Source organism: [Pseudopropionibacterium] massiliense (assembly GCF_900607225.1).
Taxonomy (GTDB): Bacteria; Actinomycetota; Actinomycetes; order Propionibacteriales; family Propionibacteriaceae; genus Arachnia; species Arachnia massiliensis.
In genome coordinates this window covers 222,812-280,482 of record NZ_LR027842.1, presented here as the reverse complement: position 1 = coordinate 280,482, position 57,671 = coordinate 222,812, and the positions used below count along the sequence as shown (strand labels likewise).

27 protein-coding genes, 1 tRNA gene and 1 CRISPR repeat array (1 of these 29 cut by a window edge) are annotated in these 57,671 nt (G+C 63.4%); of the genes, 15 read left to right on the top strand and 13 right to left on the bottom strand.

What is annotated here, in order from left to right; all coding sequences use genetic code 11:
- Positions 1–860: a CRISPR direct-repeat array (repeat unit 28 nt; unit sequence GGATCATCCCCGCTCTCGCGGGGAATAC) (it extends 5,886 nt beyond the left edge of the window).
- 21 nt (positions 861–881) lie between these two features.
- From cas2e to cas3, 8 genes are read right to left on the bottom strand one after another with little or no spacing between them, the layout of a single operon-like run.
- Entirely contained in the window at positions 882–1,277 is a 396-nt protein-coding gene (gene cas2e / locus E0E39_RS01135) for a type I-E CRISPR-associated endoribonuclease Cas2e (protein WP_130873102.1), read from the bottom strand.
- Between the two features lie 6 nt (positions 1,278–1,283).
- On the bottom strand, positions 1,284–2,237 hold the full coding sequence (gene cas1e / locus E0E39_RS01130; RefSeq protein ID WP_130873101.1) for a type I-E CRISPR-associated endonuclease Cas1e: 954 nt from the start codon (positions 2,235–2,237) through the stop codon (positions 1,284–1,286).
- Entirely contained in the window at positions 2,234–2,995 is a 762-nt protein-coding gene (locus E0E39_RS01125) for a type I-E CRISPR-associated protein Cas6/Cse3/CasE (protein WP_130873100.1), read from the bottom strand. Before E0E39_RS01125 ends, cas1e begins: the two co-directional genes overlap by 4 nt.
- Entirely contained in the window at positions 2,995–3,720 is a 726-nt protein-coding gene (gene cas5e / locus E0E39_RS01120) for a type I-E CRISPR-associated protein Cas5/CasD (protein ID WP_130873099.1), read from the bottom strand. Before cas5e ends, E0E39_RS01125 begins: the two co-directional genes overlap by 1 nt.
- Positions 3,717–4,853 carry a type I-E CRISPR-associated protein Cas7/Cse4/CasC gene (gene cas7e / locus E0E39_RS01115; protein ID WP_130873098.1) on the bottom strand — a complete coding sequence of 379 codons (1,137 nt, stop codon included), beginning with the start codon at positions 4,851–4,853 and terminating at the stop codon, positions 3,717–3,719. The genes cas5e and cas7e overlap by 4 nt, the downstream gene beginning before the upstream one ends.
- Positions 4,854–4,872: 19 nt before the next feature.
- Positions 4,873–5,559: a type I-E CRISPR-associated protein Cse2/CasB gene (gene casB / locus E0E39_RS01110; protein ID WP_130873097.1), complete on the bottom strand. Its 687-nt coding sequence runs from the start codon at positions 5,557–5,559 to the stop codon at positions 4,873–4,875.
- On the bottom strand, positions 5,556–7,220 hold the full coding sequence (gene casA / locus E0E39_RS01105; RefSeq protein ID WP_130873096.1) for a type I-E CRISPR-associated protein Cse1/CasA: 1,665 nt from the start codon (positions 7,218–7,220) through the stop codon (positions 5,556–5,558). Before casA ends, casB begins: the two co-directional genes overlap by 4 nt.
- A complete protein-coding gene (cas3, locus tag E0E39_RS01100) occupies positions 7,207–10,218 on the bottom strand; it encodes a CRISPR-associated helicase Cas3' (RefSeq protein ID WP_130873095.1) in 3,012 nt (1,003 codons plus the stop codon). Before cas3 ends, casA begins: the two co-directional genes overlap by 14 nt.
- Positions 10,219–10,938: 720 nt before the next feature.
- Between cas3 and E0E39_RS01095 the strand changes: the two genes are divergently transcribed.
- From E0E39_RS01095 to E0E39_RS01080, 4 genes are all read left to right on the top strand, one after another.
- On the top strand, positions 10,939–11,526 hold the full coding sequence (locus E0E39_RS01095) for a TetR/AcrR family transcriptional regulator (RefSeq protein ID WP_130873094.1): 588 nt from the start codon (positions 10,939–10,941) through the stop codon (positions 11,524–11,526).
- A complete protein-coding gene (locus E0E39_RS01090) occupies positions 11,523–13,268 on the top strand; it encodes an ABC transporter ATP-binding protein (protein ID WP_130873093.1) in 1,746 nt (581 codons plus the stop codon). The genes E0E39_RS01095 and E0E39_RS01090 overlap by 4 nt, the downstream gene beginning before the upstream one ends.
- Positions 13,265–15,259, top strand: coding sequence for an ABC transporter ATP-binding protein (locus E0E39_RS01085; RefSeq protein ID WP_130873092.1), 1,995 nt, complete (start codon positions 13,265–13,267; stop codon positions 15,257–15,259). The genes E0E39_RS01090 and E0E39_RS01085 overlap by 4 nt, the downstream gene beginning before the upstream one ends.
- Positions 15,260–15,502: 243 nt before the next feature.
- Positions 15,503–16,486 (top strand): cation:proton antiporter domain-containing protein, encoded by a 984-nt coding sequence (locus E0E39_RS01080; protein WP_130873091.1) that lies wholly within the window; start codon positions 15,503–15,505, stop codon positions 16,484–16,486.
- Between the two features lie 149 nt (positions 16,487–16,635).
- Here E0E39_RS01080 and E0E39_RS01075 read toward each other — a convergent pair whose 3' ends face one another.
- A complete protein-coding gene (locus E0E39_RS01075; RefSeq protein WP_245988158.1) occupies positions 16,636–17,508 on the bottom strand; it encodes an SDR family oxidoreductase in 873 nt (290 codons plus the stop codon).
- 77 nt (positions 17,509–17,585) lie between these two features.
- Positions 17,586–17,668, bottom strand: a tRNA-Leu gene (locus E0E39_RS01070).
- Positions 17,669–17,816: 148 nt separating this feature from the next.
- Between E0E39_RS01070 and E0E39_RS01065 the strand changes: the two genes are divergently transcribed.
- The 11 genes from E0E39_RS01065 to E0E39_RS01015 all read left to right on the top strand — a co-directional run bounded on the left by E0E39_RS01065 (position 17,817) and on the right by E0E39_RS01015 (position 52,450).
- Complete coding sequence (locus E0E39_RS01065) at positions 17,817–18,662, top strand: flagellar basal body-associated protein FliL (protein ID WP_130873090.1); 846 nt, start codon at positions 17,817–17,819, stop codon at positions 18,660–18,662.
- A gap of 456 nt (positions 18,663–19,118) precedes the next feature.
- Positions 19,119–19,967, top strand: a complete 849-nt coding sequence (locus tag E0E39_RS16220) for a flagellar basal body-associated FliL family protein (protein ID WP_245988494.1) — start codon at positions 19,119–19,121, stop codon at positions 19,965–19,967.
- A 112-nt stretch (positions 19,968–20,079) separates the two neighbouring features.
- Positions 20,080–21,291 carry a glycosyltransferase gene (locus tag E0E39_RS01055; protein ID WP_130873089.1) on the top strand — a complete coding sequence of 404 codons (1,212 nt, stop codon included), beginning with the start codon at positions 20,080–20,082 and terminating at the stop codon, positions 21,289–21,291.
- On the top strand, positions 21,288–22,043 hold the full coding sequence (locus E0E39_RS01050; RefSeq protein WP_165444588.1) for a PIG-L family deacetylase: 756 nt from the start codon (positions 21,288–21,290) through the stop codon (positions 22,041–22,043). The genes E0E39_RS01055 and E0E39_RS01050 overlap by 4 nt, the downstream gene beginning before the upstream one ends.
- A 177-nt stretch (positions 22,044–22,220) precedes the next feature.
- Complete coding sequence (locus E0E39_RS01045) at positions 22,221–23,942, top strand: fatty acyl-AMP ligase (protein ID WP_130873087.1); 1,722 nt, start codon at positions 22,221–22,223, stop codon at positions 23,940–23,942.
- Positions 23,943–23,966: 24 nt separating this feature from the next.
- Positions 23,967–28,655, top strand: a complete 4,689-nt coding sequence (locus E0E39_RS01040; RefSeq protein ID WP_130873086.1) for an SDR family NAD(P)-dependent oxidoreductase — start codon at positions 23,967–23,969, stop codon at positions 28,653–28,655.
- Positions 28,652–37,582 (top strand): type I polyketide synthase, encoded by an 8,931-nt coding sequence (locus tag E0E39_RS01035; RefSeq protein ID WP_130873085.1) that lies wholly within the window; start codon positions 28,652–28,654, stop codon positions 37,580–37,582. The genes E0E39_RS01040 and E0E39_RS01035 overlap by 4 nt, the downstream gene beginning before the upstream one ends.
- Positions 37,579–42,357: a type I polyketide synthase gene (locus E0E39_RS01030; RefSeq protein ID WP_130873084.1), complete on the top strand. Its 4,779-nt coding sequence runs from the start codon at positions 37,579–37,581 to the stop codon at positions 42,355–42,357. Before E0E39_RS01035 ends, E0E39_RS01030 begins: the two co-directional genes overlap by 4 nt.
- The gene (locus tag E0E39_RS01025) at positions 42,347–43,129 is read left to right on the top strand and encodes a thioesterase II family protein (RefSeq protein WP_130873083.1); all 783 of its coding nucleotides are present in this window, start codon (positions 42,347–42,349) and stop codon (positions 43,127–43,129) included. Before E0E39_RS01030 ends, E0E39_RS01025 begins: the two co-directional genes overlap by 11 nt.
- A 3-nt stretch (positions 43,130–43,132) precedes the next feature.
- A complete protein-coding gene (locus tag E0E39_RS01020) occupies positions 43,133–47,326 on the top strand; it encodes a type I polyketide synthase (protein ID WP_130873082.1) in 4,194 nt (1,397 codons plus the stop codon).
- Between the two features lie 48 nt (positions 47,327–47,374).
- Positions 47,375–52,450 carry a non-ribosomal peptide synthetase gene (locus E0E39_RS01015; RefSeq protein WP_130873081.1) on the top strand — a complete coding sequence of 1,692 codons (5,076 nt, stop codon included), beginning with the start codon at positions 47,375–47,377 and terminating at the stop codon, positions 52,448–52,450.
- A gap of 101 nt (positions 52,451–52,551) precedes the next feature.
- Here E0E39_RS01015 and E0E39_RS01010 read toward each other — a convergent pair whose 3' ends face one another.
- From E0E39_RS01010 to E0E39_RS01000, 3 genes are all read right to left on the bottom strand, one after another.
- Entirely contained in the window at positions 52,552–55,002 is a 2,451-nt protein-coding gene (locus tag E0E39_RS01010) for an ABC transporter permease (protein ID WP_130873080.1), read from the bottom strand.
- Entirely contained in the window at positions 54,996–55,700 is a 705-nt protein-coding gene (locus tag E0E39_RS01005) for an ABC transporter ATP-binding protein (RefSeq protein WP_207302375.1), read from the bottom strand. The genes E0E39_RS01010 and E0E39_RS01005 overlap by 7 nt, the downstream gene beginning before the upstream one ends.
- Before the next feature lie 358 nt (positions 55,701–56,058).
- Positions 56,059–57,555 carry an IS1634 family transposase gene (locus E0E39_RS01000; RefSeq protein WP_425470697.1) on the bottom strand — a complete coding sequence of 499 codons (1,497 nt, stop codon included), beginning with the start codon at positions 57,553–57,555 and terminating at the stop codon, positions 56,059–56,061.
- Between the last annotated feature and the right edge of the window lie 116 nt (positions 57,556–57,671).

The following is a 57,671-nucleotide window of genomic DNA, read 5'->3' as shown; positions in this document are numbered from 1 at the left end:
AATACCACTTTCGATCTCCCGCCACGACTCGCGGCAGCGGATCATCCCCGCTCTCGCGGGGAATACTCCAGCTGGGCTTTGAACCACAGGCCGCGGTCCGGATCATCCCCGCTCTCGCGGGGAATACGGAGCTGGGGGATCCGCCACTGGAAGCGGATGCGGATCATCCCCGCTCTCGCGGGGAATACGTTGGCACCCCGAAGGTTGGTGGCGCGATCTTCGGATCATCCCCGCTCTCGCGGGGAATACCCCCCGCGCGGTTCCGTGCCACATGGGACAAGCGGATCATCCCCGCTCTCGCGGGGAATACCGCTGCCCCCATGGGAACTGATGGGGGGGGTCCGGATCATCCCCGCTCTCGCGGGGAATACGCGTCCGGGACTTGGTACCGCTACCCGCCCCTGGGATCATCCCCGCTCTCGCGGGGAATACGTCCTCGCGAACAATCTCGGCCTGGACCCTCTAGGATCATCCCCGCTCTCGCGGGGAATACCGTAAAGCAAACCCAACGATGACATTGTATGATGGATCATCCCCGCTCTCGCGGGGAATACCCACCGGGGTGACGTCTCGTACATACGCCCCACGGATCATCCCCGCTCTCGCGGGGAATACCATAATCGGGAGGAGCCACGCATTCAGGGCGCTGGGATCATCCCCGCTCTCGCGGGGAATACCTTTAATGCAATTGATCCTTTTATATGATCGACGGATCATCCCCGCTCTCGCGGGGAATACCCACAAACCGACTACCCGACAATCGTGGAGACTGGATCATCCCCGCTCTCGCGGGGAATACGTGACCACACCACAGCCCTGAGTCACCACGATAGGATCATCCCCGCTCTCGCGGGGAATACACTTGCTGACAAGGGATTTTATCAGCTCGATCTGTCAGATCTTGGGAACCCCCTCCTCGCACGTCTCCGCTTCTCGAAGTCGCTCGTCCCACGTCGACGACGGCCGCCATCCTGACGCGGCGAGTCGTCTGGCTCATCGGTTGCTGGGCCTGGGCGGACCATCAGAGTGAGCCCCTCGTAGTCAGCCGGTACCCATGGATCGCCCCATGTCAGGAAGGACATGCCTTGCTCGTTCCTGGCGCGGAACACCATGATTGCCCGCCCAGTTCCCATTGTCTCGGTGACGATCTGCCACAGCCTCTCCCGAACCCGCGCGCTGAGGTTACCCACGAACACACCCGGCGAGATCTGCAGCAACCACCTGGTCACGTGACCGCGCAGCCCCTCCGGCACAGCCGATAGAACCAGAACCACCATCAGCGCTCACCACTCGGCATAGGAGACACCGGCCGCGACCGTTCCCAGAAGATCGTCCCAGAGATGCAGGTCATCGACGATCAGGTCTTCATCATCCTCCTCAAGAGAAGCGCCTCCCTTGCTCAACAGCGCCTTGATGTCGCGAACCGCCTGTTCCAGGATTCTGCTTTCCCTGATGGCGTCCCGCATCCGCCGCCGAGCCTCGGTTCCAACTCCCACTTCAGGGTTCTCCAAGGCGACATCAAACGCGACAGGTATGGAGAGATCAGCCTTGTACAGATCAGCGATGTCATACACGAACGAACGGTAATTGCCGGTATGGACGAACCCCAAACCCGGGGCACATCCCAGCGCGACTATCACAGCGTGAATCAGCCCGTAGAGCGCAGTGTTCGACGCAGACAACGCCTGATTCACCAAAGAGGAGTTGTCGAAGTTGTTCGGATCGTATTCACGACCGTCCCACGGCACTCCTGTGCGTTTGGAGCTTCGCCGATACAGTCTCCTGACCCGCGCCCCTTCACGACCACGAAGTTGCTGAATACTCAGGTTTTCGACGTTCTCACCCTGGAATCGCATGAGATACATCTGTCTGGCCACCGAGGCCCGCAGCACTGGGTCACTTACGGCCTTGGCCTGTGCCTCCAACAAACGGGAGGACCTCGACGGAGGAACACCGTGGGCGTAGTAACGCACGCCGTTCTCCCCCACCCACACCGTGGTGGCGCCGCTCTCCGACAGAACGGACATGGCGCTGTGTGTGACACGTACCCCCGGCCCGATCATCAGAACGGACAACGCTGCCGCTGGGACATGGGCCACGCCTCTGGCATCGGTCACGGTGATCGCGTTGGAGTCCCGATGCACCGTGCACCTCTCCACGTACAAGAAAGTGAGGCGGTCCCGGATCCGAACCAGATCCTTCGGAGCCGGAGGCCGCGCTCCCGGTATGTCCTTCATGGCCGTGCCAACGTCAACAAGCCAGCACCGTAGCCCTTGGCCCGCCCGATGCCATTGGCGAGAGCCGACCGCAAAGCCTGCGGGTCAGTCACCTTGAGAGTTCCCTGGAAGGTCGCCAACTTGAGGGTGACAGGATTTTTGTCCCCGCTCCTCACCCGAACGAAGTTCTCGACACGTCGATCCACCAGGGCAACCAGCAGGTTTCTTCCATCCACTCGTTCACCCGCTTCGTTCTCGAGAACCGGCAGATCCCCTCCGACCTCAGCAGACATCGGGATCTGGAATCCGTTTGCCTCCGCACGGTCCAACAGCCACTGCGTCTGCCGAGCCACGGTGACGTGTCCCATGAGCCGTTTCCTGCCATCACCGTCCGTGTGACGATAGGTCGGGTTCACCGTGATGCGGAATCCCCACAGCTGGTCCTTCTCCAGCTTGGCCAGGAAATCGTCGAGTTTCTTTACCACGACTCCCCCCGCCGTCTCGTATCCCGCCTGTTCGACGAGAGCCGCGGGATCGGGAGCCACCGGCGAGGAAATGTAGAGGCACAGTCCACGGCCCACATCCGTGTCAGTGCTTCTGCTGACCCGACGGTTGTCGCTCGGCCTGTCCAACCGCCACAGCACCCTGCCCTCGCCCTCCGTTCGGAGAGCTCCCGGGGGGAAGCCGGTGAGAACGGCTGCGTGCAGTCTCTGGAGGGACGACACCAGGTGTCGACAGCCGCGACGGTGTGGGTTCAGGTACACACGTGTGAGATACATCAGATCACCGCCATGGGATCGTGATCACCGGGCTTCGGGGCCGGCGATTCCTTGGGTTTTTCATATTGTGGGTTGTGAATCGTCACCCGTGTCTCATCGACCGAACGCAGCCCGTAGAGGCGCCGTGTGGAGTCAAAGCTCACGGGCACGTCCTGCAGGCTGTGGGACGACGATTCAGCATCCGGGAGAATTCCCTTGTCGGCCACCACCCGCAGGGAGACGTGTTCTTCCCACTTGTTCTGCTGCTGCCGGAAGCGAGCGGCCTGCCATGGCAACTGTGTGATGATCTCCCACGCCTTGCCCTCGTGCACCTGCAGGAACAAGGGCAAGGTTGGGGGGCAGGACCGTCTTCCCAGATAGAGCGGGAAAACCGGTCGTCGAATGGCCTCGGCCAGTCCCTCGATGAGTTCGTCCGATCCCTCGACGAATGCCACGAAAACCGCATCCGCCCGGTAGAAACGATCCGAGAGGGGCATGGAGGTTCCCTCACGGTGTGCCGTGTGAAAATCACGCAGCAGCTCGCCGGGTTGATCCACACGCGCCGCCATCCTCAGCTTCGCGAGATCCTCGATGGGGTCGGTGCGACGTCTCCCCTGGGCGGCTGCGAGCAGTCCCACAAGGCCGCTCTTCGTCGGGAAGGCCTCCGTTGAGCGTCGAGTGAAACGGCTGGAGGAGCCCCATGACTGCATGGGACCTGCCAGCCTGAGTACGAGGACCTTGCTCATCGAGCGTCCCGAAGTACCGTGACCGTTGCCTCACCCAGGTTCGCCAGCGGGACACGCTCCCCGAGGGCCTCGATCCCTTGGGCGCGTGCGACCGTCCATGCGACGAGGGACTTCTCTGGCAGCAGGCCGCTGCCCTCGCGCAGTTCCTTCTCGAAGCTGACGAACTCTTTCACGGCCGGCTCGACGAAGCCCTTCTGGTCGGCCACGATGGGACTCTCGAAGGCACCGACCAGGTTGATCGGCTGATCGTCACGCACCTGCACCAGGACCGCGTCGGGCAGCGTCCGGTTCGCGAAGGTAGTGATTTTCCCGGTGGGCATGGAGCGCACGAAACTGTCGATGAAGACCTTCACGGCCTCATCAGCCACCTGCTCGGAACCCAGGTTTTCCTTGAGCAGTTCGAGGTTGATGGTCGCGTAGCGGTAGAGCGTCGCCGATGCGAACTCGATGGAACCGATCATGCCCGCACCCTCGTCCGCCTCGTCGTCGGCGTTCTTCGCGTCATCCACGGCGGTGTAGTAGTCGAACTCCGACTCGACGGCCCCCACCCCCAGCGCATGCGCCACCTGGCATGCTGCGTCGACGTTGAGGCTGTTGGGTTCCGCCACCATTCGCCCGAAGAGAGCAATGTCGACGGAATGGTCGACATCGGCCAAGTTCCTCGGTTTGAGTTCCTTGAACGCCTTCTTCGCATCGTCGGCGTGGGCAACGGAGACGATGGCGTCCGCCACGTGGTCGACCTGCTTGGCGGAGAGGAACACCAGGAATCCGGCTTCCTTGAGCTGCTCGTCGGTCATCTCTTCGGATTTGTTGCGACGAGGTTCCTTCAGTTTGAAACCCATCTCGGTGAGCGCCATCTCCGCCAGACCGGAGGCGGTCTCGGCCAGTGCGGGATCGCGCTGGACGACAGCGTCCCTCAGCACCTCGACGACCCGTTTGGTGCGGATTCCCCGGTTTCCGTCCGGAAGGGAATCGATGAAGTCCTGGCGGGTGGCCCGCTTCACGGCTTGGGAGGAGATCCGCATGCGGCGAACACCGCCGAAGGTGGCCGACTTGGGGGCTCCGGTGTCGTCCCTGTTCGGGTTGGACGGGGGGAGGGTCTGCAGGACGTGAATGTCGACGAAACGTGCCATGGAAGTGATTCCTTTCAATTCAGTTGGGTTCGGGGATAGAGGTTGTGGTGGAGGAGCCGGTTTGTTCCTCATCGGCAGGGGTACGAGCGAAATCACGGCCCCACTGGCGCAACACGCCCGCGCGGCGCTCCGGTTTCTGCCAGTTGTAGAGGTCCGCCGCGAAACGTCCGTAGTCCATCGAGATTTCCGCGCTGCCGAGCATGCTGACCAAGCCCCGCGCGTGCACGGTCAAGGACTCGAAGGTGGGGGCCGCGATCATGGCGCACAACCGCTTGTAGACGGGATGTTCCTCAGCTCGCTCACGACCTCCCATGTCGGAGTACGCCAATCTGCGAACGGAAGCGCCGATGGTGCGTTCGTGTTTCCAGGTGCTGTTCATGGGAGCGTCGTTCGATCCTTGGTGCAGGGCCCACAGGGTGAGCGCGGTGTGCACGGCGCGCTCTCCTCTGGTTGGTTTCTGTCCCAGTTCTTTCTCCGACCCGCTGTCGAGGGTGTAGGACCAGATGGCGGGCACATCCCCGACCTCCCGTCCGGCGGCGGAACGCATGTGGGCGCGGGCGGCCACTGCGGCCGAGTCCTTTTCCTGTCGCAGCTTGATCACGCTGCGCACTCGTTTCTTGACATCGTCTGCTGAACGCAGAGGGCCGTTCCAGCCCGCGTTCTCGGATTCATCGGTCGGGGTGACATCCAGGGTTTCCGCGGTCACTTGTTCTCTCCTTTCGTGGAGTTGGTGGGTGGCAGTATTTTGTTCAGTGCCTTGGTGAAGAAGTTCTCGGCGATTCCGCTGCTCATGTAGGTCATGCCCGTGTCTCGTCCCGTGATCGCGGAGCGGGGGGAAGAAGCGACCAGCTCGCTGGCAACCTGCTTCGCTACTCTCCGGGCGGTCTCAATCCACTCCCGCTCCTTGTCCTCGACATCGCTGTTCCCGTCGAGCGACGCCAGCCAGGAGCGGAACGGATCATCGATGAGAGCGAAGAAACTCTCCTTGGCCCGTTTCTGGGCGCCCTCCCCAGCGCCATCCCCGCTTTCCCCGGCCGCCCTGGAGAGGTTGGCCCCCAGGATTCCGACGGCCTTGGCAACCTCTTCGATGGCAAGAACCTGCTGCTCCACCGAATAGGCGAATTCCTTGCGTTCCTCCTCCAGCAGCACCTTCGCCAAGGTCATCTGGTCGTGGTAGAGGTCCTCGATGACCGCTTCCTGAGGGCCATAGGTCATTCCGACGGCCTCAAGGCGGATGCGCACCGGATAACGTTCCAGACCCGAGGTTTCCAAACCCGCGTGGAAGAACAGGGTGGCGGACTGCTGGAACTTCTGCTGCTCCTGCTTGTCGAAGCCGGGGATTCTCTCGTCCACCGGCAGGGTGGATGGCAGGTTCCGCCAGAAGGCCCGTCCCGGCTCGTGCTTGGCGGGCATGTAGACGTGTTCCTTGAATTTCTTGGACTGCGGCTGGGAGTATCGCCACAGGCTCATGGGTTCGAAGTGCTGCATGTTCTGCGGCCCCAGCTTGTCCCCTTGGGCCAGGACCACCCCGGTCACGCCATCGCGGTCGCCGTGCAGGCGCATCCGCCGGGAATGCCAGGTGAGCAGCCGAGGAATGCCGATCCCGTTCGGGTCCGGTTTTCCATCCCTGCTGTAGTCGCGTCGCACCGCGGTTTCCACCGCCTGCGATTCCCATGTGCATGCCGCCTCGTCGCTCTGCGGGGATGGTCCCTGAAGGCATACCGTATCCGCGGGAACCAGGTTCAGCATCAGGGTTTCCTCGAGGTTACCGCCCCGGAGCCAGACGGCACCGGTCTGCCCACACCACGCCGGACCTATGGGATACCCCTTGCCATTTTTCACGTCATCGTCACCGACGGCGCCCGAACGTATGCCGGAGGGATCGTATGCCTGCGTGTGGATCACCCAGACGGCCGCTTCCGCAGGAGTGATTCGGCTCAGGGCCCGTCCGTGGCGGGTGGTGAAGAGCTGTTCGCCGTTCGGGACGTCGGCGACGATCTTCTCCAGCCCGGACACCGCATCCTTCGGTGTGCGCAGATCCGGGGCCTGCATGAACGGATGCCTTCCACCGAACAGGTGGAAACGATCACGCCACTTCTCCAGATAGGCGCGAATCCGGTCCGTCGGCAATCCCGCGAGCCACAGATTCTTCCAGTCCTTCGCGTCCTCCAATGGCACCACCCGGTAGCAGATGGCCAGGAGCACCCGCTGGATGGCGATCTTCTGCGTCGGCAGGTCGCAGGCGAGATCCTCGATGTCGTAGGCGCGCTCGAACGCCCCGAGAATCCCCACATTTTCCACACTGCCGTCCATGAGCAGGACGGGGATCCATTCCTCGTCCAGCAGGTTGTAGTCACATTCGGTCAAGTTCCTGCACCTCCAGCCCTTTCTCCTGGGTGTATACGAGTTTGCGGTTGTGTAGTTCCGTCTCCAGGCGAGTCGAGTACGCTTCCACGCGGCTCATCGGGAGGATCAGCTCGCCCCTGAGCAGGGGGTGTTCGAGCCACTCCCAGTTCTGGGTGATTTCACAATCCCAGATGGCACTGACAATTTTTTCGATGGTCTCGTCGAGGACATCACCTTTGTCCCTGAAGGACCACGGTGGCAGTGAGACGCTCCAGGACCGCACCTGCCTCACCTGCTCGGCGCTGGGCCAGGTCCCGACGTCCAACGCCACCGGGAGGCCGTCCTCGTCCTCCAGCCACGGCGGAATGATCGGGACGTTGCCCATCGAAGGGTCCATGGGAACGATGAGCACGGGAATCTGGTCCTCCGTGTCCCGCACCGCCGCCTGGGCACAAATACCGTCCTTGTTCAGGCCCTCCTCCCCCGTCGCCGCGTTCCCGGCGAACGAGGACACCAAGGCGTCCGCCTTCCACGTCGGCAGCCTGAGCCCATCCAAGAAGTAGCCACGAGCCTTGGAGATCGACTTTTTGTTCTCATCGTCCTGTTTTTCCCAGGCTTTCCCAATGGTTTCCGCCCACGACCGCGGACCGACCTCTTCCGCCGAGTAGGCGAGCTGCGTGTAGGCCGCGTAGTCGCCGGGTCCCTCAACCACCAGTCCGTCGGGATGATCGGCCAGGACACCGAGGAATCTGAGAAGCGGATACGCCCCGTAGACGACCTCACTGCCGCGCCCGTACCCCCACGGCGAGGCGCTGCGGTCGGTGACGATGACGTGGCAGACGGCCTCTTCCAGCCCCGGTGGCCGTTCCCGTCCCGGGTGCCTGTGCAGGCGCCCTATCCGTTGCAACACGAGGTCCATGGGAGCCGGGTCGGTGATCATCATGTCGAAATCGACGTCCAGGCTCTGCTCGATGACCTGGGTGGCTACCACGATGTGCCGCCCGGGACGGTTGGAGCCGTCCTTGCCGAAGAGCCACAGCATCCGTTTGTCGCGTTCCACCCGATCGCAGGCCAGGAAACGCGAGTGCAGCAGCGTGACCTCATCGGCGCCGAATCTCTGGGCCAGGACGTCGTAGGTTTCCTGGGCTGCCCTGACCGTGTTGCGTATGACGACTGCGCAGCCGCCTTTTCTCGTTCTCCCCCACAACAGGTCCGCAAGGGAGTTCTCGTCGGCCACATCGAGCGGGACGATTCGTTTGGGCGTGTGAACACCGCCCCCCGAGACCACCTCACGGTGAACGGTGCGGCCGTCCTCGCCCACGGTGGTGATCACCGGGTACCCGATGTCACCGTCCAGGCCGGGATCGTCGCCCAGTTCGCCGCGGGTGCGTCCGCGGCGGTAGGCGGCGACGAGGCCGCGCCGACGATCCGACGGGAGCGTTGCCGAGAGCAGCACGACAGGCACCTGGTACAGCCCGAGCCAGGTGAGCGCCGTCTCCAGGTACACCTCCATGTAGGTGTCGGCGGCGTGCACCTCGTCGATGATCACCACCTTGCCCATCAACCCCAGGTGACGCATCAGGACGTGCCGCGATTTCAGGGCGGCCAGCAACACCTGATCGATCGTCCCGACGACCACCGGGGACAGGGTGGCCCGCCACCGAAGCGCCATCCATCTGCTGGCCAGCAGGCCGTTCCCCTCGCCGCCACCCGGCTCGTCGTCGTACACCTGCACGGGGGTTTGTTTCCTGCCGAAAAGCGAGATGAAACCCTCGTTGAGATCGTTCTTGCCGTGCGCCAGGTGGATGCCGATCTCCTGGGGACTGTCCTCCAGAATGGATTCCAGCCAGGCCACGGAACGGGTGTACATGGCGTCGGTGGTGGCCTGCGTGGGAAGGGCGATCATCACCCCTTGCAACCCCCGTTTGCGCATCAATCCCTCGGCGGCGGCGAAGGCCAGTTCGGTCTTTCCCGATCCCGGAGGTGCCTCGACGATCATGAGATCCGGATCTTCGTCGTTGACGATCTCGACCGCCCGCTGCTGGGCCCTGGTCGGCTGCATCTCGGGGCCCCACCCGAACCTGTGGCGATAGTGGTCGCGAGGGTTCGTCTCCTCACGCCTCGGGGCTCTCACGGGGGACAGCACCTTCGCCCGCGACCATCCCCGCTCGACTCTCTGCCGCTGTTCCGCCGGGCTCAGTGGCTCCCGGCGTTCCTCCTGGGGCAGGAGGGGGAAGTAGTCCTCGTTGGAGGCGAGCCAGTCCGCCATGACCACCACCGAGGAATAGGCGGCGGCCACGCTGATCGGCAGTTCGGGCAGCGCCGTCTCGGCACAGTTCTCAAGGGGGAAACCCGACCGACGGGCCATCCACCGGATGATCTCCTGCCTGGATTCGTGCCAGCGGGATTCGCGTCCCTGGCAACCGGGCCCTCCTTCATATGCGCCACGAGCCACCCTGAGAACCGCCGGGTCCGGGTAACGGCCATGGTGGACGCCGACGACGACACCCCACTGGGCGGCGCTCTCTCTTTGGCCGCCGCCGGCCGCCACGGCCTCCACCAGCGCGAACTGACTGGCGAATCCGTGCGGGAGATGCTCGCGATGCTGCACATCCCTCTTCTCCGGGACGGGCAGGCCGAGTTCACGGACGAACTCCGCGAGCCCGGTGTGCTGGCAGCAGAAATGGAGCGAGATCTTCCCGACGTCGTGAACACCCGCCAGGAAAACCAGCGCGGCTCGCGCCTTGGATGCGTCACCGTCCCAGACCGATGCCAGGAGCCGTCGGTGATGCTCCGACAGGTAGCGGTCGAAGAGCAGCCCCGCGACATCGGCGGCGTCCATCAGGTGCTGGCTCACGGACAGCCAGGTCGTCGGATCCGATTTGCCGCTCTTGGCCCAGAAGGAGAGCGTCAACTCCGAGAGGGCGGCCCCGGTCAGGTCCGGCTGCGGATCAGGAAAAGACGGAGGTTTCAGGTCCTTGGGGTCGGGGGCGGGAGTCCCCGGGCACGGACGTGCCATTTTGTTTCTTCCCTCCCTTGGGAAAACCAATAAAAACTGCAACCACAAGAGGAAAGCGGCATGATGCGGCCAGTCACCAGGAGCCGATCAGGTTTGCCAACGGACACGAACAGCCCATCGACATGTCCCCCGACGCAGCACCTGTGAAGCGTCTTCAAACCGCCTTTCCACTCGCGGCTTTCATCATCGTAGCGATGATTCACCCCGTGATGATACCCGGGGCTCATCCAGCGTGAGGGGGAGTGTCACCCGAGACGCATATGATGCAGGCATCATATTTTTCCGACTCGGCCTGCCAAAGAATGTCGGGGCTGAAACCAACAGCCTCAATCCACTCCAAGGAGGATTATTCACAGGATGCTGGTTGAGCCAGCTCGTGAGCGCCAGCGAACGGCTGTGTCGAAACCACCCGGCGGCCGAGAAGCACACTCGGACCCCGGAGTCCTCAGATACCCACGGGGTGGTTTCGACTCGGACTGCTCCTTCGTCGCGGTCCGGCTCAACCAGCTTCGGAGCGGCCATGAATAAGCCTCAAGGACTCATCCACCCCACATGCACTCAACTGCTTACGGATTCCCCATGCATACGGAGTCCCCAACCGGGAACGGGAGGACAGCGACCAACCCAGACTCACAAGGGCCCGAAGGACCGCGCCCTACCGCGCACAACCCACTCCACCTTGAAATGAGTGAGCGCTCACTCATACACTGATGCCTCGTGATGACCCGTGCCCGACCTCTTCCGCCCGCTGAGCGACGTGCGTCGCTGATCGCCGCGACCCGGCAGTTGATCCTGGACCACGGCCCGGAGGTGACCACCCGGCAGGTGGCGGAGGCCGCCGGGGTGGCCGAGGGGACCCTGTTCAGAGTTTTCCCGACCCGGCGCGACCTGATCGCCGCCACCATCGCCGACCATCTCTCCCCCGAGCGGCTCGCCGACATCTTCGACGCGGTGCCGCCCACCGCGACCGTCGACGAGACCACCGAGGTGTGTCTATCCACCGCCGCCGACTACGTCACCACCTTCGGACGTTTCATCCCTCGACCACACCAGGGCGGCGACCAGGACGAGACACGGTTCCGGATCATGGAGCTGTGGGAGGCCCGGGTCTGTGACATCGCGAACTGGATGCGTGGCCGCCTGGCCCCGCACGAGGCCGAGTTGACCATCCCGGTCAACGACTTCACCCATCTCGTCATCACCCTGGCCATGGGATATGCGCACGGCAGATCTCCCGATACCAGCTTGACCCCCGCCACCCTGGCGCGCCTCGCCCTCGATGGGGCCCGCAGGAAGGATTCCCTGTGATCGCACGACTCAACCGGCTGATATTCACGCACCTGAAACCGTACTGGCGGGAGCTGTTGGCCGTCCTGGTCCTCCAGGTGCTGGCGACCGCCATGTCGCTGTACCTGCCGAACCTGAACGCGCAGATCATCGACGACGGCGTCGTCAAGGGCGACACCGACCTGATCTGGCGCAGCGGCGCCCTGATGCTGCTGTTCTCGCTGGTGCAGGCGACGGCACAGATCGGCGCCACCTGGTTCGGCGCCAACGTCGCCATGTCGCTGGGCCGCGACCTCAGGGCCGCCGTATTCGACCGCGCCCTGTCGTTCTCCACCCGCGAGGTGCGCGACTTCGGGGCCTCGTCGCTGCTGACCCGCACCACCAACGATGTCCTACAGGTGCAGACGATCGCCCAGACCACCCTGACCATCATCGTCGGCGCCCCCATCATGATGGTCGGCGGTTTCGTCATGGCGGTGCGCGAGGACTTCGGGTTGTCGTGGATCATCGCGGTCAGCGTCGCGGTGCTGGGTGTGGCGGTCTCGCTGCTGGTGATCGTCGCCTCCCCTCTGTTCCAGCGGATGCAGACCAACCTCGACAACCTCAACCGGGTGCTGCGCGAACAGATCAGCGGCATCCGGGTGATCCGCGCCTTCATCCGCGAGGATCACGAGTCGCGGCGCTTCGAGGGCGCCAACCAGGACGTCTACTCCGTCACGCTGCGAGCCTCCCGTCTCATGGTGCTGCTGTTCCCGATCGCCATGTTCATGGTGAACGTCTCCTCGGTTGCGGTGATCTGGTTCGGCGCTTTCCGCATCGACTCCGGCGACATCCAGATCGGGCAGATGACCGCCTTCCTCAACTACCTGATCCAGATCCTCATCTCGGTGATGATGTCGACGATGCTGCTGTTCCTGGCGCCGCGGTCCGCGGTGTCCGCGGATCGCATCCTGGAGGTGCTGGACACCGAACCCACCGTGGCTCCCCCCAGCGACCCGATCACCCCGGAAAAGCTGACGGGCGTCGTCGAGTTCCGTGACGTCACCTTCACCTACCCGGGCGCGGAGGAACCGGTGCTGAAGGACGTGTCGTTCACCCTGGCGCCGGGCCGCACCACCGCGATCATCGGGTCCACGGGATCGGGCAAGTCCACCCTGGTGAACCTGATCCCCCGGCTGTACGACGCCAGCAGCGGCGAGGTGCTGGTGGACGGCGTCGACGTGCGCCGCCTCGACCCCGACGCCCTGTGGTCGCGGATCGGGCTGGTGCCGCAGAGGCCCTACCTGTTCTCCGGGACCGTGGCCTCCAACCTGCGTTACGGCAGACCCGACGCCACCGTCGAGCAGATGTGGGAGGCGCTGCGGATCGCCCAGGCGGCCGACTTCGTCGAGAAACTCGACGGCGGTCTCGAAGCCCGGATCGCGCAGGGCGGCACGAACGTCTCGGGCGGGCAGCGGCAGCGCCTGTCCATAGCGCGGGCGTTGGTGAAGGAACCCGCCGTCTACGTCTTCGACGACTCCTTCTCCGCCCTCGACGTCGCCACCGACGCCCGGCTGCGCGCCGCCCTGACACCGGCGACGGCGGACCGCGCCACCCTGATCGTCGCCCAGCGCGTCGCCACCATCCGGGATGCCGACGAGATCCTCGTCCTGGAAAACGGCCGCATCGTCGGGCGCGGCACCCACGACGAGCTGCTGGCGAGCAGCTCCACCTACCAGGAGATCGTAGACAGCCAGCTGAGCGCCGAGGAGGCCCGGGCATGAGCACCACCACCGAGAACACCGGGGCCGCCACCAAACCCGCGGCCAACAAACGTCCCGAGCACGGCCCGGGAAGGATCAGCTTCGGGCCCGGCGGTCCCAGCGGCTCCGGGGAGACCGCGGTCGCCTTCCTGCCGTCGCTGAGGCGTCTGCTCGGGATCATGAAACCGCATCGGATCGCTGTGGCGGTCGCGTTGGTGCTGTCCGTCGGCGCAGTCGTGATGTCCACTCTCGGCCCGAAGATCCTGGGTGCGGCCACCGACCTGCTGCTGGCCGGGATCGTCGGTAAGAACATGCCCGCAGGCATCACGAAGGAACAGGCCATCGAAGCGGCCCGCAGCGGCGGGAACGACACCCTCGTCGAGATGCTGCAGCGCGTCGACTTCACCCCCGGCCAGGGCATCGACTTCGGCGCCATCGGGTCGATCCTGCTGGTGGTGCTGAGCCTCTACGTCGTCTCCGCCGTCGCCACCTACGTCTCGAACTGGCTGCTGATCGGGACGGCGCAGAAGTCGGTGCGACGGATGCGCAGCGACGTGGAGGCCAAGCTGGAGCGTCTCCCGCTGTCGTACTTCGACGGGCAGCCGCGCGGCGAGCTGCTCTCCCGCGTCACCAACGACATCGACAACATCTCCCAGACCCTGATGCAGACCCTCCCGCAGCTCATCAACTCGCTACTGACGGTGGCCGGGGTGCTGATCATCATGATGTGGATCTCGTGGCCGCTGGCCCTGGTCACCCTGGTCTCGATCCCGCTGTCGATGCTGATCGTGCCGCTGATCATGCGACGCTCCCAGAAACGGTTCGCCGACATGTGGAAGTCCACGGGCGAGCTGAACTCGGAGATCGAGGAAGCCTACACCGGCCATTCCCTGGTGAAGGTGTTCGGCCGCAAGTCGGAGGTGGAGGACACCTTCCGCACCCGCAACGAGGAACTGTACAGGTCGTCGTTCGGAGCGCAGTTCCTCTCCGGGATCCTCATGCCCGTGATGTTCCTGGTCGGCAACCTCAACTACGTCATCGTCGCGGTCTTCGGTGGTCTCCAGGTGGCGACGGGCCAGATGAACATCGGCGACGTGCAGGCCTTCATCCAGTACTCGCGCCAGTTCACGCAGCCGCTGACGCAGCTCGCGTCCATGACGAACCTGCTGCAGTCGGGGGTGGCCTCCGCGGAGCGGGTCTTCGAGCTGCTGGATGCCGACGAGATGTCGCCGGAGCCGGGCCGCGGCCTGACCGCCGAGGGCGGGCACGTCGTCTTCGAGGACGTCACCTTCTCCTACACCCCGGATCGTCCCCTCATCGAAGGTCTCAACCTGGAGGCGAAACCCGGCCAAACGGTCGCAATCGTCGGGCCCACCGGGGCGGGCAAGACGACGCTGGTGAACCTGTTGATGCGTTTCTACGAGCTGAACTCCGGTCGCATCCTGCTCGACGGGACGGACATCGCGACGGTGGATCGGGGGGCGTTGCGCGACAACATGGGCATGGTTCTGCAGGACACGTGGCTGTTCGGCGGCACCATCCGCGACAACATCGCCTACGGCAAGGAGGGTGCCACGCAGGAGGAGATCCTGGCGGCGGCGAAGGCGGCGTTCGTGGATCGTTTCGTCCATTCGCTGCCCGACGGCTACGACACCGTCATCGACGAGGAGGGCAACAACGTCTCCGCGGGCGAGAAACAGCTCATCACCATCGCCCGGGCGTTCCTGTCCGAACCCGAGCTGCTGATCCTCGACGAGGCCACGTCGTCGGTCGACACCCGCACCGAGCTGCTGCTGCAGAAGGCGATGGCAGCGCTGCGCAGTGGTCGCACGTCGTTCGTGATCGCCCACCGCCTGTCCACCATCCGCGACGCCGACCTGATCCTCGTCATGGACGAGGGCGCCATCGTCGAGCAGGGCACCCACAGCGACCTGCTGGCGGCGAGGGGTCGCTACCACGACCTGTACCAGTCGCAGTTCAACGCCCCCGCCGAGGAGGTCCCCACCCGCTGAGGGGTCGGGTCGATGGTGGTTGAGCCGACCCGCGAGCGCCAGCGAGCAGGTCGAGTCGAAACCACGGTGACCATGCGTGAGGACTTGTGGTCAGGTTCTGCCGACCGGCCGCCAGGTGGTTTCGACACGGGCCGCTCCTTCGTCGCAGCCCGGCTCAACCGGCCTCGAGGTGAATCCGCGCCGCCTCTGGCCTTTACGAGGCGAAACCCGGGATAATGTCCGCACGATCAGGAAGGACACGCCTTGAGTCATCACGACATGGACATGGTGGTCCTGATCGCATGTGGGGTACTGCTGGCCGGTGTCGCGGCGGTGCGGATCTCGTCGCGCAGTTCCATGCCCGGGCTGCTGCTGTACCTCGGCATAGGACTGGGAATCGGTGAGGCGGGCCTCGGGATCCGGTTCGACGACGCCCAGCTGGCCTACAACATCTCCGCGCTGCTGGTGGGGCTGCTGCTGTTCGACGGCGGGTTCACCACCCGCTGGGCGGAATTCAGGCCGGTCGCGGCCCGGGCCGGGCTGCTCGGGACCGTCGGGGTGTTGATCTCGGTTGCGGTGGCCTCGTCCATCGCGATGCTGGTGCTGGGTGTCGACCTGCGCACCGGGATCCTGATGGCCGCGATGGTCTCGTCGACGGATGCCGCAGCCGTGTTCGCGATCCTGCGCCGCCTGCCCCTGAAGTCGAAGGTGCGCACCACCTTGGAGGGCGAATCCGGTTTCAACGACCCGCCCGCGATCATCATCGTCACCGTCGTGGTCTCCGATGCCTGGAACCAGATGTCGGTGACGGGAATGATCGCGAACGGGCTGTTCCAACTGACCGCGGGTGCCCTCATCGGCGCGGCGGTGGCGATGGTGGGGCAGGCCTTCCTGCACCGCATCTCCCTACCCAGCGCCGGCCTGTATCCCCTGGCGACCCTCGCCATCGCACTAACCGCCTACTCCGTCGCCGGGGTCGCGGGAGGTTCGGGGCTGCTCGCGGCCTACATCGCCGGTTTGTGGCTCGGCAACCAGGCACTCCCCCACCACTCGACGACGGAGGGATTCACGGAATCGGTGAGCTGGCTGGCCCAGATCGGGTTGTTCGTGATGCTGGGGCTGCTGGCCGTCGACTCCGGTCTGGTCGAACGCGTCCAGAACCGGCTGACGCTGATCAACGAACACGGTCCGCTGGCGCGCTGGGTGGCGTCGGGCCGGAACCGTCGCCGGCTGCTCGACGGCAACTGAAGCCGGTCGAACCGGAGCGGGGGACGGCACCTCCCCGTGCACGAATCGCAGAGGTTCGACGGTTCAACGTCGCCACACGACGTTGAACCGTTCTTCTCCCGCGACTCGTGCACGAGGGTGGGGTTGCGGTTCCGACACGACCGGCTTTTTCAAGACTTGGCCCAGTCGCCCTGGAGGTAGCGCAGGTCGCCGTACCAGTAGGCAGCCGTGGCTCCACCGTCGGCCAGCACGTCGATTCCGGTGATGAAACCCGCCGACGGCCCCATCAGGAACTCCGCGAGGGCGGCGATCTCGTCGGGGGTGGCGGCCCGACCCGCGGGTGCCAGTTCCAGCATCCTCCGGTAGCCCTCACCCCGCGGCCCGTTGATCTCGTCGGCGGCCAGCGGGGTCATGACGATACCGGGGCTGATGGAGTTCAGCCGCGCCCCACGCCTACCCCATTCGATGGCCTGGGCGGCCACCCGCAGGGTATTGCAGCGCTTGGAGATCTGATAGGCCCGCAGCGTCGTGCCGATCCTTTCGGGTGCGAGCATCTCCAGACCGAGGAGTTCCTCCACGGGGGTCATCGCCAGGGCCTCGTTCTCCTGAACGGACAGGCCAGGCAGCCGATGCCCGGACTGCGACGAGATGACGACCCCGGAACCGCCTGGGGCGATCACCTTGCCGAACTCCTCCAGCAGCACCGCCGTGCCGTAGAGATCTACCCTGAGGATGGTTTCCATGGGAGCCTGGGACGGCGAGACCCCCGCCGCGTTGATGACGTGGGTGACGGCCCCCAGCCGCGTGGCCTGCACCACCAGCGCCTCGATGTCGTCCCGGCTGGCAAGGTCGAGTTTCGCGGGGGTTGCTGCGAAACCCGCGTCGGAGAGCTCCTTCACGCGCGTCTCCGCGACCTCCGGGGAGAGGTCGGCCACCAGCAGGTGCCGGCCGGTCCCCACCCTCCGGGCAATCGCCGTCCCGATCGCTCCCGGACCCGCCAGGACGACGACCTCACGCGGTGTGGTGTCCTCGATGCTCGTCACGATCCGCTCCTTCGCGCAGGTTTCTTCCCCCGAGAGCAATTGTCCCCCGTCTCGTACGAGACGGGGGATCGGGTTCGTGCGCGAGAGAGGAGTTGAACCTCCACGCCCTTGCGGGCACTGGCACCTGAAGCCAGCGCGTCTACCATTCCGCCACTCGCGCGTCCGGGGACGAACTTTAGCACGAGTGCACGGAGGGAACGCAACTCGCTTCGATGCGAGATCCAGAGACCCCGATATCCGCACGGGAGGTTCCGCCCACCAACGTCCGCCTCGGAAACCTCTTACCATGTGAGACCAAGGAGGTAGGAATGAGCAACAACCAGTGGCCTGGGACCGGAGGGCAACCACAGCAGGGATACCCGCAGCAGCCCCCCTCGCAGTCGGGGTATCCGCAGCAGCCGTCCTTCACCACTCCCCAGCAACCCGGCTACCAGCAGCCGTCCTTCACCACTCCCCAGCAACCCGGCTACGGACAGCAGCCCCATGGCCAACAACCATCCTTCAGCGCCCCCCAACCCGGCTACCAGCAACCCAGCTACCAGCAGCCCGGCTACGGACAGCAGGGGTTTCAGCCCGTCCACGGCCCCGCCGGTCAGGGCATGCCCCCGCAAAAAAGAGGCAACGCGGGCCTGATCATCGCGCTCGTCGTCGTCCTGGTCGCGATCCTCGCGTTCGGAACGTGGTGGATTCTCAGCAGGAACAACCAACCGACCGCGAACCCCACATCCAGCACACAGACCACCGCAGCACAGGAAACCCAGGGCTCCGAGAAACCTTCCTCCGCCTCGACGAAGAAGAGCACCGACCCCACGAGCTCGTCGACCAGGAGCAGAGGTTCCAGCACCACGCCGGAGATGCCCGGGTCATTCGGCAACTTCACACTCGACACGAAAGAGGACGGCGCCTACACCTACAAGAACTCGAACGGGGATGTCTTCGTCGCCGCCCACGGTCCGGGGGAAACCGTCGAGGCGAACTCCACCGAGCTCACGAACATCGAGAAGGTCGGGAAATGGACCTGCGGCAAGAACTCCAATGACATTCCCATGTGTCTGGCCGAAGCTCATTCCGGCACCGTGGCGACACTCATGATCGATGAGCCATTCTCCACACTTGCGGAGGTCTCCGACAGCTTCCTCGACGCATGGCGGTAGCCACACGCTCCTGGAGAAAGCGCTGAACGATCACGCCCCACCTGCGCCCCGATCCATGACCGGGCCAAACTCTCCGGACGGACCGGTCCGCTTTCCCCACACCGTGGAGAACCGGATGCGAGGATGAGCGACGAGCAGTGGCCCGGCCACGGACAACAGCTCGATTTCACGTATGCCCAGCAACCACGATGAGGCTTGTTCACAGTCTCCCTGTGATGGTGAGCACCGCCATGGGTGACAACACCCCGCTGCCCGAACTCGTGGAAACCAGCAAGACCTTCCATGAAACCTGAAATGGTCCGCTCGGAGCGTCACCGGGAGGTTCGGGGATCACTGATGCGCCACCAGCTCGCGCAAGGCGCAATCCCGCGACCCCGGGCGGGTTGCCCGGGCCGGACGATGACCCCGGTACACGTCACCCCCCACACCCTTTACCATGAAAAGCAGGAGGCACGAATGAGCAACAACCAGTGGCCCGGCTACGGACAGCAGCAACCCCAACCCGGCTACAGCGGGCAGCAGCCCTATACGCAACCAGGAGGTGGGCAACCCCAATACGGAGGACAGCAACCCCAATACGGAGGACAGCAACCCCAATACGGAGGACAGCAACCCCAGTACGGAGGACAACCGCCCTACGGAGGGCAGCAACCCCAGTACGGCGGGCAACCGCCCTACGGCGGGCAGCCACCTTACGGCGCCGGTGGCTACGGCACTCCCCCACAACCACCGAAGAAAAAACACACCGGCCTGATCGTCGCACTCGTCGGGGTCCTGGTCATCGCCCTGGGCTTCGGAGCCTGGTGGTTCCTCGGCAGGAACAACCAGCAGGCCGCTGATCCTTCGCCCGCCACCAGTACGTCAGCCCAGTCCACGAATTCGCCGTCCCAGCGCCCCAGCAGCCGTGAGTCCACATCGGGTCCCAGCGCGTCGGAAACAGCCGGGACCCCCCGCGCGACGGAGACCACCGTGGGCCGCGGCAAAACCAGCACCGCCCCCGTGATGCCCAAGTCGTTCAACGGGTTCGACTCCCTCTCCTCCCCGACCAACAGCACGGCCACCTACACCAAGGACATGAGCGTCTTCACAGCCACCTACATAGAGGGGAACAATGCGCTCCAGGCCTCGATCGGAATAATGACGGACACCCAGACCATCGGGGACTGGACCTGCGGCACCACCAGCGGCATGACAATGTGTGTGGCGGCCGCCTACAACGGAGCAGTGCTCGCCGGCATGGGTTTCAACGACGACGCCGCCACCGTGGCCGAGAACAGCAAGGCCTTCTTGGAGGCATGGAAGTGACCGCCCGGTAATCCACGAGCCTCGGTTCCCCGGCAAAAAGCACAATCCGGTGTTCCCCGCAGTAGCATCACTGCGGGGAACACCGTTCCCAGAAGAGCCGGAGGAAAACACCATGAGCCATCAGCCTTCCCTGCCGGGAGCCGGACTTCGTGTCGCCTTCGTCACCATGCACACCTCCCCCCTGGAACGCGCCGGAACCGCGGATGCGGGAGGCATGAACGTGCTCATCGCCGCGCTGGCCCGCGCGCTGGGAAGGCTCGGTGTGGAGGTGGAATTCCTCACCCGTCGCACCGACCCCGGCCAGCCGGAACGGGAGGACGTGGCCCCGTCGGTGACGCTGCGGCGTCTCCCCGCGGGCCCTCCGGCACCGCTGCCGAAGAGCGAGATCGACCAGTACGTCGAGGAGTTCCGGGAGGCCATGGAGGCCCTGGAACCCCACGACCTGATCCATTCCCACCACTGGATGTCGGGGGTGGCGGCGCTGCCCGTCGCCCGCGCCTGGGGGGTGCCGCACGTGATGACCTTCCATTCGGTGGCGGCCCACCCGAACTCGCCGCTGCGCGACGGGGAACCGCCCGAGTCACCTGCCCGGGTCGACGGCGAGGTGGTGTGCGCGGAGCAGTCCGATCTGGTGCTGTGCGTCTCCCGGCACGAGGCGGCCGTGGTCATCGGCCGTTGCGGGGCCGATCCGGAGCGGGTGCGGATCGTGCGCCCCGGCGTCAACGTCGACCTGTTCCATCCCGCCACCCATCCCTGGGCACCACCCGGGATCCGCCCCGGCTACGTCGTGTTCGCCGCGCGGCTGCAACCCCTCAAGGCCCCCGACGTCGCCATCCGCACCATGGCCTGCCTGCCCGATGCCATCCGCCCGGATCTGGCGGTGGTCGGCGAGACCTCGGCGGACTTCGCGGACTACGAGGCCGAGCTGCACACCCTCGTCGGCGACCTCGGGTTGCGCGGGCAGGTGCACTTCCTGCCCGGCCAGGACCGCGAGTCGCTGGCCCGCATCGTGCGGCACGCCTCCGTGATGCTGGTGCCGTCGCACTCCGAGACCTTCGGGTTGATCGCCTTGGAGGCCTCGGCCTCGGGGGTTCCCGTCCTGGCCGCCGCGTCGGGGGGCCTGACCGAAGCCATCTGCAACACCCACACCGGCCTGCTGATCCCCACCCACGACCCCCGCATGTGGGCCGAGGCCCTCGAGGCGCTGCTCGCCAACGAGCCGCGCCGCAAGTTGCTGGGCGCCACCGGGAGGCAGCGGGCGCTGGCGATGACCTGGGAGCGCGCCGCGGAAAATACCCTGCAGCAATACCGGAGGATCCTGTGAAAATCGCCTTCATCCACGCCCACCCCGACGACGAAACCCTCGCCACGGGCGCGCTGATCGCCTGGCTGGTGACCTCCGGACACGAGGTGAGCCTACTGACCGCCACCCGCGGGGAACGCGGCGAGGTGGTGCCGGGGCCGCTGTCGCACCTGGCCGGAACCCCCGCCCTGGAAACCCACCGGGAGGGCGAGCTGGCCGGGGCCCTGAAGGTGCTGGGGGTGTCCCGGCACGCCTTCCTGGGGGATCCGCCCGCCGGTTCGGGGCGCCGCTACCGCGACTCGGGGATGCGCTGGATCCGCGAAGGCCTCGCAGGGCCCGCGGAGGACGCGGAACCGGATTCGCTGTGCGCCGCAGACCTCGACGACGTCGTGGCGGACGTCGCCTCCTGGATCCGGGCGGTGGATGCCGACCTGGTGATTTCGTATCACACCGACGGCGGCTACGGACATCCCGACCACGTCCGCATCCACCACGCGTCCCTGGCCGCCGCGCAGCGCACCGGGAAGGGTTTCGCAGCCGTCGTCCACGCCCCGGGCGACGGGGTCCGCTGGTTCGACCTGCGCGACCTGCAGCCCGTCGTCGAGGAGGCCCTACGACACCACGCCTCCCAGCTCACCGCCCACGGCGACGGCACCCTCACCCACTCCGGTGGCCAGTCGGAGGAGGTGACGACCTCCGTCGGGCTGCTTCCCTCTCCCGAAACCCCGTCGGCAACGGGCATGGTGGGCTGCACTGTGCACAGCTATACTTAACCACAGCTTCACTTAACTAAAGTGAATGTTTGATAGATGAAGGTTCGTGTAAGGAGGCTTACTTCACAACCATCCTCAAGCACGCCTTGCCTAGGGGCTTGCCGACAGACGCGCCGCCCGTGAGTAAACCTCAAGGCCTGCACCTATCCAACCCACTTCCACCCCCGAGAAGTAGATATGACCATCAGAGACTTAGTTATTAAGCGTCTGGAAACAAATCCACTTGCCTCATCCATCGAGTGGCTGACCTATCCACACGGCACAGTTCACCGCGAAACTGCATCATGGCAAGACATAGCGGGGCAGGCCTGTCGTCTGGCTCAAGTCCTTCGCACATCGTCACGTGGTCCGGGAGAACGTGCCGTCATCATGCTCCCCACATCACGAGCTTACTGGCTCTCATTCATCGCATGCACCTTGGGCGGGGTGATCGCCGTCCCGCTTTTCGCGCCGACGCCCGCCAAAAGTGATCGCAGTCGGGTCGATGCCATCTTGCATAGTTGCAAACCTCGGTTCATCCTCACGAACCAGACATCGCTCGCCGAAGCCGGTACGTATGTGGGCCACGACACGCTCATCCTTGATGCCGAGGCTCTGATGGGCGAACCGAGCGACGACACCGACATTCAGAGATGCCTCGCCTCCGCTGGGGAACGCCCTGACGATATCCTCTATCTGCAGTACACATCGGGCTCGACCTCACGCCCGTCCGGAGCCATGATCACGCATTCTGCGTTCGAATTCAACGTGAGACAATCCTGCGCAGGCCTCGACATCACCCCCGACAACCGGGTTGTGTCGTGGCTACCGATACATCACGACATGGGCCTCATCTTCGCACTGGGCTTAGGAGTCATGGTCGGCCTCCCGACCACCTGCATGTCCCCGGAATCGTTTCTGCGACGCCCGAGCCGCTGGATCCGCGAGCTGGACTGCCCGGAACCTGCGATCACCGGATCCCCCAACTTCGCCTACGAATACGTGCTTCAACGTGGTGTGGGCAAAGACTACGACGACCTCGATCTCTCCCGCATTCACTGGCTCCTCAATGGCTCCGAGCCCGTGCGACCGTCAACCATTCAGAAATTTGAGGAAGCTTTGGCTCCGTACGGCCTTCCGGCAGGCTCAGTCAGGCCATCGTTTGGCATGGCCGAAGCAACAGTGTTCGTCTCATGCACATCACGGCTCAAAGTACACGCAGCCTCCCGCGACGGGTTGTCCGAGGGATACCTAAAGCCGCCACGGAACAAAACCGACTCAGTCGACCTCGTGAGTTGCGGCCCCATTGCCGAAGGCACGGAGTACCAGGTCGTCAACCCCACCACCCTTGAGACTCTTCCTCAGGAACGTGTCGGAGAGCTCTGGCTCCGCGGCCCGAACATCGCCCAAGGATATTGGCAGGACAACGATCACACCGAGCAGGCATTCCAGTCCCTGCCCGAAGACAATGGTGGTCCGTGGCTGCGAACGGGCGATCTCGTGATGATGATTGACGACGATCTACATATTGTGGGCCGGTTAAAAGCCATGCTTATCATTGATGGACGCAACCAATACTCCGAAGACCTTGAGCACACGGTTCAACAAGTTGATCCCCGAATCAGGCCAGGACGTGTCGCGGTGGTTTCCCACGATACCGGCGAAACCGAAGTCCCCTTGATCATCGCCGAACGACGGAGCCTGACGGAGGAAGACGACAACAAGCTGTCCTCGCTCATCCGCTCTGCGCTCACAACTCATCACGGGCTGACCTCGGCCATCGTGGCACTGGTGCCGCCCGGGTTTATTCCGCTGACAACCAGCGGAAAAATCCAGCGCCCTCTGGCCCGTGACAAGTGGTACGCCTGCGAGGCCGAAAACCCTCGCGCACTGAGTGCACAGACGCTTCAGTTTCGATGAACGATCGCGAAGTTGGTACAAAGCATGCACGATACTTCCAGTTGGGAACACTGGCTACAGGACTGGGTCCGAGATCAGACCGGGAAGCACGACGCGACCATACCTGCGACGAGCACGTGGGCGGATCTTGGTCTGAGATCACGTGATCTCATCGCGCTCAATACCGCTGTGGAAGAGGCGAGCGGCCAGACCTTGGAGGCCACAGCAGCGTGGAACTACCCGACCATCCGCCAGCTCGCCCAGCGGCTTGCCGGGGAACAGCCTTTCACGCAGCCCGGCGACACACCGCCGCAAGACGACAACGAGCCCATGGCGATTGTGGGGATCGCCTGTCGCTTCCCGGGCGCCAAGAACGGACTCGTCGAATTCTGGGACATGTTGTACACCGGCTCCGATGCGATCAGCGAAGTCCCCGACTCCCGCTGGTCGGCGCTTGGGTTCGTCCCGTCACACCTGCGACAGGAAGGCGTCCCCCGGTACGCGGGACTTATTGATGATCCCTTCGGGTTCGACGCCCAGTACTTCGCTATCTCGCCCACCGAAGCTGCACGCATGGATCCCCAACAGCAAATGCTCCTGGAAGTCGCAAGCGACGCTCTCCAAGATGCCGGTTTGCTTCCCTGCCAGATCGCGAGACGCGCGGTCGGGGTCTTTGTCGGGGTCAGCGGACACGAGCACATCCTCACCGCAGCCGCTGACCTCGCCGAGGTGGATGCCTGGACCAATTCCGGGGCATCTGTTGCCATGCTCGCCAACCGACTCTCCTACAACTTCGACCTCTCCGGGCCGAGCATTGCGATCGACACCGCCTGTTCCTCGTCGCTCGTGGCCTTGCACGTCGCAGCGACGAGCATTCGTGCCGGTGAGTGCGACATGGCCTTCGTCGCCGGAGTCAACTTCCTTCTGTCACCCGCTGGTGGGCTCTCGTTCAGCCATGCCGGTGCAATGGCCGACGATGGCCGCTGCAAAGTCTTCGACCACCGGGCAGACGGCTATGTTCGCAGCGAGGGATGTGGGGTCCTCGTAGTGAAGCGATTGAACACTGCCCTGCGCGACGGCAGCCGTATCCGAGGCATTGTGAAAGGCTCGGCCGTCAACACGAACGGCCGCTCCAACGGCCTCCTGGCACCGCGCACCTCCGCCCAGTCGGCGGTTCTGCGGCAGGCACTCGCGAACTCGGGAGTGAACGCCGACGAGATCTCCTATGTCGAGTGTCACGGAACTGGTACAGCCCTGGGCGACCCCATCGAGATTGAGGCTCTGGGCGACGCCTACGGTCGTCGCAGAATCGGGACGCCTCTCCTCGTCGGCTCCGTCAAGAGCAACATTGGTCATCTGGAGGGCGCCGCAGGGATGGCCGGTGTCATCAAGGTTCTGTTGGCAATGTCCGAGGAAACATTGCCGCCATCCATCCACTTCGAGGCCCCGAACCCGATGATCGACTTCTCCGGTTTCGAGGTAGTGACCGGCCTTCGTCCTTGGCCGGATGGCTCCAGACCCCGCAGGGCAGGGGTCTCATCCTTCGGCTTCGGAGGTTCGAATTCGCACGTGGTGCTTGAGCAGCCGCCACCCTATGGCTCGGACGTGGACCCTGCTTGGGTGTTCTCTGGGCAGACATCCCGATGGGCCGGAATGGGGCAGAACCTCCTCGCCGAGCCGGGCTTCGCTCAGATGGTCCACCGTATCGACCCGGTCATCCACAAATACTCCGGCTTCTCGATCCGGGAACTGATCGCAGAGGGTCGACTCCCCTCAGGCCCCATGCAGGTCCAGCCTGCACTATTCACCATCCAGGTGGCGCTGGCCTCACTCTGGTTGGAGCGCGGTTATCGCCCCGCATTCGTGATCGGACACTCTATGGGAGAGGTGGCCGCAGCCTGCATCGCAGGCATTCTGTCCCCGGAAGATTCGGCGCGTCTCATCTGCCGACGTGCCGAATGTCTCCAGAGGTTTTCCGGGAAAGGAGCCATGGTCATCAGTTCCGCTTCCGCCCAGCGTACGGGCGAGATCATCGATGGACTTGATGATGTGTGGGTCGCCGGCCACAACAGCCCAACCATGACCCTAATTTCCGGAAAGCCCGGCGCTGTCAAAGCAGCCGTGGACCGTCTAGGTTCGGAAGCGGCCGAGCCTCGTTATCTGGACGTCGATTTCGCCTCACATTGCCCGCTGATGGACGAGGTGCTCGACCCCTTCCGGGAAGCAGTCGAGACCTTGGAGGTCCTCCCGGGCGAGATCCCGCTTATCAGCACCGTCAGCGGCAGCCATCCGAGCGAAGGCGTCTCACACTGGATCAAGAACTTGAGGCAGCCAGTGTTCTTCACCGAGGCGGTAAAGGAAGTCCTCAACCTGGGAGTCCGGGCATTCGTCGAGGTGTCCCCACATCCCGCACTGCTCACAGCCATAGCCGAGACGGCGTCCGGTGAGGACATTACCGTGCGCCCCGGACTCGTCCGGGATGTCCAGGAGGACCTGCCCTCAAGACGCCGGTGGAACCGGGACACCAACCATGACCAACACCGGCGGCGCAAGCCCGTGTCGTCTGCACCAATCTGCGGCAAGAACCACATGCTGGGGTCCATGCTCAGCCTCCCGGGCACGGCCGACCTCAGGCTGTGGCGCTCGACTTCTATGCCCCAGAAGGAAAGTCATCGCCTAGGCAATCGGCCCGTCGTACCCGCTTGGAAGCTGCTGTCCACGCTCCTCATCGCTGGTTATGGCCACGTGAAGGAGGTCTTGTTCCATTCGCCCCTGAGCTTGGAAAAAGTGCAGGAGGTACTGACGACCACGAATAGCGGCGAGGTCACGATCCATGTCGCCGAGCCGGGCGCTTCTGACGCGACACTGGTCGCATCGGCCCAAACATCCGAGAAGCCTTTGATGGCTCCTCCAAACACCACTGGATGGGAACCCAACGAGTGGGAGGAGCCCACCGACGAGGTGCTGGCCGCGCTGGCAGGGCCAGGCTGCCCCACCGGTTGGTTCCACGACGAGACCCGCGTCGCCTTACGCATAAAACTGCCAGAGAGCCGTAACTCACGTCTCGCTGCGCTGCTCGACGCAGCCTGCCTGCTGCCCTCTCTCGCAGCCGGGACCACGATGACACCCGTGGGCGTGGGTGCGGTAGCGGAGTTAGGCACTTCCACCGCCGACGAGGCGATCGTCACTGGACATTTCGAGGACGGGGTGTGGCAAGTGATCGCGAAAGATAGGGCAGACACTCCGCTTCTTCTCCTGACAGACCTCTCTGCGCACGACCTCGGCAGCTCACCCGACGCGATGCAGGCTAAGGTCATGTGGCGCAAGACCACATTAAACCGCACCGGGGCCACCGTGTGGGCGGTACCAGCTCCCGGCCGGGCAGACCCCAACCCGGTGGCGGCTGCGACGAAACTGGTCCTTGAAGCCCGGCGGCGCCTAGACGCTTTGAAGCCTGGTGAGCGTCTCGCGATCGCGACCAGCGGACTATGGAACACAACTGCGGCCTCTCCCGAGGCCTGTGCACTCTGGGGTCTTGCCAGCCCGATCGCTGCCGAGTATCCCGACCGCTGGTTGGGAATAATCGACTCCCCAACGTCCACCTCGACGGGAGAACTTTGCGGCTGGTCCCTAGAACTCGGTTCCTTCTCGCCAGTACCGCATCCCAGGTCGTTTGACCTTGATACAGAGGACGCGGTGCTGGTGACTGGTGCATTTGGTGGCATCGGGCGGCTTCTCGTTCGTTTCCTGGCCGATCACGGAGCCCGAGTCATGGTGTTGGTGACGCGAAGTCGGCCAGATCCCCTCCTCATGGATGAGCTGTCGCAACAAGGCGTCACCGTCTGGATTGCCACCGTCGACCTCGTCGAGCACGGGGCCCTGTCCGACTGGCTACGCCAGTGGCAGCTCGACACGGGACGCAGAATCGGCTTTGTCTACCACCTGGCCGGGTATTCCCCCGACGTCGCGTTGACGGACCTGTCCACCGCAGAACTGGGGCGAACCCTCGCCATCAAAGCGGGCGCCCTGACGGAGTTGCTGGATGTCTGCGACGAGGGCACGTGCGGGATAGTGTTTTCATCCGCTGCATCCATCAGGGGCGTACAGGGGCAGAGCGCTTATGCCGCCGCCAACGCGCTCGTCGACGGGATTGTGCGTCGCGCAGTAGCGTCAGGACACAACTGGCGGGTCGTGAACTGGGGACCGTGGGCTTCCGTCGGAATGGCGGGCGATGACCGAGCCAAACTGGCATCTGAGGCGTTGCGCTCGCAAGGATGGAATGAGCTCCGACCCGAAGCAGCCCTGAGAGCAAGTATCTGGGCCTTCTCGCAGCAGTCACCCCAAGCCTTCATCGTGGGGGGCAGGGCCAACCGAACTGGCAACACTTCCGATGAGTGGGAACGTGCCGACGAAGCCGAGCGACACCGTTTGGTCGGCTCCATCGTGCGCCACCATCTGGGCATCACCGATAAGCTGTCGTACGACCGTCCGCTAGCGGAATACGGTATGGACTCAATCCTCGCTCTACGTATTCTGCGCAGCCTCAATGAACTCGTCGGAGCCGACCTTCCAGTGGGCTTCCTGTGGAACCATCCCACCATCAACACAATCATCGCCGCCCATGAGCTGGGCCCCGTAACCGACACGGTGAATGCGCCGCCCATACCGGATCCGGATCATGCACATGAGACCTCGGCATTCGAACAACTCCTGGAGGAGGTTGAGGACCAATGATCGAGAAGTCGTCGTACACGCGCCTGGCCGCCCTGGACAGCCGCCAGAGCAATCGGCTTGTCGAAGCGCTTCGGTCAGCGTCATCACAGCTAAGCAGCGAACCCATCGCCGTCCTCGGGGTCGCGTGCCGGCTACCCGGTAACGTTCATGGGATCGCCGATTTCGACCGGCTCCTCGCGGAGGGTCGCACACCGATCTCCCCGGCCGAACCCCGACGTTGGATCGGCGACCCTCATGGCGTCCGGGCCGGGTTTATCTCGGGACTCGACCGGTTCGACGCCAACTTCTTCGGCCTGACCCCACGGGAAGTCGAATCCCTTGACCCTCAGCAACGCCTCGCCCTCGAGAGCGCGATCGAGGCCATTGAGGACTCGGGGCGTACAGTCGACGACCTACGCGGCAGCACTACGGGAGTCTTCCTCGGGATCTACCATCATGATTTCGGTGAGGCTCTGGGAAGCGAATCCACTCCCTACAGTGCCAGTGGCAACGCCCACAGCGTTGCCGCCGGCCGGCTTGCCTACACGCTCGACCTGAGCGGCCCCGCGATCAGTTTCGACACCGCGTGCTCGACGTCGTTGGTGGCCATCCACCAGGCAGCTCGCAGCCTGAGCATGAGGGAGTGTGACGGGGCGATTGTCGTCGGTGTCAATGTCATCCTGTCACGACACACCCACGACAGTTTGGACTCATGGGGGATGCTGTCGCCGCGCGCACGGTGCAGCCCATTCGACGCCGCCGCTGACGGTTTCGTTCGTGGCGAGGGAGTGGGCTCCGTCTACCTCAAACGGCTGTCGGACGCCATCAGGGATGGCGATGAGGTCTTGGCGGTAATCCGAGGTAGCGCTGTCAACCAGGATGGCCGTTCCCAAGGACTGACCGCACCCAGGGGAGCGGCTCAGGTCGCAGTGATCGAGCAAGCGTTAGAGAATGCAGGCATTCCAAGCACGTCGGTGGGTTACATTGAGACGCACGGCACCGGTACCGCGCTGGGCGATCCCATCGAATACGAGGCACTGCATGAGGTCTACGGCAAACCCGCGACGACGGGTGAGCCCTGCATTCTGGGAGCCGTCAAGTCGAATATCGGTCATCTTGAGGCAGCCGCAGGGATTGTCGGCTTCATCAAGGCCGTCATGGTGGTCGGCTCCGGCCGTATCCCACGCAATCCCGGATTCGACCGACTCAACCCCCACATCGGTGAACGCCCGACCCGCCTGCGCGTAGCCGAAAATGCCGTCGAGTGGCAGACTGACCGACCACGACGTGCAGCGGTGTCTGCTTTCGGATTCAGCGGTACGAACGCGCACGTAGTGCTTGAGGAGGGCAGCCGCACCGCCGCATGGCCAAGACCTGCACCGCGCACGTGGAACCACGAGAAGTCATGGCCCCTCCCCATGTCCGACTCCCGCGCTACTCCGGACGGATGGTTCCTAGTGCCTGACCTCGTGGAATTGCCTGCCCTTGCAGGAGCTCCCCGGGCCGTGACGATCGAGGTGCTCTCCGCTACGGGAAACTCAGCCGAAGCACTCGCCGAAGCACTCCGCGCACGGGGAGCAGAGGTTACGTCAGGCCGTATCGACTCGTGGCGGCCCGGTGAAACCCAGGTCACCATCGTTATGCCGGAAACCGGCCGCGATCTCACTGACCTGGACGGTCTGCGCGACGAGGCAGCAGAATTGGCCGGCCTCGCGACGCGATTAGAAAAGCTCCCGGGACACCAGATGGTCATCGCGACGCACTCGGCCCATCCAAGGTTCAATACGGCGGTCGATCCCATCGCCTCCTCGTGGTGGGGATGGGCCCGTGCGTGTGCCTTGGAGATGGGGGCGACGTTCGGCGGCGCCGTCGACGCGGATACAGACGAAACCTTGGCGGAAGGACTGCTGACTCACCTCACCGCTAAAGACGGCGAACTTTTCACTGTCATGGACGCAGGACGCCGCTTGGTGCCCCGTCTGCTCCCCGCCCCTGACTCGGTGACCCAGCTCGCGCCAGAAGAACTCGACGACGAGCACAGCTACCTGATCGTGGGGGCAAATGGTCCTGTCGGGCTCGCCCTAGCCGATCACCTCGTCGCCCGCGGTGCGGTGCACCTGACCCTGACCGGTCGAGGAGAACCAAGTGAGGAGCTGGTCCAGCGCATGACAGCGCTCAACGAGCAGGGCGCCGATCTGCGCTGGGTACAAGCACACGCCGACGATTTTGACCAGATGCGCCACGTGATTGATGCTTTCGGTGCCGACCGACCTCCGCTCACCGGCGTGTTCCTGACAGCATTCGCGGGCAGGCAAATCGACATGGCCGAGCTGACGGCATCGGACATCGACGAGATGTACCGCCCAAAGGTGAACGCTGCCGTCTATCTTGACGAACTGACCGCGGACCTGGACCTATCGATCTTCGCCCTGTTCTCATCGACCACGGGCTGCCTTGGGTCGAAGCAACTGGCGCACTATTCGGGAGCCAGCGCCTTCCTCGACGGGCTCGCTCACCGGCGCAGACAGCGAGGTCTGCCTGCGCTCACGATCGACTGGGGCATCTGGGCGGGTCGCCTTGAGGAGACCACCGACCACGAACGGCGCCACGTTGAAGGGTCAGGCCTCCGAGCCATGGACGACCGGCTCGCGATACATGCACTCGATCAGCTTCTCTCGCAGCCCGACAAGGCACAGGTCATGGTGGCCGATGCCGATTGGGAGCTCCTGCGAACCGCCTACTCCACTCAGACGTCGTTCACCTTGGTGGATGACCTGCTGTGTCCACCGACCGAGCACACAAAAGAAGCACAGGGGGCAGCCACGCTGGCCGCGACTGCTCCCCGGGATCGCGAACGAGCAGTCGTGGCCTGGGTACAGCAGGTGGTGGCCAACTGCATCCACCTCAGCGACCCGGGACAACTCCCCGTCGACAAGGGATTCTTCGACCTAGGGATCGACTCACTCATGGGAGTCCAGATCCAGCGGACCCTGAGCAATGACTTCGGCATCGAGCTTTCACCAACGGCTGTCTACAGTCACCCGACAGTCACTGCTCTCGCCGCCCACATCCGAGAGTTGACGCAGCCCGTGGAGAAGACAGCCCCGGCAGACGCATCGACCACTCCCTCGACGGCGCCCGAGGAACCCATCGCCATTGTGGGTATGGCCTGCCGCTTCCCCCGCGGCGAGACGATCGACGAGTTCTGGACTACTTTGTCCACTGGCAGGGACGCCATCAGCCACGTCCCGTCCCAACGTTGGGACGCCGACAGCTTCTCTGATCCCGACCCGACCGCCCTTGGTACCATCCGCACCGATCGCGGCGGATTCCTGACTCGGTGGGATCCCGCCCAGTTCGACGCCGAGTTCTTCGGTATCTCGCCTCGCGAAGCCGCAGCTATGGACCCGCAGCAGCGTCTCATGCTGGAGCTGTCAATTGAGACCCTCAACGACGCCGGGCTTCCCCCTCTCGGTCTACAGGGGACCCGTACAGGCACCTTCATCGGGATCACCACGCACGACTACATGACGTTGCAGATCCGCGCCAACTCCCCGGAGGACGTCGACGCTTACACGGGGACCGGTATCGCGGCCAACTTCGCAGCCGGCCGGGTGTCGTATCACTTGCGTCTCCAAGGTCCAGCTATGGCCGTCGACACCGCATGCTCCAGCAGCCTGACGGCTCTTCACCTGGCTCTCGGGGAACTTCGTTCGGGGACGTGTGACGCGGCGCTAGTGGGTGGCGTCAATCTCATGCTCGTCCCTGACACCTCTGTCTCGTTTACTCGCTGGGGCATGCTGTCCCCGCGTGGCTTCTGCGCGAGTTTCGACGACTCCGCCGACGGGTTCGTGCGCGGCGAAGGCGGCGGCATGATCATGCTGAAACCCCTGTCGGCGGCGCTGCGGGATGGCGACCGGGTGGTCGCCGTGTTGCGCGGGAGCTCGTGTGGCCAAGACGGTGAAAGCGCGGGACAGACCGTTCCCAACGGGGCAGCCCAGTCCGCCGTAATCTCGGACGCACTTGCCCGGTCAGGGCTGACCCCTGACGACATTGACTTCGTCGAAACTCACGGAGCAGGAACCGCGGTCGGTGACCCAATCGAGTTGGAAGCGCTGGGCGAGGTCTTCGGCGACCGCAAAGATCCGATCATTCTGGGAGCGCTCAAGAGCGTTACCGGCCACATGGAGGCTGCCGCGGGCATCGGTGGGATCATCAAGACGGCCTTGGCGATCTCTCACCGCCAGATCCCACCGAACCTGCATTTCCAGAAGCTGACCTCACAGGTCACCCCACGCGCCTCGCACGTCGAGGTGCCGTCCGTCCTGACGTCGTGGCCTGCGACAGCAGGGCGTCCCGCCCGCGCAGGCGTTTCGAGTTTTGGCGCATCCGGAACCAACGTCCACATCATCATCGAGAGCGGCCCTGCCAACGCGTCCAGCAACGGAGTCTGGCTCTTCTCCGGTCAAGGTTCCCAGTGGGATGGGATGGGCAACAACCTCCTGGAGACCAGCCCGGCCTTCGCCAAGGCCGTAGCGGACTTGACACCCCACTTCGAGCGGGAGACGGGATGTTCCCTCAGGCCTCTGCTGACGGGAGAAGCCCCCCTTGAGGGAATTGAACTGGTGCAGCCGGCCATCTTCTGCATGCAAGTGGCGCTCGCCGAGATGTGGCGGTCTCTTGGTGCTCAACCGACCGCAGTTATTGGTCATTCCATGGGCGAGGTCGCTGCCGCCGTCGTAGCGGGCGCTCTCGACATCGCCGACGGCATGGCGATCATCGCCAGGCGCTCCAAGCTGCTCTCCACAATCTCAGGCAACGGGCTCATGGCAATGCTTGAGGCAACCGAGACAACCGCCCGCGAGGTCGTGCGGAAACATCCCGACGTCGACATCGCAGTTTTGAGCGCGCCCGAGCAGACCGTCCTCTCCGGAACACCCGAGGCTATCCGAGCCATAACCAAGGAGTTCCAAGATCGTGGTCTCTTCGCACGCGAGATCGCGGTGGATGTCGCATCGCACTCCCCGCAGGTGGACCGGCTGCTCCCCACCCTGCGAAAAGTCTTGAAAGGCATCACCCCCCACGAACCAGATGTCCCCTTCCTGTCGACAGTATCGGGTCAACCAACTTTCGACCCGGACTACTGGGCTGACAACCTGCGGCGTCCCGTCCAGCTGATGGGTTCACTCGAGCGGGCATTCGCCGACGGCGAGAAGCAGTTCGTTGAGATGGCACCCCACCCGCTGCTCGGGGCATCAGTCCTCGACTGCGCCGCCGGTCGGGACGTGACGTTCGTCCCGAGCATGCGCCGCCACGATCCCTCGATTCGGCCCAATCCTCGGTCCACGCGTTCCCCGGTAACCTGGAACCGGAAGCGGCATTGGTTCGAGGCCACCGTGCGCGACACAGGGGACTTCTCCCTGTTGGGCCAACACGGAGTGACACCATCGGGGGAGCATGTGTTCACCCGACGCGATCTGCTCGGATCAGCCCCTTGGCTCTCGGACCATCAAGTCAACGGCATCACCGTCATGCCGCTCGCCGCCTGGGTGGCCATGATCGTCGAGGCAGTCGACACGATCAAGAACGAACCAACCTCGGTGAGGATCAGCAACCTTGAGCTGCACAGCATGCTGGCGCTGGGCGAGTCAACGGACGTCACGACCTCCCTTGAACCGGCAGGTGCCGACACATGGCGGGTGCGCATCGGCTCACTGAGCCCCTCTTGGCGCCTCCACGCCTCCGCTCAGGTGACTGTGGTGCCCCCCACGGATATGTCGAAGGCCGATTCTGACTGGAATGGCCCGGGCATCTGGAAGGACTTCCCGGTGACGCGTCTATATGAGCGACTCCGAAGCGTCGGTCAGCAGCACTCCGGGGTCTTCACCCCGGTGGCGGACGCGGCTCTCGGCTCTGACGGCACGGCCACTGCACACTTGAGGATCACCTCACATCGGGCTGCGGGCCGGCGCATGCGTATCTTCCCGCCACTGCTCGACGGCGCCCTCCAGACACTCGCGGTTCCATCCCCAGCCGAAGCGACGGACACGGTTCTCCCGGAACGTATCGGCAGCATCCATGTCACCGGCAGGTTCGGCAACGACGCCACGGCACAGGCTCGCATCATTCAAGATGACGATGGTCGGGCAACGGGAGCCGTGCGCATGACGACCGAGAAAGGCTGGGTTGACATCAGCGGCATCATCCTGCGCCGCCTCGACGCTCCCGCTAGCCCGGAGGTCCCGTTGTTTGACCAGTGCTGGACCGATCTCCCGGACGTATCTGAACAGCCCGGCAGCACCCGGGTCCACATCGTCTCGTCCGGGGAAACATCGACGCAACTCGCCGATCAGCTCGAAGCAACGTTCGGAACCAGCGCCGTTGAAATCGCTTCGACTTCCGATCCGGCAGGTTTGCCGGAGGCTGTCTGCGTGGTTGTCGACTCCACTACCGACCTTGACGTAGTGGGCGTGCTCATGGCCATCCAGCGCGCTGCTACGAGGATCCTGGGCTGGAAGCTACGGGACACACCCCGCCTCTACTGCCTCGTGAAGGTACCGGCTACCGGGACAGAGCAGCCGACCGAGGCGGCTCTGCGGGCATTTTGCCGCGTCCTCGCGTACGAGCACCCCGATCTGCGAGCATCCGTCGTCTCGTTCGACGCCCTGGAAGAAGCCGCGGTTGTCTCGCACGTCCAAGCGGACAGCCCCGAGAGGGATGTCGCGCTGGTAGGAGGCACCACGCGGACGTGCAGGCTTCAACAGGTCCAGCCGATGCCCCGTGAGCTGATCCTCCCCGTCGGGGTTTCTACCATCGCACGAGCCGAGGTGCAGAACGGATCAATGACGTGGGTCGAGGTCCCGAACCCACCCCTTGATAAGAACGAGGTCCTCATACAAGTCGAAGCCGCCGGGCTCAACTTCTCCGACGTCCTCAAGCGGAGGGGTTCCTATCCCCTGCGTCCGGGCGAGACATCGATCCTGGGCGGCGAGCTCGTCGGCACGGTGATCGCCTGCGGTTCTCAGACAGAGTTCAGCCCCGGGGAGCGGGTCTTCGGCTTGGCAACAGGTACGTTCGGCACCACGATTCGCGCTCGAGCAGAACTCCTCAGCCGGGTCCCGGACGGCCTCTCAATCACTGACGCCGCCACTCTGCCGACGGCGTACGCGACGGCCCTGCACTGCCTTGACAATATCGCACGTCTCGGAGCTGGGGAAACGATTCTGGTCACATCCGCCTCGGGCGGCGTCGGTCTTGCGGCAATCACCTTCGCCCGCCACCTCGGGGCCAGAACCATCGTCACCGCGGGCACTCGGACCAAACGCAGCTACCTGCGCAGCCTCGGATTCGAAGACGTACTGGACTCACGTGCTCCGGATCTTGCCGAGCGTGTGAAGAAACTCACTGGCGGGGTTGATGTCGTCCTGAATACCCTCACGGGAACTGCTTTCCATCAACTACTCAGTGTCCTGCGACCTGAAGGGAGGTTCGTAGAGCTCAGCAAGAATGCCACTTTCGGACACGGGACGTTGAATCTCGCGGCCCTCGCCCGGGGTGGATCGTTCAGCGCCGTGGACCTCGCCTACCTGATGCACCACGACATCGGTGCCGCACGCCGTTTGTTGACGGAGGTCGTCGACGGGGTCGCGGATGGTTGGGTGACACCACTGCCTACACGTAGCTTCGAGCTTTCCCGGCTCGACGATGCGCTCGCTGCCTTCAGCGATCAAGACCACCACGGCAAGATCATCGTTACCGGTGCCACCAACATCGAGGCTCAGCCACCTGCAAACCGAGTCGTGCGCCCCAGTGGTTCTTACATCGTCACGGGCGCATTCAGCGGCCTCGGCTGGGTGACAACTTCCTGGCTTGCCGCCCAGATGCCTCGACGACTCGTACTCAATGGGCGCAACGGACCTGACAAGGCCTGCGCGGCCACGATCGAGCAGTGGAAGACAGATGGTCTAGAAATCGACATCGTCCTTGGCGACGTTACGGAAGCAGAAACGATTGCGGAGTTGGTCGGCCACGCGCGCAAGGCCGGCCCGCTGCGCGGGGTCATCCACAGTGCCGGTGTCGTACGTGATCAGACGATCCGCGCCATCGACGAGGACACCATGCGCAGCGTCTTCCGCCCAAAAGTCGACGCAGCCCGGCTGCTGCTGGACGCCATCGCAGACGACGACCTCGACTTCTGCGTTCTCTTTTCGTCCGCCGCTGCTCTGCTGGGATCACCAGGCCAAGGATCGTATGCAGCAGCGAATGCCGCTATGGAAGCGCTGGCTCTGCAGCGCGCCGAGCGGGGGTGCCCGGTCAAAGTCATCAGCTGGGGGCCTTGGGCCGAAACCGGCTTGGCAACCAGTTTCTCGACTCTCGGCTATCATGCCCTCACCAACGCTGAAGGACTCGGCGCGCTTGAACGGATTATCCGCTCCAGCCTTCAACGCACCGGAGTGTTCCACATGGACGCCAGGCAGTGGTTCCAGTCCTACCCGGTCGTGAGCGAGCTGCCTTACTTCTCGGAGTTGGAGATCGATCCCGACACCAGCAAATCAGATGTGTTGTTGCTGGCCGGAGCGACAACGGATGCCGAGGCCCGCGACCGTGTCCACGGTCTGGTGGTCAGAGAACTGGGCGCGGTACTGCGTTGTGATCCCTGCACCATCGATCCCCAAGCCCCCTTCGCAAGCTTCGGGCTCGACTCCTTGATGGCCCTTGAGCTCCGCAACCGTTTGGAACATTCCGGCTGCGTGCGTCTGCCAGTCACACTGATCTGGTCCTCACCAACGGTCGAGCAGCTGACCGATGCCCTGCTACGGGTCTTGAGAGGAGATCTGCTCCGCGAGTCTGCCGAGGAATCGACATCACCGGTGATTTCCGATGAGGACGCGCAGTGGATCACGAACTTGGGCAAGGCCCTGCGCGACGGAGAGGAGGAACGAGCGTGAATCAGATCACAGCCATGGTGGCGGCCTTGACTCCACAGGCACGCCAGTCGCTGCGCAGAGAGTTGGATCGGCAGGACCCTCCGGCAGGATCGGATGCCGCTGCAATTATCGGTGCAGCGGTCCGGCTGCCGGGCGGCGTCACCACCATGGGTGACCTGTGGGAACTACTGGCGAAGTGCGGTGACGTAGTCACACGGGTGCCCGAGGGACGCTGGCCCAGTCACCGTGACGGACCGGCCAACGCGTGTGACTGGGGTGCTTTCATCGATGATGTGGCGGGCTTCGACGCCCTCCACTTCGGGATCTCACCCTATGAGGCCAAGAGGATGGATCCCCAGCAGCGTCACCTCCTCGAGGTCACCGCTGAGGCCATCGCACACGCCGGCCTCAGTGAGAAATCGCTGCGGGGCTCAAAGACCGGTGTCTACATGGGATTGTCGTCGAACGACTACTTGACTGTGGGGTCGAAGCTCGACCAGCCAATCGACGCCTACACCGCAACGGGCAACCCCCACTCGGTTGCGGTGGGGCGTGTCTCATATCATTTTGATCTGCACGGCCCCTGCATGGCGATCGATACAGCGTGCTCGTCATCCCTTGTCGCGCTGGATGCCGCGGTCCATGGACTGCGCGGGAGGCAGTGTGACCTGGCCCTCACGGGTGGTGTCCACCTCATGCTCGACCCGCACAGCACCACGGCTCTCGGGGCTTGGTCGATGCTGTCTCCTGAGGGCAAACTCAAGGCGTTCGACGCCCGTGCTGACGGGTTCGTCCGGGGTGAAGGATGCGTTGTGCTCGTCCTCAAGCGGTTGAAGGAAGCCGAGAGGGACGGGGACCGCATCATGGCTGTGATCATCAACAGTGCTGTGAACCAGGACGGTCGCTCGAACGGTTTGACCGCTCCCAACCAGAACTCGCAGATCGCCGTGATGCGCGATGCGCTCTCTCACACCGACATCGATCCCACCGAGGTGGCATTCGTGGAGACCCACGGCACAGGGACCCCCCTCGGAGACCCCATCGAGTTCGGCGCACTCTCCGAGGTGTACGGGTCAGGCGCCGAGCCCTGCTACTTGGGCGCGATCAAGACCAACATGGGCCATCTTGAGGCGGCGGCCGGTGCGGCGTCCGTCGCCAAATCGGTACTGTGTCTGCAACATGGCCAGATCCCCGCAAACTTGCATTTCCGTTCGTGGAACCCGGCGATGGAGCCGCAGGGCACTCGCCTCACCGTTCCCTCAGCACTCACGCCGCTGAGCGGCCACGGCATGCGCACCGTGGGTGCGGTGTCGGCGTTCGGATTCGGTGGAACAAACGCCCACATGTTACTGAAAACGCACTCCCCTGGGCCGTGGCCCAGTGTCTGGGTCTTTCCTGGGCAGGGCGGCCAGTTCGAGGGCATGGGGCGCCGTTTCATGCTCGAGGACGCAGACTTCGCGACTGCCATCGACGAACTGGACCCGCTGTTTCAAGCCATCGCGGGTTTCTCCCTGCACGAGGTGCTCGACGGCACAACCGCTCTGAGCACGATGGCCACCGCTCAACCGGCCATTTTCGGCTTCCAGGTCGCGGCCGCAGCAATGCTTGAGGCCGCCCAGGGACCTCCCACGGCTGTGATCGGACACTCCATGGGCGAGGTCGCGGCAGCTGTGGTTGCAGGGATCCTTACACGGGAGCAGGGGATCCGGATCATCGTGGAACGGTCGAGGCTGCTGAATACGCTGCCCCCCGGCGGCGCCATGGCCGTGGTCAGGTGCAACGGCGATGATGCGCGTCGCTGGATGGGATCGGGCACCTCGCTCGAGATTGCCGCTCTCAACGGGCCTGCCGAGACCGTAGTGGCCGGTCTGTCCGAGGAAATCGACGATCTCGCAGAACGCTGTTCCAGCGGACACGGACCCGCGGTGTCGATCATCCGTGTGGACGTGGCGTCCCACAGCCAGTTCGTCGAGCCGGTCCTCGCCCGACTCCGTGAGCGGCTGGCAGATCTGGGCGACACGGGATCTGCCCGGTGCCCGGCGTTCAGCACCTGCAGTCTGGGCGATGACTGGGGTACCGAACACTGGGTCGCCAACCTGCGCGAGACAGTCGCGTTCTCCGATGCGATGGAACGGGCCTTGGCGGAGGGCGCAACCAGATTCACCGAGGTGTCACCCCACCCCGTCGTGCAGGAGTCCATGCAGCAGATTGCGGGAAGAAAAGCGACCGTGCGTGCTGTCCAGGTGCGGCCACCGCGCTGGAACCACAAGCGGTTCTGGTATGACGCGCCCGCCGCGTCGGCTGTCCCCCGTCAGCGAAGCCTGTTTGATGCTCACGTGACGATGCCGGACGGCGAGCATCTGTTTCAGGGCGACATCGGCTCCGGACATCACCCGTGGATCACGGAACATAGCCTCTTCGGAACGCCGGTGACGCCTGGCGCTGTTCTCCTGGAACTCTGCGCCACCGCCGCCGCGACCGGACTAGGGAAGGTAGACGTCAGAGATGTGAAGCTGCTCGAGATGCTCCCGGTGGAGGAAAAGGTCACCGTGACTGCCCACGTCCGCCCCGACAACAGGACGATCAAGGTCGTCACCGCCTCCGACGGCTCCTCAACGACCCACGCCACTGCTCGCATCGACGGGATGACTGACGGGCGGCGGCCCGTACCGTTGCAGATATCCGATGACGAGGCAGTGCCACGCGCGGTCAGCCCGGAGGAGTTGCTGACCCGCGCCCGTAGGTCAGGGCAAGAGTACGGCCCCAACTTCCAGCTTCTCGGCGAGACCTTTGACCACGGCGAGGGATGGCTGACAGGGTCTCTACATCGGGCCATCGACGACTCCCCCGGGCACATGTTCGATCCCCGCGCTTTGGACGCTGCTCTGCTGATGATGACTGCGGCACTCCCAGAAAGTGCTCTTGACGGCGTCGTGGTGCCCGTAGCAGTGGACCGACTCTTCGTGCAGACGCCCCGCGCGACGGTCGTCCGGGCAATCGGGTACGGACGACAAACCGGCCGCGACTGGTTGATCGACCTCGATCTCTGGGCCGAGGATGCGGCCGAACCGGCGATCAGTGTCCGTGGGCTCCGGGCACAACCGCTAGGTCGGGAGAAAGCTCCTTTCTCATGGGCGAACGCGCTTTACGAAGTAGCCTGGGTCCCCGAGACCTTCTCGGACGAAACGGTCTCGGGGCACCCAGAAATCAGGGTCCTCGACACGACCGAGGCATCCCAGCAGGTCGCGCAAAGACTGAAAGACGGACATGTGACAAACGACGCTGTACACCTCATCCTCGTGACCAACAGCGGAGCGGAGGGCGGACCTGAGGGAGCAGCACGTCAGCTTGTCGAAGCCGTAGCGGCCATGGTCGCGGACAAGACGACCCAGAATCTCGTCACAATCGTGACACTGGGAGACCACGACGACGCTGCAGCCCGCACCGCACGGGCGCTGGTTCGCTGCGCGAAACTGGAGGTACCCGGTCTCCCCCTTCGCACCATCTCCGCTCCCACACCATCAGATGCACTTGACACTGCGCTCGCCCGAGCATGGAGTGGAGATTCACTACGACTGACCGGTGACGGACCGCTCATGGCGACGTGCGTCCGGGTTCCACCCCCGCAGACGGTAGATGGACGGATCACCCGTCCCGACGGTGCGTACCTTGTCACGGGAGGTATGGGCGGACTCGGTCTCCGGGTGGCTGAAGCCCTGCACCACGAGGGCGCCGGGTGCGTGATTCTCAACGGGAGAAGTCGTCCCGAGCAAGGGATGAGCACGGACTTTGACGATTTCCTCGCCGACGACCGAGTTGAGATCGTTCTCGGTGACATCGCTGACGAGGATACAGCGAGCAGGTGCCGGACCGTCGCCGACGAACGCCAACTCGCATTGCGAGGCGTCATCCATGCCGCAGGTGTAGTCGCTGATCAGACCCTCGCGACACTGGACATCGCGGCGGTCGACCAGATGTGGCGTCCCAAGGTGGTTGGGGCCCGCCGGATCGACGAGGTCACCGTGAACGACCCACTCGACTTCTTCGTGGTGTTCTCCACTGCTGGAACGGTCCTGGGGTCACCGGGTCAGACCGGGTATGCGACGGCCAACGCCGCTATGGAGGGAGTGATCTCCGATCGTCGCGGCCGACGTTTACCTGGCACAATCGTTCAGTGGGGCCGGTGGGGCGAAGTGGGGCTCGCAGCCGGTGCACGCGACCGGATGATGGATCCCATCCCCCCTGACAAAGGTCTGGCCATCCTCCGTCGGCTCGTGGCCGCCGATCGCCCGGAGACCGTGGCCGCCCGACTCAATGAACCGGTGCTACTGGCCAATTTCCCCCAGATCATGACCAACCCGTTCTACCAGGCGCTCGTCATCGGTGGTGAGACCCACGACACGATCAGCCCGGAGGTGCTGCGCGCCATGCCCCGCGCCAAAGCACTCACCGAGATCCACAACGGCGTCACCCGCGTGGTCGCACAACTCATGGGCTACGAGGACTCCGAGATACCACGGGATCGTCCACTCACCACTCTGGGGATCGATTCGCTCCTCGTGTTGCGCATCATCCAAGGCATCAAACGCATTTTCAACGTAAAACTAGGCGTCGCTTCTCTCCTCCAAGGTGCCACCACGGCCGATCTTACGCAGCAAATCGCTGAAGAGATCCTCCTCGATGCATCACCCACGAAGAAGCCTCCGACCCTCGGGGTCGAGATCGCCGAAGTGCGCGCGAAGAACCGGGCCGCACGTTTGAACCGTTTGAGGAGGCGGAACGACCATGACCAGTAGCCACAGCCACGCCGCACGCTATCTCGCGTTCCAACCGCGGCCTCACGCAGCGTGGAGGCTGTACTGTTTTCCCTACGCGGGGGGAAGCGCCGCCGCGTATCGCACCTGGGCCTTTCGAGCTCCCTCCGGCGTAGAGGTGGTCTCATGTCAGATGCCAGGCCGCCATGACCGGTACCGCGAGGCCCACCCCTCGTGCATGGAGCGTTTAGTAGAAACACTCACAAGGGATTTCCTCGACGAGCACGACGACCGACCGTTCGTGTTCTTCGGTCATTCGCTCGGGGCATTGGTAGCCTTTCTCGTTGCTCGCAACCTGGAGCATGAGTTCGGATTCGGGCCCCTGCGCCTGGGCCTGTCGGCGCGGTCGGCGCCTCAGCACCAGTCGACGACGAAACTCAGCAAGCTGCCATACGATGAGCTCCTCAGGGTGCTGACTGCTCTGGGAGGAATGCCGAAGGAGATCCTCGCACACGAGGAACTGTTAATGCTCCTGATGGAGCCCTTGGTCGAGGATCTGCGGCTTTCCGACGAGTATCAGTTCAAAGAACTATCCCCGCTCACGAAACCGATCCCCGAGGTGTTCTCGGGCTGCGCTGACCAAATGGTGCTCCCGGGAACATTGGAGATGTGGGCTTCCAATTTCACTCGTCCACTCCGGATACACCATTTCCGAGGCGGTCATTTCTTTCTCTGGGACGCCACAGAGCAAATTCTCAGCAAGCTGTGCGCCCCGGTGACGAATGGCACAGAATCATACACCGGAGGGATGTGAACCATGACTGATGAGTACGACGCAGCCAACTCTTGGATCGCAATAGTGGGCATGGCAGGCCGGTTCCCCGGCGCACCCGACCTGGACTCGTACTGGGACCTGCTTGTGGGAGGCCGGGACGCCTGCGTTGACTTAGATACCTCCGTTCTCGCGAAGTCAGGCGTACCACACGCGGTGATCTCGGACCCGCAGTACGTTAAACGCGCGTTGAGACTCGACGGCGTTGACGAGTTTGACGACGGGCTCTTCGGATTCACACCCGCCGCGGCCACACTCATGGATCCCCAGCAGCGACTCTTCCTCCAGACCGTGCACCACGCGCTGGAGGACGCTGCCCTCGATCCATGGGCCGTCTCTGCACGAACAGGCGTTTTCGCCGCCACAGGAACCAGCACCTACCTGTTGAACGCTCTGATGAGCGGCAGTCCGTACGACTCCATGGCCTATGGGGCGAACATGCAGGCCGTCTCGCTTGCCTTGAGCAATGACAAGGATTACATCGCCACACGGGTATCGCACACCTTGAACCTGACCGGCCCTGGCATCAGTATCCAAACGGCGTGCTCTAGCGCGCTCGTTGCGCTGCATCTGGCTTGTCAGTCACTTCTCGTGGGTGACTGTGACATCGCGGTCGCGGGTGGAGTCTCGGTGCGTGTTCCACAGGATGTCGGCTACTTCGCCGAGCCCGGGTCGATCATGTCTCCGACCGGCCGGTGTCGCCCGTTCGACGCGGCGGCCGATGGAACCATCTTCGGCAGCGGGGTCGGCGCAGTGATCCTCAAGCCGTACCTCGCTGCACTCACGGACGGGGACCCCATCCGTGCCATCATCCGCGGCAGCGCCATCAACAACGACGGCAATCTCAAGATGGGGTTTAGCGCACCGAGCGTGGAACAGCAGGCGCAGGTCGTCGCGGACGCTTTGGCGATCGCCGGAGTGGCCCCCTCCCAAGTGGGCTTTATCGAGGGGCACGGAACTGGGACCCCTATCGGTGACCCGGTGGAGGTGCAAGCGCTCACAGAATGGTTCACCGGCTCCATCACTACCCCCTGCTACCTCGGTTCCGTCAAGGGCAATGTCGGTCACCTCGAGGCGGCCGCCGGCATGGCCTCGCTCATCAAGACCGTCCTGGCCTTGGAGTACGGGATCATACCGGGGACATGCCACTACGATTCCCCCAACCCTGAGTTCCGACTGGACGGTACCCGGATCACAATCACGTCCGAGTCCACCGAGTGGGATACGCCGACCCGCATTGCGGGAGTGACCTCGCTCGGTGTCGGAGGCACGAACGTGCACGTTGTCCTTCAATCCACCACCCCTCCGAATCCAAAAGCCTCACATGACGGGATTACGACGCTGCGGTTGAGCGCCGCGAGCCCTGAGGCGCTCACACGCTCACGTCTCGCGCTCGCGAACCACTTGGCTGCGAAGCAGCCCTCACTCGCGGCAGTCGAGTCCACCCTTGTGCGCCGCAACCGCACGCACCTGTACCGCTGCACGGTCTCGGCTCGTACCGTGGAGGATGCGACGGCGCTGCTTCATGGGGGCACCGTCCAACAGCGGACTGCCCTCACCGAGAATGATTGCTACGACTTGGTTTTCCTGTACACCGGACAGGGTTCTCAGTTCCCGGGCATGGGGATACCGCTGGCCAAGGCCGAGCCCGACTTCGATGGCCCACTGCAGGAAGCGCTCACCAGCCTGAGCAAGGTATCAGACACCGATTTTGGGGCGTTGCTCACCGGCCGAAAGCGGGTCAACAGCACCGACCTTGCTCAGCCCCTGCTTTTTGCCGTCCAATACGCGTGGACGAAAGCTCTCGAAACCCGAGGCCTGACACCCAACGTGGTGTTGGGACACAGCATCGGTGAATTCGCGGCCGCTGTCGCCGCGGGGATAATGGATCTCGACACTGCTTCCTTCCTCGTCTGTGAGCGCGGGCGTCTCATGGCCGCTTGCCCCACCGGCACGATGATCTCGTTCCATGGGGTTGCTGAAATGGTCATCGACGCCGCCAGGACCGAGAACGTGGACGTGGCCGCGATCAACTCACCGATTGACGTCGTACTCGCAGGGAGCGACAGGAAACTTGAACGCATCACCAATTCTCTGTCGTCTGCCGGAATCACCGGACGCCGACTCATCACGAGCCATGCGTTCCACTCCGCCGCCATGGACCCAGTCGTCCCCCGGTTTACCGATCTCATGGCGACAACGACCCTGCGCGCTCCCCAGATCCCGATGGCCTCCAACATTACGGGAAGCTGGCTCACGGCCAGTGAGGCGGCGGACCCGCAACGCTGGGGAAACCACATTCGACGTACTGTGCAATTTGCTGACGACGTCGACCTCGTCCTGAGCAGAGGACCAGCAATTCTTGTCGAGGTGGGCCCCGGAAGATCGTTGATTTCTGCGGCGAGGTCGTCTGTGTCGTGGGACGAATCCCGTCACCACACGGTTCTGACACTCGGCCCCGAAAGTGCACCTCAGGACGGGATGAACTTGGCCCGCTGCCTCGGCGACCTGTGGGCCAGTGGCCTCCAGATCGACGACCCAACACGTGCCACAGCCCAAGCAGTCCACCTGCCCGGGTACCCCTTCGAGCGCACCAGGCACTGGGCAAAGACGAATCACCGAGTCATTCCGGCAGCTGATTCCCTGAGTACATCCCCTGACGTGGCGAGTTCACGGCAGCAGGGCCCGCGTTCATTCGGCGTCACCGAACTGCTCATCGACCTCATTGAGCAAACGCTCGGGGTGACCGGCGTCACTGCCGAGGACGATTTCTATGCCCTGGGCGGCGACTCGGTGGTCGCCATTCGCTTGGCCGCCGAGATGACACAGCAGGGTTGGCCGCTCAACCCCGAAGATGTGCTGGAGGCAGAAAGCATCGGCGACCTCGCCGCCCGACTCGGTAAGGATCTCATCGATCCCGAGATGGACGAGAACGGCAACGTGATCGTCGATCTGGTCCCCACACAGCTCCGGCTCGTGCACGAGGGGGGACTGCCTTGGCACGCGTGGCGGATCCCGCTCCTACTGCAGAGCCGAACGAGACTCGACAGCAGCACCATCGAGCGAGCGTTCTCAATACTTCTTGAACGCCACGACATCTTACGCCTCACCATCGACGCAACCACACTACCCGTCTCGGGGCGTCTGGTTGCAGAGCGTCAGATGCCAATCACCTTCCACGGCACCGGAACGCTCGACGATGCCGAGAGCATCCTCGGCAGTGCGATCACAAACGCGACCGAGGACGAACCACTCGTGCAGGTACACGTCTGGGACGATGGCGGATCCGGGACTCTGCTGGGGATCATCGTCCCACACGCGTTCGTCGACGCCACATCCCAGCACCTCATTGTCGATGAGCTCTCACGGCTCCTGGGGGGCTCCGACGACCTGCCTCCGACGTCGTCGACCTGGGCCGAGTGGACCCGCGTTGCCTCGCAGCTGTCTCGAAACCCGCTGGTGACACAGAACCAGCTGCCTGCGCCCGGGGTTCCCAAAGGGCCCGGGGCTCCCAAAGGTATGTCAAGGCGGCGGCGATACGAACGACTCACCTCGACGATGGAGCCAGCCCTCACCGCGGACCTACTGACAGCACAGCAAACGAACCGTGTGCCCTTGGAAACGATCCTCGCCGAAGCACTTGGCGAGGCCCTCGTTCATCGCCTACCCGGCTCGGTGCCCGTCTTCGAGATGGCAGGCACCATGCGCTCGGTCCGGCTGAAGGGTGTCGATCTGTCACGGTCGGTCGGGTGGTTCACCACCGTCTTCCCGGTGGCCTGGCTGAAGGAGCAGGGCATCGAGACCCCGCTGCATCAAGGCTTTGGGTACGACGCTGCACGACTCTCGCACGTTCGCCGCCCCGAGAGTTCCGGGCATGGCGGCATCCTGCTGTACTACCGGGCCATCCAGCCTCCTCCGGACGATGCACCGCTCCAAGTCATCCGTTCACATCGTTTGGAGGCCATCACCCAGCCGGGCCTTGGTCACGACATCCAGCTGGAAGTGACACGGGAAGGTGGCAAGCTCGAGATCGCTTGGTGGCGTGATGTCGAACAGGTCGGAAACGCAGACCTCGAAGAACTCGCGAACGATTTCATGGAAACGCTCCGCGCATGGTCGGCCAAGAGCGACGTACCGGACGACCTTCGAAACGCGCTCGCGCAAGAGCTCGGTCTGTGACCGGCTGACCCGGTCTCGGAGCACTGACGACGACAGAAGGAGGAAAACATGCCACGTAGCACCACCCCCTCGGGTGTGGACCGGATCGAGGATGCCTACCCTTTGGTGAGCTCACAGGCGAGCATGCTGTCGGAATGTCTCGCATCCGATGACCCGAGTCTCTATGTCGAACAGACAATCCTGCGCTTCACCGGACCACTTGATCAGGAACGCTTCCACAAAGCCTGGTCGCGGGTGACACAAGCGCTGCCACCGCTACGCACCGTGTTTGCCTGGCGCGGCGCCCAACCCATGCAAGTGGTGCTCCGCTCGGTGGAGGACAACTGGACCGTGAAAGACCTCAGTGGGCTTACCGCCGAGCGACAGGATGACGAGATCCAGCGCCATGTCATCACGGATCGCTTGGCGGGATTCGACCTGCGGAAGGGGCCGCTGTCCCGATACGCCCTCTTTACGCTGGGGCCCGACACTCACGTCTTCGTGTGGACACATCACCACCTGATACTCGATGGGTGGAGCGTCGGGCTGCTGGTCTCACTCGTGGAGAGGGCCTACGCCGAAGGCACCGCGCCAGATCCTCAAGGGGCAGCCCATCACAAGTTCGTCGAGTGGCTCGCTGGACGCAACGATAAGGAAAGCAGTAACTTCTGGGCCACGCACCTCGAAGGTTACGTTCCCTCGCCACTCCCGGGCATTGAAACCGTACCTCAGAAAACACCTGCCGATGAGGACACCGACGCTTGGGTGCAGCACAGCATTCCCGACAATATCCTGGGGCGTTGGGAATGCAGGCTCGCAGCAGGGCGGATCACCCTGTCGACCCTGATCACCGCGGCGTGGGCCGTCACTGTTCAACGTCACGCGGGCTCGGAGGAAACAGTTGTCGGGCTGACGAGCGCCAGCCGCCCCCGCGAAATCCCGGAATCACTCCGGCACGTCGGCGTCTACGTTGATGTCGCCCCTCTGAGGTTGGCGCCTCCCGAGGGTATGACAGTTCGCGAGTGGTTGCCCCATGTGCAGCAGCTGTCCCGTAGGGTCATGTCGCACAACTTCTCGGGCGAACAAGTCCCGCCACACATGAAATCCGTCGATCTCCCACTGCTGCAGAACGCGGTGGTGCTTCAGAATTCCCTGCAGAACAAGCAGGCGTGGACGCGCTTTGCGGACCTGCAGATCAATGACGTTGACTTTTTCGTCCGCACCGGCGTCCCGATCATGCTGATGGCCTTCATCCACAACGGCTTGCAGATGCGCTGCATCTTCGACCCACATCGGGTGGAGGCTGAGATGGCCCGTGATTTTCTCGACCACTTCGTCGTGGTGCTCCAGGCGATGGCGGATACCCCCGACACCCCGGTGAATGAATTACCTATCCTCACGGACGCCGAACGCGCCCTAGTGGACGGGATAAACATCACGGGGGTGCCAGCCGGGAAGCCTGGCGTGCACCACCGCTTCGCCGAGTTGGCGCAGGAGGACCCTGCCCGTCTGGCGCTCACCGGTCCCGGAGGTGACCTCACGTATGGCGAGGTCGAGGAGCGAACTCGTCGGCTGGCGTCCAGACTGATCGATGCGGGCGCCGGGTCTGAGAAGATAGTGGCCATCATCATCGGGCGTTCCTCGGAACTCGTCGAGGCGATGCTCGCCACTCACCGCTCCGGAGCTGCGTTCTGCGTGGTGAACCCTGACGGGCCGAGCCTGCGTTGGGACGTACTACGGGAGGATCTGGACCCTGCCGTGGTGCTCGTCCGGCGGGACGAGGCCCCAGAACAACTCATCAACGACCCCGATGTGATGATCTTCGAGGACGCGGTATCAGAGCCGCCAAAACAGGTCGAGCTACCCACGACGACCGCCCCTGAACAACTCGCCTACGTCGTGTTCACGTCTGGCTCCACGGGGAAGCCAAAAGGCGTCATGGTCACTCACGGCGGCTTGGACAACGTCGTAGGCAGCGAGATCGAGCGGATGGAGTTGGATCGATCAGCTCGGATGCTGCAGTTCTGCGCCACTACCTTCGACGTGTTCATTCTGGAGGTGTTCGCCACGTTCGGTGCCGGGGCGACTCTCGTGGTGGGGCGCGATGAGGATGTGGCACCCACAGAACGCATGGCGCCGTTCATGTCTCAGTTTGGGGTCACGCACGCAATCTACACCCCCTCCGCTCTTGCCGCGCTTCCAGAACCACTGGATGTGCCAACGCTACGGACCCTCAGCACCATAGGTGAACCATTGTCCGTCGACCTCGTTGAGCGGTATGCGAGCAAGTACCACGTATTCAACTTGTACGGCCCGGCCGAAGCGAGCATCGTGACGCTCGGTCACCACTGCGTCCTCGAGAACGGTGATCCCCCCATCGGGGCACCCATCCGTAATACCACCGTGCACATTCTCGGTCCCGGACGCGCTGAAATCCCCTTCAGCACGCCCGGCGAACTCTTTCTCGAAGGCATCTGTCTCGCGCGTGGCTACCTCAAGCAGCCCGAGGTGACCGCACGCGCGTTCCCTGAAACCCATCGCGGTCGGCTGTACGCGACTGGCGATCTCGTCACCAGGCGCCGGGATGGTCTTGTTCTCTTCAAGGGCCGCACGGACGACCAAGTCAAGATCCGTGGTTTTCGGATCGAACCGGCCGAGATCGAGCACGTTCTGCTCGGGCACGTCGATGTGACCTCCGCGGTCGTCGTGGGCCGGGGAACCGGGGCTGAGCGTGGCCTCAGCGCATATGTGGTGCTCGATCCCCAGAAGAGCGAGTGCTCGGAGGATTCCGCCCGGCGCGTTGAGTCCTGGCGCCAGCTCTACGAGTCAACCTACGGAGCAGCCGACCTCGAGGGCGATGGCGTCCGGAGGTTTGTGGGATGGCGAGACTCGTTCGCGAACCAGAGGATCCCGGCAGAGCAGATGAATCGCTGGGGCGCGGAGACGGTCGAACGCATCCTCTTCTCCAAGCCGGGGACAGTCCTTGACGTGGGCTGCGGAACGGGCATCGTCCTGCTTCCACTCGCTGAGGCCGGCGTCGATGTCACCGGCCTCGACATGTCCGAGCGGGCCCTCAATGAGGTTCGGCGCAACATCTTGCAGCTGCCACCGGGCAGCGGCCACATCAAGCTTCAACAGTGCGCAGCCGACGCCATCGGCAGCCTCGAAGGAACATTTGACATCGTGGTCCTGAACTCGGTCATCCAGTACTTCCCCTCCGCGAGCTACCTCTCCCATGTCCTCGACTTGGCCTGGTCCAAGCTCCGTTCGGGGGGGCAACTCTTCATCGGCGACATCCGAGCGTTGCAGCTTCTGCCCGAGTTCCATCTCGCGAGGCTGAAGGAGCAGAACTGCGAGGACGAATCTATCATCACGGCCGAGCAGGTCTTGGCCGCGGTCCGTGACGATGAGGAACTGGTCCTAGATCCTGGGTTCTTCGCTTCCTGGGCCGCGGACAAGGTTGATGCGATAGTGTCTCCGGTCGTTAAGAATCTCCCGGACAGCAACGAGATGTCGCTGTTCCGTTACGACGTCCGCATCCTCAAGCATGAGACCGATGTTCCTCCGGCCAGACTGCCCGAACCTCACGTGACCTATGACCTCGATGCTTTCTGGGCGGCGCTGTCGGATTCAGCAGAGGCGGTGGTTCTGGAAGGCATCCGCGACGCCCGGACTGCGGAGCTCGTCGATGACTGGTGCACACGCGACCTGACGATGCCGACCGTGGCAGGCATTCCGGTGCACGTCGCGGACATCGATGAACGTCTCACCAGCCTCGGCTATGACTTGGATGCAGTCCCCGGTCCGTTGGCTGGATCATTGCGAATTCTCGCGTCGCGGAAGCTCCGGGCAGCTGCACGGCTCGGCCTGGCGGCCCGGTTGGCCGACAACCGGAACCAGGAAAAAACGGTGAACTCCCCTCTGGAACGTCGCAGAGAAACGCGTGTGATCGAGGAATTGCACCAACTCGTCGAGCAGGCCTTCCCTGCGCACATGAGGCCGGACAGCATCACTGTGCTGGACGAGATTCCGAGAAATTCTAATGACAAGGTGAACAAGTCACAGCTACCCGCTCCTATCCCATTCGAGCGTCACGAGAAAAGCGTCGACGCTGCAGACGCTGTGGAATTCACGGCGGCACGGATCTTCGGCGAGGTTCTCCATCTACCGCCGCTGCCCGTGAACCTCAACTTCTTCCACACGGGGGGCAACTCGTTGCTCGGGCTGTCGTTGTGTTCGAAGCTCAGCGAGAACTTCGACGTCGACATTGAAGTTCGGTCGCTGCTCGAACATCCCACCCCACGAGGTATGGCAGGCATGGTCCGTGATCTACTCGCATGCGAGAGCCGTCGCCCCGATCCAGTTGTCCTGCTCAAGAATGGGACGTCACAGCCCGTATTTCTCGTACACGCCGCCGCCGGCAACGCCATGGCGTACCTCCCGCTAGTTCAGGTGCTTCCCACCGATACCAAGATCTACGGGCTCGAAGAACCTAACGTCGATGTCCCCACGACATCAATGCGCGATCTCGCCGCGTACTACGTAGAACGGATCCGCGAGATCCAGCCGTCCGGGCCCTACGTGGTGGGGGGCTGGTCCTTCGGCGGTCTCGTCGCTTCGCTTATGGCGGACCAGCTGACACGTGAGGAGCAGCAGGCCCGCTTGATACTCGTGGACGCCCCGGTGCCACGTTCCGATGTGACCGGTGGACTGAACCGAGCGCGGTTCACCGCCTATCTGAGTCACCGCCTGGGGCCGATCGTCACCGAGGTCGGGGATGCAGTGGGGGACAAGGGAACTGACGACGATTTTGTCGAGCGGGTGATCTCGGTAGCCAACCTTGAGGACGTGGGTGCCGGCATCGTGCAGAAACTCTGGGAATCGTATCGCCGAAGCCTGCAACTCATGAGCACCTTCGAGCCCCCGTCCTTCGGCGGAGAGTCGATCCTCTATCGCGCAGAGGATCAGTCACTGGGCGCCACCGAGCAGATCGACACCAGCATCGACCTCGGATGGGGGCTTTATCTGCCCGGCTTGCAGGTCGTCCCCATCGAAGGGGATCACGTATCAATCATGCTTGAACCCCGAGTTGCGCAGCTCGCTTCCGACCTAGCCCAGAGGTTGGCCGACTGGGATGCGGCATAACTGGTGAGGAATCCCACCCCACATGGGGAGGGCGACCTCGGAGGCCGCCCTCCCCATCCACAGGATTGCAGGAAACCTTTTTCCACCGCACCCTCCGAGCATCATTCCCTGTCCTTAAGGATCTCGGTGACATCGACTTTAGCGAGCTTGATCCGGGCGCCGAAGTACACAATGGTGTAGGCAACCACGACGATCCCAATGATCATCATCACCGAGTAAACATCGAGCAGGAAGGGCGCCCCCATCGGCATTGAAGCAATGATGGCACGCCACACCGGTGCCAACACAAGTAGCCCGATCGGAATGCCCAGCAGCAGGGCCAGAACAACAACTAGCGCGTAGTTGTTGAGATAGAGTCGTGCGACCTCACTCTTCCTATACCCAAAGGACTTCATGAGGGAGATACTGTAGGTGTCACGATCGACGATCATCCTGATGAACAATGCAAGCACAATGCAGATAATGACAACCGAGAGGGCAACCAAGGTTATGACGATCGGTGAAGTTATTTCCACCGTCTTCTCCGCCCCGTTGACGATGTCAGCCCGCGTGATAACCGCCTCGACCTGCCCTTCATCAAACTCAAGGGACTGGTCACTCAGTACCGCATTGTAGTAGTCATCAGCCTGTCCCAGCAGGGTCCGGTTGGCTTGGATCGGTTGGAATATATAAAGCCCTGACGCATAGGGCACGATTTGTGAGACGACCACTCGGTAGGAGTGTGCCGCGATTCGGTCAGTGAGGAAGATCGGGTCGCCCACTTTGAGCCCATAGCGATTTGCGACCGCGTCCGAGACGGCGACGTCCGTGTTGGCCCCCCCGTCCAGATCAAAGTCGAAATACTTGCTGCTATCGGGCAGACCTAGCATGGTCACATTCGACTGCGACTCGTCACCGATGGCCATTGCTGTGGCGAGGACAGGCTCGGCGCCTGCTGGCACCTCGGTGTCCGACACCTGCAGTGTGTACATGTAGTCGAACTTCAGGTCTTCGGTCACCCGCGACGAGTAGTTGCTGATGCTCGTCTGCATGCCAAAACCAAACACCATAAGGATCACTGCGAGCAGTAGACCGGCCAGCATGATGACGTACGACCTCGACTCACGCAGAGCCTGACGGACCCGGAACCTCGGCACGAACGACCAGCCCTTGAATGAGAAACTCCTTCCTCCCACTTTCTGATCAGGGGTTTTCCGCAGAAGACCCAAGGGGCTCTGTGAGAGCTTGCGTCGGAGTTGGATCGCGATCACCACGGCGACCAGGAGCGGTGCGGCGAGAAGACCCGTCGCCAACGCCACCTCGGCGATGCGAGGCTCAGGAGCCGGCACTGAGTAGAAGGAAGTCAGCTGCGCGAACTCGTTGAAGGCCTGTGCTCCGAAACTCCCGCCCGCGGTGCCCGCGATGCAGGCGAGCACTACGACCATGAGCGGTGGCAACAGGTACTGGAAGATGAGTTCTCGCCGACGAAATCCCATGGCCGAGAGAGCACCAATTGACCCGCTGTCCTGGTCGAGGTTGTCGATGGCGAAAGCCGCTAGCATGTATGCAGCCAAGACGAGCAGGAGAAAGCCCGCGAACAGGGCCGTCGTCTGGTTGACCTCAGCGTCGTTAGTCACGGTGATGACTCGCGGGTTGGTGTCGGCCGACTGAAAGCTTGCAAGAATCGGGATCTCGATCTTGGCGTTTTCATCTACGTATTCACGCAAACCCGCGTTGGCGTCCCCCACCTGTTGCAACGCCTCATCCGCGCTCGGCGCCATCGACGCCGCCGTACGGGCTCCTTCCGTCAGTCCGTCGAGCGCATTGATGAGTTTCTGCCGATCCTCCTGCTGCTTGTTCACACGGGTGCGCAGGGCCGGGTTCGAGATCTCGTCAGGGTCAACCTTCATGTCGAGAAGCCAACTCCGCAACTGGTCCTGGGACACGTCGTCAGGAAGCTGGTAAGCATAGCTGTACGTCGGAGTAAGACTTCCGGTCGCAGTGCTCTCGAAATCCTGAACGGAGACGAAAGCGGTACCGAACGCCCCCGGAGCGGTGGACGATGAGGCCACGCTGGGTATTACGTAGGAGTAGTCGGGAGTGGAACCCACACCAGACACCATGAGCTTTTTTCCGGCAAGCTCAATGGTCGAACCCGGAACCAAACCGTGGGCGTCAGCGTAGAGTTTCTCGACCACGATGTCACCTGAGCTCTCCGGCAAACGCCCATCACTCAGTTGGATCGTGTTGATCGTGCCACGAACGGGCTGGAGTCTTACGGTGCTGTCTCCAGGGCCCGAGATATCCACCCATGGCTGTTTCTCAAGTGTCACCCCATGCTGCTCAAGGGACCTACGCTGGGCCTCAGTCAGGGGGGCGCGCGCCTCGAACTCGCCATCCTCGAGATGCGCTGATACCCGGAAGGTGTTCACCGATGTGATCATGGCATCAGAAGATGTGATCAGTGCAAGAACCACACCAAGTCCGCCTGCGACCAGCAAGAAAATAGCCCCGTAACGTAGCGCGTTCTGCCTGATTTCACGCAGCGACCGGCGAAACCATGTGGTCACCATGAGATGTCCTTCACTGGCGTCCGCGAGTCGTTGTGCTGTCGATCGGTGATCTTCCCATCCTGCAGAAGAATAACGTCATCGCCCATTGCGGCGATGCCTGCGTTGTGCGTTACGATGCACATGGTCGCACCAGTTTCGGTATTCACCCGGCTGAGCAGTTCCAAGACATCGATGGAAGTCTGGGAGTCGAGTGCGCCCGTGGGCTCGTCACACAGCAGGAGTTCTGGACGTTTCACCAAGGCACGTGCGATCGCACACCGCTGCTGCTGCCCGCCGGACAGCTGAGAGGGGAACTTGTTGGCGTGCTCCGCCAGCCCAAGCAAGTCGAGTATTTCCCTCATGTCGAGGGGATCGCGGGTGAGATGCTCGCATACTTGGATGTTCTCCCGCACCGTGAGATTCGGGATCAGGTTGTAGAATTGAAAGATGAACCCTAAGTGGCGGCGGCGAAACTCGGTCAGTTCACGCTGCGACCTACCTGTCACGAGTTCATCAGCTACCTTGATGCGCCCCTCGTCGGGTATATCAAGTCCACCGATGCAGTTGAGCAGTGTCGACTTCCCCGATCCACTTGCCCCCAAAATGACGGCGATGGTGCCCCGTTCAATCTCGAGCTCAATCTCGTCCAGAACTTTTACGTACCCGGCACCCACACCGTAGCTCTTGGAGAGTCCGTTTATGGAGATGAACATGCGCATCAGCTCCCCAAACGACAATCGGTCGCACGCGTCTCACGAGGACACGGGATCGGACTCACTGAGCGAAGCGGTGGCAAGACGAGGTTGAGGACCGAGCTTGGGCGTTCATAGTGTACTGTCAAGGTTCTCATCAGACAACTCCTCGTAGGGGTGGTTACGTGTCCTCGTAGGGGTGGTTACGTGAGGTCGAGAACTCGGTCATCACGCTTCATAACCCTACCCTACGTCACCGAAGGTCCTAGGGCAAAGTGCAACAAATTTCGTTAGCAATAACGAAAACGGGCCTAATCGAACACGCAGAGTAAAATTTGTACTGCGAAGCTCATTTGCAACCCTCCTGAAACCTGACTTGGCTCATTTAGTGTCGTTCCCGGGTGTTGTGGATGGCGTCGAGCCAGGTTTGGATGTTGTTGGGGATGGGGTCTTCAGCGGTGACGATGGCGTCGCCGGCTTGGATGTCGATGGTTCGGTAGCGGCGTAGTGTTTTGACCAGGGTCTTCAAGCTGACTTTGGTGGTGGCCTCCAACCAGCGAGCGACGGCGAGGGCGGCGAACACGATGGTGAGGTGGGCCTCGATCGAGTCTTTCAAGTGGTGGTGGATCGGGCGGGCTTTCAGATCGGATTTGCTCATCCGGAACGACTTCTCGATCTGCCACAACTGGTGGTAGGCGCCGATCACGTACTCCGGCCTCGGGTCAGCCAGGTTCGTGATGTATCCCTTCCAGCCAGCCAGCGCTTTGGCTTTGGCCTCCAAGTCCCGGTTCACCGATTTCTGTGCGCCGGTGAGGGTGATGAACCGGTTCCGTTTCACCGGGATCTTCCCTGCGACCACGCGTTCGGCCTTGCTGACCTGCTCGCTGATACCGCGTAGGGTACGGCGTGCTCGGTCGGCCCGGTACTGGTAGTAGATCGTCTCTGTCACTGCTGCCCCGGCCGGGCCCCTCGACCAGGGTTGAGTCAGGGTCAGCCCGTCAGGGGGCTGCTGACCGGAATGGGTCTTCAGCCACTCCCGCACGATGTAGGGGACCTCGGGGATCTTCTGGCCCACGATGAACCGCAACCCCGCCCCGGACAACGCCCGCAGGTTCCCGTCAGACAACATGCCCGCATCAGCCACCACCGTCACCTCCGGCAGGGCGTGAGCGGCCTGGAACGCCTGGAGCGACGGGATGATCGTGGTCGTCTCCGCACGGTTACCCTCGAACGCCTCCACCATCAACGGGAACCCCCGCGCGTCGGTCAACAACCCGATGGTGATCTGGGGTTCCAAGCGGCGTTCCTTGCTGTATCCGGGTTCCCGGAACCCGTCCCCAACATCAGTCTCAAAGTAGAGCGTGCTCACGTCGTACAACACCAAAGTGGCAGGCCCCAACCCGACGTGACAAGCGCACGCGGACGCTATCTGCTGCCGCCACGCCGGCTCGGCATACACGGCGAGCCGACGCTTCACCGTCGCGTAGCCGCAAGGCCGAACCCCGATCTCTTCGAGCACCCGCAAGGTCTCCAACTTGCTGGCCGGCTCGATCAACCGGCCCAGCACCAACTGCTTGAAAACCTCGTCACCACCACTGGCGGTATCGAACCCGAGTCGTTCAAACCCGACCGACAAGGCATTCCACAAGTGCTCTGCCCGCGACCGCCGGATCGGTAGCGCCCGCCGTCGTGGCTGCCCGTCCCCGAAATCGAGTTCGTCCTGACCAGCGGCGATCATGCGCTGCCGCGCCACCGCTTTCAACACCTCAACATCCTCCGGCGTGTGTGCCGACCCGATGTGATCCATCGACCGCGATCCACGAGACGACGACCACACCACCTGAACCGCCGTCGCCCCCGACGCGGTCTTCACCGTCCTCACATACGGACTCACCCCAACAGGCTAGAACACCCCCGATTAGTGCACACCACACCAACCAAAACCCCTAGCCAACACCCCCTCCAACCCCAAAAACACCAAACATGAGCCAAGTCAGG

Bases quoted from the DNA above. Each gene is read 5' to 3' on its own strand.
- E0E39_RS01035 (WP_130873085.1), top strand. From the start codon at position 28,652: ATGATCGAGAAGTCGTCGTACACGCGCCTGGCCGCCCTGGACAGCCGC.
- cas7e (WP_130873098.1), bottom strand. From the start codon at position 4,853: ATGGCACGTTTCGTCGACATTCACGTCCTGCAGACCCTCCCCCCGTCC.
- cas2e (WP_130873102.1), bottom strand. From the start codon at position 1,277: ATGGTGGTTCTGGTTCTATCGGCTGTGCCGGAGGGGCTGCGCGGTCAC.
- E0E39_RS01095 (WP_130873094.1), top strand. From the start codon at position 10,939: ATGACCCGTGCCCGACCTCTTCCGCCCGCTGAGCGACGTGCGTCGCTG.
- cas5e (WP_130873099.1), bottom strand. From the start codon at position 3,720: ATGAGCAAGGTCCTCGTACTCAGGCTGGCAGGTCCCATGCAGTCATGG.
- E0E39_RS01015 (WP_130873081.1), top strand. From the start codon at position 47,375: ATGCCACGTAGCACCACCCCCTCGGGTGTGGACCGGATCGAGGATGCC.
- E0E39_RS01005 (WP_207302375.1), bottom strand. From the start codon at position 55,700: ATGCGCATGTTCATCTCCATAAACGGACTCTCCAAGAGCTACGGTGTG.
- E0E39_RS01065 (WP_130873090.1), top strand. From the start codon at position 17,817: ATGAGCAACAACCAGTGGCCTGGGACCGGAGGGCAACCACAGCAGGGA.
- cas3 (WP_130873095.1), bottom strand. From the start codon at position 10,218: ATGGCACGTCCGTGCCCGGGGACTCCCGCCCCCGACCCCAAGGACCTG.
- E0E39_RS01125 (WP_130873100.1), bottom strand. From the start codon at position 2,995: ATGTATCTCACACGTGTGTACCTGAACCCACACCGTCGCGGCTGTCGA.
- cas1e (WP_130873101.1), bottom strand. From the start codon at position 2,237: ATGAAGGACATACCGGGAGCGCGGCCTCCGGCTCCGAAGGATCTGGTT.
- E0E39_RS01045 (WP_130873087.1), top strand. From the start codon at position 22,221: ATGACCATCAGAGACTTAGTTATTAAGCGTCTGGAAACAAATCCACTT.
- E0E39_RS16220 (WP_245988494.1), top strand. From the start codon at position 19,119: ATGAGCAACAACCAGTGGCCCGGCTACGGACAGCAGCAACCCCAACCC.
- E0E39_RS01010 (WP_130873080.1), bottom strand. From the start codon at position 55,002: ATGGTGACCACATGGTTTCGCCGGTCGCTGCGTGAAATCAGGCAGAAC.
- E0E39_RS01055 (WP_130873089.1), top strand. From the start codon at position 20,080: ATGAGCCATCAGCCTTCCCTGCCGGGAGCCGGACTTCGTGTCGCCTTC.
- E0E39_RS01020 (WP_130873082.1), top strand. From the start codon at position 43,133: ATGACTGATGAGTACGACGCAGCCAACTCTTGGATCGCAATAGTGGGC.
- E0E39_RS01025 (WP_130873083.1), top strand. From the start codon at position 42,347: ATGACCAGTAGCCACAGCCACGCCGCACGCTATCTCGCGTTCCAACCG.
- E0E39_RS01085 (WP_130873092.1), top strand. From the start codon at position 13,265: ATGAGCACCACCACCGAGAACACCGGGGCCGCCACCAAACCCGCGGCC.
- E0E39_RS01040 (WP_130873086.1), top strand. From the start codon at position 23,967: ATGCACGATACTTCCAGTTGGGAACACTGGCTACAGGACTGGGTCCGA.